Below are 57671 nucleotides of genomic sequence, written 5' to 3' on the forward strand. Positions count from 1 at the left end.
ACTGCCAGCTGCTGAACGGCAGGAATTAAATTTGCGAAAAACTATTGACACTATCTGAAATCCACTGATGTACGGCGGATAATGCCATGTACGTCATAGCCCTTTTCCAGTAAAAACTCAGATAAATAGGAGCCATCCTGTCCGGTGACTCCTGTAATTAATGCTTTCTTATTCATTTGTGATTCCTCCGTAATTTTTTTCTTAACAAAAATGTCAGTCTCTTCTATATATGTCCCTTGTATAAACTTTTTCTTTTACATCATCCAGACAGCTATCATAGCGATTTGCAATAATTGCCTGACTCTTTTCCTTAAATTTGTTTAAGTCATTCACTACTTTGCTGCCAAAAAATGTAACTCCATCCTCCAGTGTCGGTTCATAAATAATCAGTATCGCTCTTTTCGCTTTTATCCGTTTCATAACCCCTTGGATAGAGCTCTGACGGAAATTATCTGAATTACTCTTCATTGTCAAGCGATAAATGCCAATTACAATTTCTTTCTCCTTGCCCACACTCCAGCTGTCATTCGCCTCATAGGCACCCGCAAGCTCCAGCACTCGTTCCGCAATGAAATCTTTCCTCGTTCTATTGCTCTCTACAATAGCTTCGATCAGATTTTCCGGCACATCTGCATAGTTTGCCAAAAGCTGCTTTGTGTCCTTTGGCAGGCAGTAGCCTCCATAGCCAAAGGACGGATTATTATAATGAGAACCGATACGCGGATCCAGACATACGCCGTTAATGATATCCTGTGTATTCAGGCCTTTCATTTCCGCATAGGTGTCCAGCTCATTAAAATAGGATACACGTAGCGCAAGGTAGGTATTGGCAAACAGCTTTACCGCCTCCGCTTCTGTGAATCCCATGAAGAGTGTATCAATATTCTCTTTTATTGCGCCCTCCTGCAACAACTCCGCAAATATATGTGCCGCCTCTTCCGTATTCTCATCACATCCGACAATAATGCGGCTTGGATACAAATTATCATACAATGCCCTGGACTCCCGGAGAAATTCCGGACTGAAAATGATATTTTTGCTATGAAATTTTTCTCTTATCATCTTAGTGTATCCCACAGGGATCGTGGATTTAATAATCATAAGAGCATCTGGATTAACTTCCATCACAAGCTCAATAACAGCTTCCACTGCACTGGTATTGAAATAATTCTTTTTACTGTCATAATTTGTAGGCGCCGCAATAATGACAAGCTCTGCATCCCTGTAAGCAGCTTTGCCATCGGTAGTAGCGATTAGATCAAGTTCCTTCTCGGCCAGATACCGTTCAATATACTCATCCTGGATAGGAGATTTTCTATGATTGATCTGTTCTACCTTTTCTGGAATAATATCCACAGCGATGACATGGTTATGCTGTGCTAAGAGCACCGCTAGCGATAAGCCTACATAGCCGGTTCCTGCTACTGCTATTCTCTTTTTCATAATGCACTTTTCTCCCTTGCATGTAATAAAATACACCTCTATTTTTGCCCAAATTGCTCCTAATTCAAATGCAAGTATCACTCCGAATTAATAAAGGCTGCATATACTATTTCACCTATTTTACATCTTTTAACAAGATAGCCTCAAACATGAGTTTTGCATTAGATTTCAATTCTTTCATAAATAATGGCAATATTAGACTAGTTATAATTTGAGTAACCAACGATGCAAATGCAGCACCTGTGGCTCCCCATAATGGAATAAAAATTGCGTTCATCATTACGTTTATAATTGCTGCACCTATATAAATATATTTTAGATATTTTTGTTTATTCTCGCACACTATCCATGCATTTCTTGCAGTACCCAAATAGGAAAAGGCGGTATACCATGAAACCACTTTCAAAGGCATTATCGCTGGAATATAGGCATCTCCATATAGAATTTTTATAACAAATCCGCCAAAAAAGTAAAAAAGAACCGAAACAAACATAGATACATAAAAAACAATGGCATATAATTGCCTATTTTTACGTTCAAAAGCTTTTTTGTTTCCATCATTATATAAGCGAATAATCGTTGGATATAAAGAATCTATTATTGCTGCCAGGATAAAAACCCACATGCTACAAATAGCTGTTGCCGTTGAATAGTATCCAACTGATGTTTCATCAAGCATTTGTTTTAACATTAACTTATCAGTTTGTCCATAAATTGAAACCATCATCCCAGCTAAAATATAATGATAACTTTGAGATAATAATGATCTTGCTTTAGCTATTGAAATCTTAAAGCATTGTCCGCCATGTTTCCTGTATACAAGTAATAATAATATTGCTACAACTATATAATCTACAGATGTGGAAAAAGCAAACCATTGGACATCTTTGCCTAAAATCAAAAGTGCAATCTTATATGCAGAAACAACTGAATATGCCGCCAAAGCTACCATTGCTGTCACTTTAGATTCATATCGAAACTGGAACCAATAATTTATTGTATCAAAAATGTGAAAAAGAAGCGCAACGCTACATAATGCTGTTACTAAAATTGTTAGTGATTCATTTCGATCAATTACACTAACTATTACAATAATCATTGCCGCAGAAAATACTGCTGCAATTGCTCGCAAAAAAATTGCTGTTCCTAATGCTGTTCCCTGCTCATCTGGATTATCTGCAAATTCTTTTATAATTACTGAATTAATACCAAGGGTACAGATAGATGAAAATAGCGCAACATAAGATGCGCCATAATTAACAAGCCCGTAATTACTCGGTCCTAAGTATCTTGCTGTCAATAATCCAACAATCAAAGATAATACCATTTGAAAGATTCTTCCGCTTATTATCCATCCTGCATTTTTAATCTCTTTATTATTTAGAAGCCTCTTTTTCAAATCGTAAAAGGTTTTATTCATTATATATCCTCTTTACTGTCCTTAATTGGAAAAATTTTAGCTGGAATACCAAGTGCTTTGCAATTATCAGGAACATCATGTGTAACTACAGCACCTGCTCCAATTATACAACCATTTCCAATATTAATATTAGGCAAAATGATACTACGCGCTCCAACCCAACATCCATTTCCAATTCTCACATCTGCGGTAATTCCCTTTCCTGCCCGTTTCTCAGATGTTCCAATTTCATGTGTTCCCGTTAAAATGGTCACTTGTGGCGCAATGTCACAATTACTCCCTATATAAACATTCCCCCTTCCTTCACAACGGAATTCCGTTCCTATAAATGTATTATCGCCTATTGTCAAACGACAATAGGAATGCAATGGACCCATAACACGAACGTTATTACCTATAGAATTTCCCATTTTTCGCAAATATTTATTTTTTTTATTTATAGCAATCTTTGACGTTTGGTTGTCATATATATGATTAAGCAAAAGGAAACAATAACGCCTTTTTAAATATCCAAACATTATATCCTCCACATATGTCCACTGTTACAGTTCTTCATTTTCAATTGATCTATTCATACTCATGGCTAATAAAATACACCCTATCATCCCTGCATAAACAGTTCCACCCGTGAAAAACGATGTTTCTGTGCATCCATGTAACATAAGCACACTAAAACAAAACCTCGATAAATTTTTAGAAAAGCCAGAATCGCAATTATCTAGGAATTCACTACTAAAAAAACGAATATAATAAAACCAGCATAAACCAATCCCCATGACTCCAAGAGTATTTAGCACAGCTTGAACATAATTTAAACCTGCAAACTGTCCTAATGCATAATTTCCGAATGCAGAAATAGATTGTGCCTCTGCAATGAACGTATATTGTCGTCCACTATAAATTGTTCTACCTAAAATTGTTGTATGCAATAACCAACCTTGTCTATATATAAATACATACAAAATCAGAAACGCTGCAGGAAATAAAATACAAAATATCGAAAATTTCTTACCTATCTGGGGTGCCCTGGAGATTACCGAATATAACAAACAAGCCAGTGCTATTAAAAATGCTGTTCTACTCTGAGTCAAAATCATCAAATACATAAGACTAACTTCAACCATCCAGATACTCACTTTAATCCAACGTTTTTCTTCCCTGGAAAACAAAATAATCATTAAGACTACTGTAAGAAGTATATACGCGCCAGTTCTGTTAGAATTTGAATATCCCAGCATCAAAGCATTTGTCCCTTTTCTGTAGGTAGGTCTCAAAAATCCACAATATATAAAAAACAGAGCATAGAATAAGCTAATTCCTTTAAACCAGTTACGCAAACTATCTGTAGTATCTATTTCTGGTATCACCAGTATATAAATTGGCACTGCCAAATAACCCGCCAGCAAAATAATAAAATCCATTCTGGATCCATACGGATGCATTAAAAATGAAAAGTACGCAGCGAAAATCATCAGAATCAATAAAACTAATGTATAAAACACCCTGCATTCAAAAATTCGCTTTGTTACTAAACACATAAAGATCAACATATTAACAATCAAAAGCATTCGAGCTGATAAGGAAAAAAATCCCAAATTATAGAAATTATCAGATGAAAATATGAATATAGCCAAATTTAGCACACTCACTATACATATCAATATTTTTATTATTTCATTCCTTGCCATGACTCGCTTCATCATTTTCATCTCTTTACTCCATAAGTCTCATAGGACCGCTTGTATATACAGGCCATTCTTTCCCATTAACCATTGCCTCTGCAACTGCACTAAATCTTTTTGCTGCAATTGATGAGTTTTGTTCTTTTAATATTGTGCGATACGCTTCAATTCCCAATCGATTCATTGCATCCTTATCAGCTATTAATGAAATTATCTTTCTCTGCAATTCATCACTAGAATCATGCTTATAAATCAAGCCGTTTATACCATCTTTAACAAGCAAATTCGTAGCGCCAGCTGTCTCACTTGCAACAACTGCACATCCACTATTCATTGCTTCCGTTAATACCGCTCCAAATCCTTCTTCTCGATTAGACGTAAATAAATAAATGTTGGCTTTCTCCATGTACCTGCGCACATTCTCTGGCTGCATGGATCCAAGCGCTGATACATACTCTGATAATTTCCGTTTTTCTATTTCTTCGTGTATCATGTCTAAAAGCGGCCCATTTCCTGCCATATCTATATGAAAACTCTGTTTTTCTTTTACAAGCTTTTCTGCCACATCGAGAACATATTCTGGATGTTTCCACTCCAGCATTCTTCCAGCCCAAAAAATATAAATTACACTATTTTTTTTGTTTTTTACTATCTGTTCTTCCGTATATTGAATCATTGGAGGGAAATATCCCCAAGCAAAGGATTTACCTTTAAATACACCTAATGAAGCATAATCTACCGATGCAAATGCGCTCGCTGCCAACATATAAAATGCTTTTTTTCTATGTGGCCAATACTCCCGCATAACAAACAACTGGCATCGAATTTTCCAATATTGAGACGGCTTTTCTTTGAATAATCTCTCTTTATAAAGGAATGTTATTTTATTCGCTTTCAGTCTCTTCTGAAGCCATTCTTCCAAAAAAACCCCCACTATAACAACATCTGCGTTCTGAAATAATTCTTCTGCTTGTTCTTTTAAATTTGAGGACGTATGCATCATCAGATTGTAGGGACGATCATATAATTTATATCCAAGATCTATGCGTTGCTGTTCAATGTCCATTGTCGATACAAATACAAAATCGACTCCATGAAGCTTGTACAAACAATCACATAATTCTATTTGATGATGATTTAGAACACTTGAAAAATATGCTATTCTCATTTAGTTACTCCAATTCAGTAATCTTTGATAAAGATTAATATACTTTTCAATGTTAGTATCCTTATCAAAATTCTCTTTTGCATGTTTTAAACACGCTTCTTTATAGTAAGCTTTTTCTTTTAAAAAAATTTTTTGTAATGCACTAAGAATTGTCTGCGGATTCGTGTTGTCTATAACAATACCTGCCCCAGGTGGCACAATTTCAGGATTTGCAGTTGCATTAAAAGCAACAACAGGTGTTCCACAAGATATAGCTTCTGCTGAAACCTTCCCAAAGGTTTCTCCAACGGCCAGATTCAAATATACATCTGCCATTGAATAGTACTCTGCCAACTGCGCCACACTATTGGTTCTTGGTAAAGAATATATATTTTCTGGCAAAATACCGTCATAATGAATATTTCCAACTAAAATGATTATGTAATTTGATGGAAGTATTTTTGCCAAATCTAAATAATTGTCAAACCCTTTTCTATCATTTTGAGCCCAGTTAGCAGAAATTCCTAGAATTATCTTCTTAAAGCCTAATTTCAACTGCTTTCTAAGCAATGTGCCATCACAGGGATGAAAGTCTTGAAAGTCAATCCAATTATATATTGGTTCGATAATTTTCGCACATTTTAATATGGAGCGCCGTGATTCATTCGCAGTCCACTTAGAATTTCCTACAACTGCCAACCTTGGTATATTATTTAACCACTTTTTCTTGTCATTCCACATCTTAAAAGATTTATCAAACCATTTTTTTCTTTTATCTTCTTTCATAGAAGGACAATCATGGCAGCCAGACTCCCACCGATAACAAGGAATATGGTTATAAAAACAGCATTTACCTGTCATAAACCAAAAATCATGTAATGTAATAACTGTTGCAACATCATTTTCACCTAAATATTCTAGAAGCAGCTTTAGGTTTAAAAACGAATTGTGCACTACTCTCAAATGAACAATATCTGGCTTTATTTGCTTAAGATAATAAATTAATTTTTTTGTTTTTCCTCTTGAATGATATGCCTCTAATCCTGTTACCATCGTAAGAAATGAATCTACATGCATGGCCCTCATATTAGAAACAGCATAAGCATCATCACAATCAGAATTGCATGCTGTAATGATATAGCTTTCGATCCCCATACTAAGGAAATAGTTATGCATCTCCCTAGTAGTTCTGCCTGTACTTAACGTTGCACCCAACGCATTAATCTGAACAACTTTCATTTAATAAATCCTGTCTGTTTTATTTTATCATTACCGAATTTTTATCGCAGGGTTTCCTGCCCATATTTCGTCTGCCAGAATATCTTTTGTAACAACTGCTCCTGCCCCTACAACTGCTCTATCTCCAATTGTCACACCTTTCAAAATAGTTACTCCAGCTCCAATAAAAACATCATTTCCAATATTTACCGATTCACTGCAAGCATGCAATTTATCTTCTACAGTTCCACGCCAAATATGCTCAATTGAGTGAAAATCTGTATCATATATTTTTACCCCGCCTCCAAGTAAGACTCTATCCCCTATGCATATTGATGCCCTGGAATAAATAGCCGCATTAGAAATCCCACATTTAGAACCTATACAGATATTTCCATTCTTCTCTGTCACTAATGTACATCCCTCACCACAACCAATAGGATCATATTTATTTCGTCCGTTAATTATGCAATTATCACCTATTGTAATTTTCCCTTTATTTACAATATATATTTTCCCTTTAACAACTGATCCAATGCCAATGCTTACCCCATGTATTCTAAGCCGTATTTTGTTAAAAAATGCAGATGGAAATGCTATGATATTTCTCACAAGATCTTTAACCATATTTTACCAATAACATCCTTCCTCAACAGTATCAAATCTTTTTGGAATATAATTAGAATCTGGACTAACCCAATACTTATTATATAAAGCTGCCGCCTTTGGCTCCTTATCCCAGCGCTTTCCCTTAATGCCAAACAACATTTGGATCACTCCTCCCATATAAATAACTTTTTTACCGTCCTTCTTCAATTTTGCGGCTAAAGGCATACCATAAGCACCACATCCCAAAATAGCCACATCAAAATCATATTTTTGAGTTTCATCATACATATAGTCCAAAGCTTCAAACCAAGTAGCAAACCGCGGATCGCGATTTCCTGCGATTGTTTGAACGGCTGGCATTGCATCTAGCTTAAACTCCGGGAGAACTTTGGGATTATTAAACAATAGTTTTCTTTTTTTATATTGCTCTTTAATTTGCTCAGCAAGATAATGAACTACTAAAACTTTCTGTCCTTTTAATGCATACGTGAACGGCTCCTCGTATCTCCAAAAATCCATTGTATTGGTATGGGTAAGTTTCGCATTTTTTCTTAAAAAATGTTTTATATAATAATCTTCCCCTATCTGTCTAAACGTACCATATAAATCACTTTGGCTGGTAGCCTCCATAATTAAATCGTTAAATTTAATTAATGCTTCATCCGTCACAGGAAAAAAACCAGAGTGTTCGCAACAAGCTTCAAGATAATCCGCTGTAACAACTTTATCTGTAATCCCCTTTTTAAACGCTAATGCATGTAAAGACATTAATATTTCATTACTACCATGTCTACCAAACATAAAAGGTTCTTCTTTATACAATGCCCCCTTTAGCCATTCGTTCGCTTGATTTTGAGATAAAACATGATGGCCACCGTAATAAGGTGATCGAAGTTTCTTTCCTGTAACTTTCCACACTGCCATTCTGGTGAGTGCCGCTGGATAAAACTTCCAGAACATATCAAAATCCTTCGTAGCCATTTGTAATGGATTTATTCCATCCCAATACATACTCTTTCTCCTCCTAATATATAAGTGTAGGGTTTCAGTACCCAGCAGCCAGTTGAGACTTAATCCTTTAAAGTTTATTTAAAAACTCTACAATTCGTTTGGCTTGCTCCGAATAATTCTTCTTTTCAGTCACAAATGTTTTTGCTCTATTACCAATCAAAGTCAATTCCTCAATCGGTATATTCAATGTTTTTTCAATGCTTTTTGCTATCCCGTCTATACTTTCATCATTTATAGTATATACATAGTCAAAGTATTCTTCTGGGATTCCTCCTACACGAGTGGTAAGCACTGCAGTTCCAGATGTCATATATTCAAGTATCTTCGATGGGAATGCAAAATTTGTATGACGATCATCTGTTGATTTTGCACTTACAAGCACATGTGCCCTTTTCTGTGCATGGAGCATTTCATTCCTAGACACTTTTCCGAAATATCTAATCCTCTTGTCCTTTGATGCAGCTTCACATACATATTCTTGCTGGTCACCTCCACCAAAAATCCAAAACTCAGCATCAATATCGGTTCTTAAAAATGCATCAACTAAAGTCCTAATATTATGTACCGTTGAGAGTGCGCCTGCATACATCAATGTCTTTTTTGCATTTTTTTTCTCATCAAAATCATAAGCAGCAGGATCTGAAAAGCCTTCTACAATTACAACCGGTTTATTTTCTATACGCATCTCTTTTTGCATGTACTTTGTCAACAAAATATATGCATCAAACTGATCAAAATTCCTTATTCTATCCCGATCCATGCGATTCATCATCCATGTATAAGGATTACTTTTATGCTCATAAAGAGAAAAGGTAGGCAAATCCGTCATCAGAAGTACACAGGATGCCTTATCATCTCTAGCACATGCCTTGCGGCAGGCATCTGCATAAGGAGGATAATCTGAATATGAAATAACTATTTTTTTATCATCATTAGTGTTTCTAAGCCAGTCTCTAACATATCTATACGCATGGTGCGAAATCGATCTTTGTTTAAATCCTTGAATATTAATCATTGGAGCAGAAACAATCTCAATATCACTACCAATAGTATATTTTTTTTCTTGTAAAAATAGTTCTGGACCTTTCGGATAAGGTGCCATGGTAGGAAAGGAAATAGCTGTTAAATAGTCCATTTGCTCTGACAATCCTTTTGCCAACATTAACTGAAAATTTTCAGGAGCGTTTGATGGTTTATATTTACTTTTTCTTACAATATCATCAAAAATTTTTGTTGGCAGTAATGAGCCAACTAAGCATATCTTCATAATATCTCCCTCTTATGCCTTGCTTAATGGTCCACTCTTAAAATAATATTCCACTTGAGATAATTCTTGCATTCTTTCTATCAAAGTTAAAAATCGACTTGCAGCAATTTTTGCATTCCACAATTCAATTGTTTTGCATGCATTGGTTCTTAACATGCTATAATTACTCTTAACTTTTTTTAGGCAAGTGACCACTGACTTAATATCATTTTCACGACAAATATAACCATTAAAGCCATCAACAATAATATAATGACATGCACCAATCATTTCAAATGCTACCACAGGTGTTCCAGCACTTAAAGCCTCATTGGCAACTGCTCCCCAACCTTCTTGCCGATTACTTGTCATCAGAAGGACATCTGATTGTTCCATATATTTTCGCACTTCATCATTAGGCAGCATCTTTAATAAATGAACAGCATTCCTGTCATTAAGCAGTTCACATTTTTGTCTCACTCTATCAAATAGTGGTCCATCACCTATCATATTAATTTCAAAATTTATTTTATTTTTTTCCAATTCTTTTGCAACTTCAATTACTATTTCTGGTTGTTTCCAGCCTATCATTCTGCCTACCCAAATAATTCGTATTTTTTCACTTTCTGTATATACTGCTCCCTTCGACTCTTCTGGAAAATATCCAAATTTAAAGCTTTTACCGGATTCAAAACCAATACTTTCAAAATCCTTGCACACAAAATTTCCCAAACATAGTAAATATGTGTTTTTTCCATGCGCCTTCTGATTAAGGAAAAACTGTTTCCACAATTTAGGATCAGCAAATTTAACGATCCCCTTTTTGAAGAGTCTTTCATTACAAAAGAATGTCAGCTTATTCTCAATAATTCTTCGTTTAACAATATTGGAATCCGCTGAACCTGTATTAATAATCACACAATCTGCTTCCTCTGCCATTTTATACTGTTGTTTTTTATTTGAAGAAAGGTCTATTAGATAAGGTATCTTTTCAGCGTAATCATATCCCATTCGACGTCTTTCTTCTGATAGTACCATTGTCTGAACATATACAAAATCAACTTCTTCTCTCTTATACAAACAATCACAAAACGGTTTTACATGCGGACTGATAAATGCCGAAAAAAACACTATCCTCATAATCACTATTTCTTCTTTCTTATACCTACAAGATCCAAACCTCTTACTATAACAGCTTGGGCAATTTGTACATTATTTTTACATCCGTATCTTTCCTGCATCCACTGTTTATTGGGATATAATGTGTGCAGCATATCGTTTTTGCTGTCATACAGCGCCATCTGGAATCTCAGGAACTGTAATTTGCTAAACTTTCTTTCCTGAGGATGGGGCAACCCCACTTTTCCAAGCATCACTAACAATTTGTCTGTGCTTTTCGATTTAAGCTCATCAAATACCCATTGTGGAACCTTTGTTCCAAATAATACAGTTGGAATAAAAAGACTCAAATAAGTAGATTTACAAACATGGGTATTTTTTACCTTTTTAATAAAAAGTTTCCAATCAATATCATTATGGGCAACAATTCTGTCCACATCCATATGGAGCCTGAGACCAGGCGCACGTACATAAGAATGCTTTGCCGTATGGATGCAAACCTGAAGTAAATTATCTTCCTTAGAAAGAACATGCACTTTAGTCCCCTCTGGGACAAATGATCTGTCAATAAAACCATCTGTGTCCGGCTCCACATCGGGACGAATCCATCGTCCATCTATAGCTCTCCAAGACAATTCAAACCACATTTTATCTCCATCCGGCATGGTAAAATAATATTCTGAGGATCCATGACGATAGGCATCATCCAACTTTTCTGCCTCAAAAGCACTTCTAAACTTAAACACAAATCCGTTCTTTACTAGAACCTCATGGGCCTTATAAAAGTGTTTTTTCTTAATAAGAGAATCTATATCCTCCATCGGACATTTAACAGCTTCGCTTACCATGCTGATCATTATACCACCATTTTTTAAAACGACCATGGGAATCCCTTGGTCATCCATAATTGTGCATATTTCTTTCGCCTTTTCTTTTAAAAATTCCTGTCGGTACTTCTGTTTCTCATACTCTTTCTTCCATTCATCCGGCAAATTAAGCCCTAATGAATAGGCATATGCGCCAACTACACCATCTAATTCATGCTCATGGCATACATTAAAAAAGGCATTTTTATCTACTTTATTGAATCTATTTATAATTTGTTGTGCTTCATCTTGTCCATGGACTTCTTTCGCCATGTCAAGCATCAACTTAAATTTTTCATCACTAAGAAAATCAAATAATTTATAATTCATAGTCTTACATTCCTTCAATGTGTATATTTAATTACAGCAAATATGCTTCAGCCAACATGCCAACCATAATTTTCCCTTTTGCTTTTGCTTATCCATTAATTTCTCCTTTTTCTTTACGGATACATTTATAACCTCTCAAGTCCCCATTCTTTCAATATATTTATTCAATTGCAATAGGTATTTCTCAAACTGTTCTTCTCCAAAATTCCCAGGCAAATTATTCAATTCAGTTAGTTGAAATATCAAATCTTCAAACAAAACAACTACTCGTTCAGTGATGTCTATCTTATTTTTAAAATAAGCATCTAAACCGCCAGGACGTAAATTGTCATAAAGAACCGCCTTATCATACCAACAGCTCCTGACTCCCCATGACTCCCAATCTATGATAAATACTTTCTCCGTCTTATTTTCAACCCATATGTTGCCTGCTTGCAGATCCCCATGTGAAAAGGATATTGGAATCTCATCCTCTATTTTGATTTTTTCAAATGTGGAAATAATTTTTTGCAAACATTCTTTATCTTTTACTTTATCAGTAGCCAGCTCCTCTGTTTTTCTTTTCAGTTTTCTTACATACGTTTTACTATCAATTACATCCGCCTGTGATGCCATATAGGCACAAAGCTGATTATAAGCCATGTCTCTATATTTCTGAAATCCATCACCTATTCTCGCCAATGGCCTTCCATCAATAATTATCTCCTTGTATCCTTTTTCCGAAAAACTAAGCAATCTTGGAACAAAAGAGGGCAATGAATCCTTTCCTCTAAACTCAATTTCATGCCTCAAATCCGAAGCGCAAAAACCGTCTTTTATGATGACATCTACTGTCTGCTTCTTAAAATCAAAAATCCTATATTTTTTGTTACATGGATAAATTAATATATCATTATTGATTTTTCCTCTGACTTCTATCGCTCTGTCAGATAAAATCCCCCTACTTAACATACAAAGATTGACATACATTAGAACAATTATTTTCTTAAATATATTGGATCGAACAGAATACTCACAAAGAAGGTATCCTTTCACATTTGAAGATGGCTTTTGGGAAACAATGGCATTCAATTTAGGATATATGTACAGCTTAGTCGTTTCAGTTCCATCTGCATAGAAGGAGCTTAATGTCTTTCTATTAATTTCATAGAAATTCTCTCTTTTTAGCATTTCTGATATTTTCACAGCTTTTCCACCTTATGATTTCGGATATTCAATATCTTTAATATTGGCCTGACTTTGTCAATAACTGACTTCCGAATTCTTATAATATTGGCCATAATTGGATTTGCACCATACTTAATTGAAATATTTTTAACTTCGGTTATCGTTCTCTTTCGATATTTCATATTTGTACCGCCCAGGCGATACACAGCCAGGGCTTTATCAATGTATTTAACTCTTGCTCCTCCTCTATAAAAACGAAGCAACAGTTCATAATCCATTGAACATTTATAATTCTTATCGAATATACCGTAGCGATTGTAAGCAGCCTTTGTAACAAATGTAGAAGGATGAACCATAACCAATCCGTACTTCATTCCATGCAAGTCTTTCTGTGCGCGAAGTATATGTTGATTTACTCCCTTTTCATCACATACGATGGCATGTCCATAATAAACATTATGTTTCCCATCCCATTCGCTCCTTAATAACAGAAAAAACAGTATCAATGGATGATGTCGCATCAATCACATAATCCCACCTATTGTTTTTTAGTTCCTTCATATACCAATTAATGCGCTCTTGACGGACTTCGATTTTTTCGGGAAAAGGTTCTTCTTTTAGCGTGCTTCTGTACATGGATTCCTCGGCTGGGATAAACAAACAAAGCGCTGGCCTCGGTTTTACCATCGTTTTTAATGTCAGCTTCCACCAGACGCCTTTTTCAAAATCATATTCTGGATATTTCATTTTAAAATCAATATAGGTATCCCATATATAGCGGTCGCATATTATGGTTCTTCCGATTCCCATCAGCCTCAAGCCGATGGAATAAAATAGCCATAAATCCATTAACGATCCTAAAAACAATATTTTTCTTTTCATTGGGTTTTCATTTACTTTGGCTGAATGCGCAAGATGTTTCTCCTTGCTTGTTTCCCTTCCGCCTCTGATTATTTTTTTTACAAATTCAATTCCCGGAGTATATCCTCCTCTGCTCCACACAACCTTATAATTTTTCCCTTTTCGTTCCAGTTCTTTGCAAAGCAGCTCAATCTGTGTAGATTTTCCGCTGCAGTCTATCCCGCTAAAGCTAATCATTTTACCAATTCCTCATAGAATGCAATATACTTTTCAAAACAAATTCCCTTTTCATATTTCGCTGCCTGTGCTAAACATGCCTCTTTTTCTTTATATTTTGCTGTGTTGATATCGTCCAGCATAGTATGCTCGTCAAATGCCTTTAAAACAACTCCGCATGAATCATTCACACACTCTGCTATTGCCGTTCTGTCGATCACCAGAACAGGAGTCCCACATGCCAAAGCTTCCACAGTAGTCAATCCTTGCGTTTCTTCGCATGAAAAATTGAGATATACATCGGACTCCGTATAGATTTCGGCAAGCTCTTGCTGGTTATTTGTATGTTCAATATGCAATGTATTTTGGGGAAGAGCTTCCCCACGCAAGTTGCCTACCATTACCAACTGGTAAGAATCATCCAGCATTTCTGACAATTTATAATACTCTGCCAACCCCTTTCTATCTGACCATGCATTAGCGACAGATAACAGCACTGTTTTATTTTCCAGATGATACTTTCCTCTAAAATTTCCCTGTGATGGCTTAAAAGTCCTAAGATCTATACCACTCTCGATAACTCTTACCGGATACTCGTATAAAAAAGAAGCCTCAACCTGGCCTTTCAGCCATATGGATGGGGTTACTATGTATAAATTTGGTATCTTTGTAAATAACTCTTTTTTCTTTTTAAAATTCCCCCTTGAATTATCCACCAAATTGCATGTCGGATAATTTGTTTTTTGCGGACACCTAAAGCAACCTGTTTTCCACTTATCACAGCCAATGTAGTCAGAGCATGTGCAATGTCCGGTAAACGGCCAGCAATCGTGCAACGTCCATATAATTGGTTTTCCGCAAGTTTTGAAATATTCAAAAAGCAGTTTGATATTAATGTAATATCCGTGAAGATTATGTAAATGAATAATATCCGGGTTAAACTCCTCGACTTTGTGAATAAATTCTTTTGTTGCTCCCGCCGAATAGAATCCCGTATTGTCAAATACTCTTGACCCCAGGACATGAATATAAATATCAAAAGAGTTTCCTATCCTTATGGCATATTTCTGATAATTATCAGGCACGGTATCCCTACCATATCCAATTTTACATTGTCCACCATTTTCTGTGATTATATCTGCTATATCTGTACAGATTCGTCCGTGGCTTCCTCTGCCACAGGTTTCATTAATAAATAGAACTTTCATCATCCTATTACCTTCTGAAAGAGTTCTTTATATTTCTTTTCAATCACTGTAAAAGCATAGTGTTCTTCAGCCACTTTTCTTGCTTTTTCTTGATATTTTTTCAATTTATTGTTATCTTCATAAAGTCCCAATATTTTCTCAGCCAGTTCTTCTTTTTTCCCAGTAATGACAGTTTCACCTATCTCATATTTCGTAATTAACTCATATAAATCATCGTGTTCGGTTCCTATTCCAATAATCGCTTGACCGCATGCCATCATACTATATGTCTTACTCGGCATAAATAAATGCGCCATAGAACCTTCTTGGGATACAATGGCAACATCACCACATGCTATAGAATGGGGAAACATTTCCTCTGACTGAAGTGGGAAAAGCTTTATATTTTGACAATTATTCTTTTCGATAAAAGCTTCTATTACTTCAAATTTTGATCCCTCTCCTATAAACACAAAGCAAATATTCTTTCTATTTTCTAAACTTTTCGCAGCATCAAGAATAAGTTCTATATTATGCCCCATTCCCATCTTACCAGAATACAGAACAATAAACTTATCTGTTAAGCCGTGTGCAATTGCAAACTTGTTATTCCATTTACTTATTGGCTTTAATCTATTAATATCAGCCGCTATTGGTATTACTTTAATATTAATCGGACTTTTCAGCCCGGCGTTCATGGATTTTGCAACTACATTCCCAATTGTAAGTACCTGATCAATTTTTTTGTAATTTCTGCTGTTCCATCCGTTCCAAATATCGCATATAAATCTGGCCATGGGATCATGCAGTGCTGATTCAATCACTTGCGGGTACAAATCCCAATTCATATAAATAAACGGTGCATGAAATGTCTTTTTTAATTTAAGTCCCACATAGGAATTAATTGGCGGATTAGAAATAGCAAAAATCATATCATATTTATTTGATTTGTTATTTTTCATCCATTTTCTCATAAATAGATAATGCTTTGCCCAGCAGATTAACCTGGATTTAAGGCTTCTTGAATCATGTCCTGGTGAATGGATTACATTCCCCTTTACCTCGCTTCCTGTTATGATATCAATATACACATCTTTTCCCAATGCGTTTGTTAATGTATCTACATACCATTGTGGAATTACTTGTGCAACAATAAGAACTTTTTTTGTCATGCTTTCACCTTTATTTAGCCATTGCTTTCTCATACACATCTAATATGTGACTGGTCATTACATCGACAGTGAATTTTTTTTTGGTAGTTTCATATGCATGCTCAATCAATTCACTATAATCCTTTCCATCCAGATAATTTTCTATTTCTTTTGCCAATGCAACATCGTCTCCGATATCTATTCCTATGCAGCAATCATCCATATCACTGTATCCCGCAGTCTTTGTTCTAATATGTAACCTTTTCATTAAAAAACTTTCAATTGCACATATCGCAAACCCCTCTTTTTCAGAAGGCAATACCGTTACCTCACAAAGGGATAATGCTTGTTCTGGTTTGACGAATTTTTCAAATATAAAATAATTGTCCAGCCTTTTTTCATGAATGGCCATCTTTACCTTTTTTATGTAGTTATTTTCACCCCCCCCCAATCCCCAGCACAACTAACAACACAATCAACAGACATCCTACACAACGGCTCCTGCACCATTGATGCACCAAACATAACTATAACATGTTGATTCATTTTTTCTCTTGGGATAAAAGAGATCGCATTTACTAAATTCAAATGTCCCTTGATGGGAGACATTCTTGCGAGTAAACCAATTACTTTTTTATCTCCTATTTGATGTTCTTTTCTAAATTCATCAACATACTCTGCATCATATTTGTATCTTTCAGGGTGGATTCCATTATAAACAACGGATATCTTCTTTTCCGGAATATGCAATTTGCTCATACAAAACTTTTTTAAATCTGTGGAAACGCATATTGCTTGTTTGCCATAAAATGTTGTTTTTCTATGATAAAATCACTAGGAATATTATCTAAATGATTAGACCACACATATGGCACTCCTGTAAATCTGCTTAAAATGTTCATATAAAATGCACAGCTTCTGTGATGGCAATGTACTATATCAATCCTATGTTTTTTAATGAATTTACAAATAATGTCTATATTTTTGATGATATTGAGAGGAGTCATGGAAAAATCTATGTATGTAAAATTGATTTTCTTTTCACAACAAAATTCTTCATGATCGTTTGTACCGGACATAAGATATACTGTATGCCCTCGTTCCACAAGATTCTCAGAGAGATCCATAATATGAGAACCAACTCCTGAATTAGCAAAAATTTTTGACATAATTAATATATTCATTTAGTTACACTCCCATCGTAGTCATCTGCTCAATTGAATCTACTGTTATTACATTCTGCACATTTTCATATGAATACAATCCATCTTCGTTTTTAAAATAAAGACTCCGCATTCCAAGCTGCCTGGGGGCCTGAAAGTCTTTGTTTGGATTGTCTCCGATATAAAGAATCTGCTCAAACGGAAGTCTCCATCTATTCTGCATAATACGGAAAGAAATATCATTCGGCTTTCTGAATTGCATGCCACCTAACTCATCTGTAATAATAATGTCATCCACTGCGTCTTCAAGACCAAGAGCCTTTATTTTATTTTTCTGCCCCTCTACTCTTCCATCCGTGATAATTCCGACCTTCACGCCTTTTAATCTCAAGCCGTCAATAAACTCCTTTATTCCTCCATAAAGTGTGATATCCGGTACCTGCTTCCTATAAATATCAAGGCATTGATTCTTTCTGTCTTCCGCTCCAATTTCAGCGAGATAGGCATCAATGGCAGGTTTGCCCTCCAAAAAATAATTCCAGAGTTTTTCTTCTGCCTTTTTATCTCCAAAATAATCGGCTATCTTCTTATATCCGCTTTTTATATACTGTTTTTCACTATAGAGGGTATCGTCAAGATCAAAAATCACTCCCTTAACCGGCTGCGTATCATCTCCTTCTGAAATGCAGACGCTCTGATCATAACGGCTATAAACAGCGCCGTTGCAGCTGCAATTCTCCTGGTATTCTATTCTTTCACCACAAAGCAATCTAAGAACAGCCTCTGCCGACCTTGCTCCTGATTTCATACTAAGCGGAGCACCTCCGCCATAACGCGGATTGATTTCGATATAATAATTATCTCCTGTATTCTTATCCTGAATAAGCTGAACAGTCATCGGACCACATGGCTTGAAACCTTCAATCAGCTTTTTACTTTCCTCTATCATGGTTTCATTCATATGAATTTTGGTCTTTAAGACTTCCCCAGCTCTTACCTGTACTCTTTCCCGTGGGGTTATATAAACAGGATTGCCGTCAAAATCGCAAAAAATATCTACCGTAAATTCTTTTCCATCTATAAACGGCTGGATGATATAATCCTCTATCTGCTGCGCATATACTGCTAATTCTATTTCATCTTCAGCTTTAAAAGCATTAATAGAACTGCTGCCATCCTTTGGCTTAATGAAGCAGGGATAAGGCCCTTTATATTTTTTATAATCATTATAGGATCCCGGTGCCTTTAAACCGCATGATTCAAAGAACTTACCTGTATTATTTTTATCTCTGCAAATGGCAATCCTATCTGGCTTACTGATAAGTACTTTCGTCCCAATTTTCTCAAAAGCTTCTATACTGTGAGACAGAACCAACAGATCTGTATCTATCGTAGGCATAACAAGATCGATCCTGTCTTTCATGCAAATATCTACCAGTTGCTGAATATATTGCGGTTCTTTCATACCACAGACTTTTCTTGTAAAATCGCAGTATGTTAACGCCGGAGCAGTACCAGCCATATCAGCGCCATACAATTTAAGCTGGATATTCAATCTGAGCGCTGCTTGCCGGAACGCCTGAATAAGCTCAACACGTCTTCCGACACCAGTTACCAAAATGCGTATTTCTTTCATTTATTTATTCCCCATAAATTCTTCCATTGTTGCAGATGTTTCTGAAGAGATTCCCTCTCGCTTAATAAAGGCTTTTTCAACCGTTTGAAAAATGATTTTCAGATCTCCCAGAAATGTAATATGATTTACATACTCCACATCCAGCCGGAACTTGTCCTCCCAGCTGACGCCGTTTCGTCCATTCACCTGTGCATAACCGGAAAGTCCTGGCCTCACATCATGCCTATGACGCTGTTCTTCATTATATCGTTCCAAATATCTCACAAGAAGTGGCCTGGGGCCAACTACACTCATATCCCCTTTAATAATGTTAAAGGCCTCTGGCAGTTCATCTAAACTGGTTGAACGCAGCAATTTTCCGAATTTTGTAAGCCTCACATCATCCGGCAATAGTTCACCCTTTTCATCTCGCTTATCAGTCATAGTACGGAATTTATAAAGCTTAAATATTTTCTCATCTCTTCCTGGTCTCTCCTGTGTAAATAAAACAGGACTTCCCAGTTTCACTCTCACAAGAATCGCCAAAATGATATATAACCATGAAAACACAATTACCGCAGCCAATCCACACAATAGATCCAGAGGGCGCTTCAAATATTTTTCATACGGGCCATAGGGTATATGTCTTTTTTCCATTTCACTTCTCCATTATGCAAAGCATTCCTTAATCAGCTCTATAATGATATCCTGCTGCTCCGCTGTCATCTTATTATCACTGGGAAGGCATAAGCCTCTATGGAAAATATCCATTCCCACGTCTGTACAGCCGCCCTCAATATAAGCATTCGTCCTGCCTCTCCCATTTCCATCTCTGGTAATAAACCCATTCATCCGATAAATCGGCTGCATATGCATGGGCTTCCAGATAGGGCGGCCCTCCGCATTATGCTTTGCCAATACCTCCAGTATCTCCGTAGGGCAGCTTTTTCCTTTCTCACTTATGTAAAGAGCCTCCTGCTCCCCTCTCACCTGCCGGCACATGGCATCCTCATTGATCAGCAGGCAGGACAGCCAAAAGTTTGGCTCACTGTTTTCTGCGTCATAGGGGTTCATGGATACAGCAAGCCCCTTCAGGCCTTTCCTGTACCGTTCATAAATGGCCTTTTTCTGGCTTATATGCTCCTCCAGATAGGGAAGCTGGCCTCTTACTACTCCGGCTATGACATTGCTCATGCGGTAGTTATATCCCAGCTCCTCATGCTGATACCAGGCCGCGTTTTCACGGCTCTGGGTGGACCATTTGCGAACCTTATTGGCCGCTTCCAGGCTGTCAGTCAGGAACATTCCTCCGCTGGAGCCTGTGATGATCTTGTTTCCATTGAAGCTGATGCAGTTAAAGCTGCCGAAATTCCCTGTTTGAACTCCCTTGTAGGAGGCACCGAAGGATTCCGCCGCATCCTCGATGATCAGCGCCCCGTGCTTCTTCGCTATGACTCTGATTTCATCAATCTTTCCAGGAGTCCCGTAGAGATGGGCGATTACGATTAATTTCACATCGGGATATATCTCAAAGGCCTTCTCCAAGGCTATGGGATCCATGTTCCAGGTGTCTCTCTCCGTGTCTATGAATACGGGAACGCCGCCTTCATAGACTACCGGATTCACTGTTGCATCGAAGGTCATATCGGAGCAGAATACCTGCTTTCCCTGTAAGGCTCCTTTTCCTGTTTCCGCTGGCCCGTAAATGGCTTCTCCCGCCAGCCTGGCAGCAAGATGAAGAGCTGCTGTACCGCAGGATAAGGCTACTGCATAGCGGCAGCCGATTTTTTCTGCTGTCATCCGCTCGGCTTCATTGATGTTCTTCCCCACTGTAGACATCCAGTTGGTCTCATAGGCCTCCTGCATATAGATCATCTCTTCTCCATGCATGGTGGGAGATGAAAGCCATACCTTTTCCTTAAAAGGCTCGAATATTCCCTCGTTCGTGAACATGTTTTTCTCCTACTGTTTTTATATTTTTGCGCACAAAAATAAGAGTCCGCTATGGCTCCTATTTTTATCGCTTCTATTCTCTTTTCATCATTCCTGTTATTTACGATAAATAATCCTTTTCTACCTTTACTAGGCACATTTTTTCAAAGAATGCCGCCCCATAGCAAAGGATCCTTTCATATCCTTTTAATAGCTTCCTGCCATGTTGCTTTTCTCTGATCTGCAGCAATGCCGCTCTTTCACATAGCAGCTCCCGAATAAAGCCAGTCTTGTCAATATAATAACAGTCGCTGGTGCGGAGCTTCTCGAATTGGTCTATTCCCAATGGCAGCCTTACTTCCATGCAGATTTCCCTCCGAAGCATTGACAATTCTTCTTTCATTATACTATTTTAAAGTGGAATCTGCGACCTTCATCGCCACCTCCAGCCCCATCTTTACCTCCACCATTCGGCCGAACATATCTACTGTCACCTTTGCGATCCGCTTATGCCGGTCTATATAGGTAATCTGACCTTCCATTCCTTTTAAGGGACCAGATATGATTTGGATCTGACCGCCTATGATATTTCCTGTAGATATCTCCGTAAAATGGCTGTTTCCTCCTATACGGAGCAGGAATTCCTTCTCTTCTTCCCGAAGAGAGATAAATTCCGTTCCATCTCCCAGGATCTTTGTAAGCTCCGGAAGCTGCTTTAATTCGTAGAACAGCTTTTCTACTTCATCGGTAATCAGAAAGACATAACCCGGAAACATGGGATGCGGCTCCTTATGCCATGTCCCCTGATAACGCTTCATGCGCTCGCATTGGGCTATGAAGCATTCCGATAGTATTCTTCTATCTATCACCTTTCTGCACAGATTAAGGATCAAGTCTTCTTTTCCAGTCCTCACCTGGACTGCATACCATTTTTCCTTTTCCATACTCTGTCCTCCCCTGGTAATGATCCTCCCTGGAAATGGGTAGGCTTCGCCATCCCGTGGAACCAAACCTCAAAAGGCTAGATATTCCACAGGCGGAAATAAGCCATTATTACAGGTATCCTTACAGAATGCGGCAAAGCGACAATTCTGTCCTGATACCATTTGTGGTGATATTACTCCTGCTGTCCCTGCTTTTCATTACTCCACACGCTGTACATGGCAAGCCGCCTATGCAGCGCAAGACGTTCCCCGGAGGCCACCTCTAGGCCCGGATCCAGGCCTGCGGCAGCCTCTGCAGCTGCTTCCTCTGCGGCTTCTCCCTTTCCCGGATCAGTGGGCTTATAGTGATACTCCGGTACCAGCTCGTGGACCATCTCACGGATACTCCCGCGTTCTCTCCAGGCTGCTTCCTCTAAGCGGAACAGACCCTTTTCAAATTTTCCATAGTCCATATCTATGGGATGGCCGATGAAGATCCTTTCATTCTCTGTTTTCTGCAGCCCTTCCTCGTCCATCAGGAGCTCCTCATACAGCTTTTCTCCCGGCCTCAGGCCTGTGAACTGGATATCGATATCCTTGTAGGGCTCGTACCCTGACAGACGGATCAGCTTTTCCGCCATATCCAGGATCCTCACCGGCTTTCCCATGTCCAGCACAAAGATTTCTCCGCCCTTTGCAAAGGCTCCTGCCTGGATCACCAGGCTCACTGCCTCCGGTATGGTCATGAAGTAACGGATAATGTCCTTGTGGGTCACCGTTACCGGGCCGCCCTTTTCTATCTGGCTTTTGAACAGCGGGATTACGCTCCCGTTGCTCCCCAGCACGTTTCCGAAACGCACAGCCACAAACTCGGTCGCGCTCTTCTCGTTGCACATCTGTATGACCATCTCGCACAGCCTCTTGCTGGCTCCCATGATGTTGGTCGGGTTGACCGCCTTGTCTGTGGAGATCAGGATGAAGCGCTTTACCCCGTATTTGATGGCTGCTTTCGCTGTCTTATAGGTCCCCAGCACGTTGTTCTTGATGGCCTCGTTGGGGCTATCCTCCATGAGGGGCACGTGCTTGTGGGCTGCTGCGTGGTATACAATGTCCGGGCGGTACTGATGGAATAAGGAATCCAGACGGTTTGTGTTCCTGACGGAGCCGATCAGAACCACCAGATTCAAATCTGGATATTTCCTCTTAAGCTCCTGCTGGATCTCATAGGCATTGTTCTCATACATTTCAAAAATGATGAGTTGCTTTACCTTATGGCCTGCCAGCTGGCGGCACAGCTCGCTTCCTATAGAGCCTCCGCCTCCTGTCACCAGGACTACCTTATCTTTCACGTAGCCCATGATCTCATCTAAGTCTACCTGGATCGGTTTTCTTCCCAGCAGGTCCTCGATCTGCACATTCCGCAGCTTTGAAATGCTTACCTCATCGTTCATGATCTGGTACACGCCCGGAAGGGTTTTCACGTGGCAGCCTGTATGCTGGCAGATATCCAGGATGTCCTTTAAGGCTTCCGCCGGGGCTGTGGGCATGGCTACGAAGATCTCATTGATCCCCTTTTCCCTTACCAGCCTGGGGATGTCCTCACGCTTTCCTGCCACCAGTACCCCGTCGATCATCCTCCCCTGCTTGTCCGGATCATCGTCCACGATGCAGGCCGGATAACCATGGACTTTTTCACTGCTCTTCATTTCCCGCAGGATCAATGTACCTGCCCTTCCGCCGCCTACAATCATTACATGGGGAATGGTTTCCTTTTCTTTTATCCGTATAAGCCGGTTGAGGATCCTCGGGACCACCTGGTAGCTGATGCGCCCGCACACAGCAGCGATTGTCATGAGGATGAGCCACAGCACAAAGTAGCTCCTGGGCATCCTCTCTCCTAAAAAGGTCATTGCCAATGGCTGGGCGATGGCCGCTGCCATACAGGAAAGGGATACCTCCAGCATTTCCCGGATCCCTGCGGCTCCCCACAGGATGGTATAGAGATGGCTTATGTAAAATACAAAGGTTACAACGCCTGTCTGCATAAGGCCGTATTTCCACAGTGCTCCCATGTATTCCGCAGGTATGGCGCTGATATCAAAATCAAACCGGATAACGAGGGAAAGAAGGGAGCATAGCCAGACCATAGCCATATCGTATATCCAGAGAATGCCCATCCTCACCTTTTTGCTGTGAGGAATGTACTCCTCCAACCTGATCTTATCTTTGTTCTTCACTTTCATACTCCCCTCACTACGCTGCTTCCGCTTCCCGGTTGGGGGAAGCGGATGTCTGGTTGATTTCTTTTATCTCTTATATACAACAGAAATGGTTCCGGAGTTTGGAACTGTCACCCACAGGGTTTTTGCCGCGGTATCAATCCTGTTGGGGGTGATCAGTCTCCACTGACCCAGGAAGTTGTCATAGAACAGTACCTGTACTGTTCCCAGGCCGTCCATCAGGTTTGGCACATAGAGCGGGAACTCTACATTCCCTGTCTTCTCTGCGTTTGTTGCGTTATCCCTTGTCATCAGTGCATGGGTGCCGATCAGGGCATTATAGCCTGTCAGATCCACTCCCGGCACCACCTGGCTTAAGGTGCTTCCGCTGTTGATACCGTTAATGGATGATACTACGGAAGCCGGAAGGCCCATTACTGCGTGGTCGCTGCCCTGTACAAACTCCAGTGCGGTACCTCCTATTACGGCCTGGCCCCTGCTGTTTGTTTCTACTGTCCCGGCAGTTCCGGTGGTATGTTCTGCGCCATTCTGTCCTACATTGATACGCACAGTATCATTCAGTGCGCTTGTGCTGGATACGGCAGATGCTCCGGCGGAAGAACCTCCGCTACTGCTTCCCCCTCCGCTGCTGCTTCCGCCAAGGCCTATGGTCCCATCGCTTCCGCTGTCACTGATCACCGGCCTCGTGCTGGGGCTGTTTGCTGCAAATACGCTCACGCTCTGTCCTACTGCCAGTGCTGCTACTAACGCGATTGTTGTGATTCTCTTTTTCATGGTCTTCACCATTCCTTTCTTTTATTTATGAACTGCTTTGATTGGGTTACCTTATCTTATTTTCTGCCTCTGGCCCTTCCCGTCACTCCGGGATCTCCTTCAGCTCCAGGCCGGCCACGATCTTTTCCCTCGTTGCCGCGCTGTTGTTCCTCCCGGCGATCACATCGCACAGCGTTGTCTCCGCTATCCCTATGCTTTTCGCAAAATCCCGGCTTGTCATCCCCCTGCGGATCAGCTCCATCTTGATCTCTATCCCAAAGGGCGTCCTTTTGATATTCCGCGCAGACATCCTACCATCTCCTTTCCTTTGTTTAACCTTCCTCCCTGTAAAACATCTCCAGAATGATCGGAAGGATCTTCTCTTTTTCCGGATAGTATTCATCGTATAGATTGGTCTCCACTGCCGTCCCTGGAAGGGTGAGCATGTCCTCCTGCCCAAAGCTCTGGCTGCTTCCCAGGAATGCCAGCGCCATATCCATGTACTGCCCTTTCTCCATATCCGTTACCATGTAGCTCTGGACCTCCTCTGCCATTCTGGCCACCAGGCCTTCGTCCTTCCTGGCTTTTTCCCTGGCCGCCTGGGCAAAGCCCTGGATGTAGGATTTCTGGCGCTCTGTCCTTACAAGGGCGCTCTGGGCCTTTCCCGTATCCCTGTAACGGATATAGGACTCAGCCTGCTTTCCTTTTAATAAGACAGTCTCACCTAAAGGGAATTCAGGATTGGACTCTGCCAGGCTCTCATCCGTGATCGTGACCGTAACTCCTCCCACCGCATCGTTAAATACAGGCAGGGCCTCCATACTGACCGCCATGTAGCCGTCAATCTCCAGGCCCTCCAGCAGGTTTGTCACTGCCTCCTTCATGTACTGGCAGCTCTTCTCCCGGCCATCCCCGTAGGCATAGGCCAGGGTCAGGTGCTGGATATCCTGGCCCAGCACATTCCCGCTTAGGTCCGTCAGTGTGATGGGGGTCATGGTGTCTCTGGGGATCAGAAGGAGCTTCACTTTATCCCTCGCCGTATCCTGGGCGATCAGGAAAATGCCGTCCGCCTGTCCCCCGGAGCCTGCCACCTTTGTCTCCTCCAGGGTCTCCGGACGGTCGATCCCCATGAGCAGGATGGCTTTCACATAGGTGTTCCTCTGGTAGGTCTTTCCCTGATACTCAATCACATTCCGCTCTTTGGCAAAGGAGGCCTTCTGCTCCTCCTGCTGCCTCTGCCTCCATTCCTCCGTCTTCTGGTTTGATACCGTCTTTTCCCGGTACAGGCGGATGGTCTGGGCAGCGAACAGAAGCGCAAGGACGGCGGCGGCCAGCGCCAGGCAGTTCCATATTCGGTTGCGGCTATTGTGCCTACTGCTTTTCTTTCTTTTTCCTGGAGGCCTTCTCATGCTTCACCTGCGTCTGTCCGTCCGGCTGCGTCTGTCCCTTCCCCTGGGCCCTGCCTGCCCCGGAGGGGTCATCGTACCCGTATGGGCCGCCGTATTTTTTGTAATACTTCCCGTAATATTTCCCGTAGTATCTTCCATAATATTTTTTGTAATAGCCGTTTTCATACTCGGAGCCCACACGGTTTAATACGGCTCCCAGGATGCGGCAGCCGCTTTTTTCCAGCTGGGCCTTCACCTTCTGGGCCAGACGGTAGCTGATGACACCGCTTTCGATCACCAGCACCGCCCCGTCACACTGGCTGGCCACGATGGCCCCATCGATCAGGTTTGCCATGGGCGGGGTGTCTATGATGATATAGTCATACTCTCCCCTGGCTTTCTCCAGCATGGTGTGGAAGAGCGTATCCTCTAACAGCTCCGCCGGGTTAGGGGAGTAGGGGCCGGAAAGGATGAGGTCCAGGTTTTCAATATCCGTCCCGTACAGCACCTCCTCCAGCGTTTTCTGGCCGCTTAAATATTGGGACAGGCCGTTGGGGTTCCCCTTGATCTCATGCCGTTTTACCATCACAGACTTGCGGATATCGCAGTCCACCAGCAGAACCTTCTTCCCTATGCTTGCCAGGGAGGCGGCCAGTGCGAAGGTCGTCTCGCTCTTTCCCTCGTTCGGCATGGAGCTGGTAAACATGATGGCCTTTAAGCTGCTCCCGCAGAACTGGATGTTTGTCCGGAGGGTCTTGATGGCTTCCTCATAGTAATAGTCCTTGCGGCCTGTATTTTTCAGTTCAAGTGTCTCTTTCCTGTTTGTTTCTTCCATCTTTTACGCCTCCTTCCTCTTCTGCTTCTTCCGCCTGCCCTTGTGCTGCTTTTCTTCCTCCTGGCTGCTGTCATCCGGAACCGAGGCAAGGACAGTCAGGTTCAGATATTTCTCTACATCCTCCTCCGAACGCACCGTATCGTTCATGATCACCTGGAGGGTGATGACTCCGCACACAGCTGCTGCAAAGGCCATTCCTCCCAGGACGGCGTTCCTTTTGATATTGGGTGATGTGGGCGACAATGCGACCACGCCTTCCTCAATGATCTTCGGGGGTACCATTTCCATAATGTCGCCTATGTAGTCTGAGGATACCTTTGCCACCTCATCCGCCACTGCCTTCGCCCTCACCGGGTCTGAATCTGACACCGTCAGGGACAGGATGCGGGTGTCCGCCGGGTTGGAAATGCTGATCTTACCCTTCAGTTGGCCATAGGACATATCCAGCCCCTGGTTCTCGATCACCTGCTGCAGCACCGGACGGCTGGTGACGATGACCTGATAGTCCTTTGTCAGCTGGCTTCCGATCTGCAGGTCTGCCAGGGAGGTCAGGGTGGTTTCCTTTGACAGTACGTAGACCATGGCTGTGGAGGTATAGATCGGCGTCAGCACCACCTTGCTGTAAATCCCGGCCCCCAGGCCCCCTATCACCATTGCCAGGACGATCATCCACAGCTTTTTCCTGAAGGCGAATAACAGCTCCAGCAGATCGATCTGCAGTTCTTCATTGTTCTCTCGTAACTTTTCCATGCTTACCTTTTCCTTCATTTTTCTTTTTTGGATACCTAGAGCACGGTATCCCCCAATATATGCTCCTGATTCCTCTGCAGCAGTTTTTCTGCAAGTCTCCTGCCCCCGTGCTTTTCCAGCCAGATCTCTGCCTGTCCCAGATTCGGGGGGCGCCTGCTTATATCATGCATGTCTGTTGCCAGAAAGTGGACCTCTCCCTTTGACACTGCCCTCCTGCACCAGGCTGCCCTCTTATCCAGAAAGCCTCCCTTCAGGCTTCCTGCATTCATCTGGATATATCCGCCGTCATGGATGAGTCCCGCCATCTTTTCCGGCTCCAGGAGGCAGGCGTAGCGTTCCGCGTGGGCGATTACCGGCAGATAGGAGGCCTGCAAAAGCTGACGTACTACCCTGGACAGCTTCCCATAGCTGTCGCTCGGACGGAATTCTACTAAAACGTATCTGCTGTCCGCCAGAGTCAAGGCCCTTCCTGTCGCCAGATGCTCCGGCAGCTCTTCAAAGTACATGATCTCCTGGCCCAGCAGGATATGTAGGTCTTCGAAAATCTCTTTTGCTCTTTCATTCAGCCTCTCACATGTCTCCCTCAGTCTTCCCACATCCTGGGACGGTGAGTAATGAGGGGTTGCAATGATCGTGCGGACTCCCTGGGCATAGGACATTTCCAGCATGTTCTGTGCAATGTCCCAATCTGCAGCCCCGTCATCTGTCTTTGGCAGAATGTGCCCGTGGATATCTGTCCAGCCATGGCTGGGGCTGTGCTTTTCCGGCTGTATGTTTTCCGCGTTTTTCATATTCAGGAGTCCACCTCCCTTTCCTTACATAAAAATAGGAGGTTTTATTGCCCCCCCCCCCAGTAAAAACACACTTTTTGACGGTCTTCTTTGATGTCTGCTCTTATATTGGTTTTCGAAAGGAGTCATGCATCATTTCTTTCCCGCGGATGTCTTCGGGTCATACAAGCTGCTGTCCTGTCAAATCCTGTTTCTTATTTTTGACAAAAGATACCACATAATATAGATTATGTGGTATCTTTTGCCAGGCAATCCACCATTTGGAAGCTCTTGCCGTGTGATTTGGCGAGATTTATGGAAATTTTATGAAGTTTGTGTGAAATCTTATACATAAAAAGCATTGAAAATTAGACTGTAAGATGGTAGAATGGGATTGTTAATTCTTAAAGGGCAATTTCAATATGACATAATCTATATTATGTCATACCATGGTTCCCCGCCTCTCGGCAGGCCCCTGATCATAAAACAGCAGCCCCAGCTCTAACTGCTTTAAGCAAGCCTCCACACTGCTTATCATGGTGTATCTTCTTGTTGTCTCCACACTGCTGTGCCCCAGGAAATCCGCAAGACGTACCAGATCCTTTTCTTTTTCGTAATAGCTTGCTGCAAATAGATGTCTTAGATTGTGTGGAAATACCTTGCTTTCCTGTACACCTGACAGCTTACAGAGCTTTTTCATCTCTCCCCACACATTTCGCCTGTCTACAGGCTGTCCCCCCGCAGTGATAAATATGCAGCCCTTTTGAATATTTCTCTTCCGGCAGTAGTCCTGCAGCATTTCTGCCAATGTCCTGGGCAGGAGGATCACACGTTCTTTTCCTTTGAAATGGATATGTACCATATGTTTTGCCAAAGCCTCCACCGTGATGTATTTCAGCTCTCCGATCCGGATCCCTGTGCTGCCTATGGTCTGTAAAATATAGCTCAGCCGCTGATTTCCCATATCTTCTGCAGCTTGTACCAGGCGCTTGTATTCGCTGCGGCTTAACTCCTTCTCCTCCTCGCGGAATATCCGGCGCTGCTGCCGGAAGGTCTGGACACAGCAGTCCCTTCTTCCCTGATATTTCAGAAAGCAGTTTAAGGAGGCCAGCATGGAATTGGCGCTGCTCACCTTATAGTGTTCTCTCAGATACTCCTTATATTGGAGCACTTGCTCCCGCTCCCAGCTTTCCTCCCTCACGTAACTCAAGAAATGTTTTACATCACGGACATACTTTTCGATGGTATTCTGGCTTTTCTCCTCGCTTCGCAAATATGCCTCAAATCGTGTGATTGTCGTTTTGTATTCCATATGATCTCTTTCCCTTATCCTTTGCTTCTCTTTCTTCTATAATATATTTGGGGGTTAATACGTAAATTTTCGTATTTCTGTTAAAAAAAGAAAGGGCCCGTCCCCTTCTGCACCATATCCTTGCAGCATTTGTTTTTGAGTTTCCGCGTTTTGCACCGCACCAGCCGTCCTCCCGGCAGGCGCGGTGCAAAACGCGGAAACTCAAGATTTGGCATATAGACATCCTGCCTGACATCATTTATACTGAATAAATATCCAGGCACCTCCCTGATATATTTTTATCATCATTATGACAGCATTTGCTTTATTTTTCAAGAGGTGAAGATAAGAAAGGTGGTTTTCCATGACACATACATATGAAATCTCCTGTTTTAACCTGCAGCAGATCGCCCAGTCAGGCCAATGCTTCCGCATGAGTCCGATCCCCTGTGACAAGCTGCCTGAACATGCGGATTCCGGCTACCGTATCATAAGCGGCGGGCGCCTTCTTTCTGTTTTCCAGAACGGATTCCATGTCTCCTTTCAATGTCCCAAAGAGGATTTGGACGATTGGCTGGCTTATTTTGACTGGGATCTGGATTATGAAAATGTCATAGGTTCTATTGATCCGAAAGATACCTACCTTTTTGCTGCCGCTGAGGCCGGACAAGGGATCCGTATCCTCCGCCAGGATCCCTGGGAAATGATCATTACCTTTCTTATTTCCCAGCAAAAAACGATCCCGAAAATCAGGGAATTGGTGGAGGCCTTAAGCCGCGCTTATGGAAGTCCCATAACGGCTGAGGGAACGTCTGCATCTGCCAACGCAGCTGCTGCCTATTATGCCTTTCCCACTCCAGAGCAGCTATCCCAGGCCGGCTTAGATGACCTTCTCGCCCTGAAGCTCGGCTACCGCGCAAAGTATATCCACCGTGTCTGCCAGGACGCGGTAAATGGCAGGCTGGATCTGGAGAAGTTAAAAAGGATGGATTATAAGGATGCCATGGAGTATCTCACAGGCTTCTACGGCATCGGCAAAAAGGTGGCTAACTGCGTCTGCCTCTTTGGTCTTCATCATATTGACGCTTTTCCTGTGGACACCTGGATAGAGAAGATACTCATGGAGCATTATTACCAGGCAAAAAAATACCGCCGTACCCCCAAAGCCCTCCTTTTTGATAAGATCATCAAGGATTCCTTTGGGCAGTATGGCGGATATGCCGGGATCATGCAGCAGTATATTTTTTATTATGAGAGATTGAGAAATGGCAAATTGGGATAAGATCAGGCTTGATAGAAAGACTCTTTTCGCATATAATATAAGTGAAAGAAGAGCTTTCTTCTCTCCTTCGCTAAATGATGACGAGTGACGGTTCTGACTCGTCGATAAAATAAAAATTGACCGAGCGAAGATGATGTGTGACGGTTCTGACACATCGGTAAAATAAAAATTGACCGAGCGAAGAAAATTCAGGCGAGGTTGACTCTAACTAGTTGACCTCGCCCTTTTTACATTGTGAGGTACTAAAATGGAATATTACTTAAAATTATCTCTTCTATCTTGGAAATTTATCCAGGATTATCCTCCTGCCACATATCCTGAACTGATGCATAAACATGGGCGTCCTTATACTTGTTTATTAATTGATTCTCATGATGATTATTTTATTTGTGTTCCCTTTCGTTCAGCCATTGGACATAAAAATGCATTCATGTTTACTGGCACCACTCGCTCCTTAAAAACAAGATCCGGCCTGGACTATTCAAAAATCGCAATCATCAAAGATATTGATTACTTTGACTCAAACGCCCCTGCAATTGTCGACCAGGATGAATACACTGAAATGATGAAAAACCTTCCATCCATCATTAAGGAAGTAAACAACTATGTGAATACATATATCAGCCATGTTAATGGTACAATGCCTCTTCATCCGAGGGCATTCTCCCGAAAATATCAGTATTCTACGTTACCTTATTTTCATAATCTTATGGGAATTTAATTTCACATCATCCCAACCTCAAATATCTTCCACTTCCCCCGCAGTCCTCTCTCCTTCCCCACTGCAAAGTTTCTTGTATACTCGCCGTCTCCCCACTGGGGAGCACCTTTTAAGGCTTCTTCAGACCATTTCTGGCTGAAGGTGACGCGGACGATGCGGTACTCTTTGAATTTGAGCTGTTTGGCAAGGTCGTCGCAGCCGGAGCCGGGAAGGGTTTCAAAGCTGTGGACGATGTATTCTTTGATGTAGCGGCCCTCTGAGAAGTCTGCAGCCTGCTGGGGAAAGTTCATGGAGGCGGACTGTTTCCCCGCTACGATGCTTTCGCAGAGCTCATATTGGGCCATGCCCTGGTATTTGAAGAAAAAGCCTACGGCCTGCTGGGGCAGGTCTGCCGGCATGGTCTCGAATTTGACGTGTCTGGGAAGACTGTCGTCTATGGTGTATTCCTGGATCAGGTACTCCGGAGACCGGGATTTGTTCACTGCGGCTACTCCTAACATAAGGGCAAAGCAGATGAGCGTCATGCCCAGAATGCGGAGGCCCTGCTTGGAGACGCCCGCCCCGGACTTTGCTGTGTCGGAGTACTGTTTCTTTGTATGCCCTTGATTCACATCTTTCTGTCTCTTATTGCCGCTCTCCGCCATCGCCCATACCTCCGTTCCAACTTGCATTGTCTCTAGTTCCCAATTTTTCCATATTCTTCCAGACAGAGCTTCAGGCCTTCTGCCGTATCCGAAAATAAAATTCCCTGCCCCCTGATCTTCTCTGTATTCATCGCCAGATTCCTGGGGCTGGCGGCAAAGCGTTCCATGTCTTTCTTGATCAGGCCTCCGTTTCCGGCCGCCGCCCCGGCAAACATAACAGCCGTATCATAGGCGTTCATCCGGTTTTCGCTGCCGAAATTGTAGATGCCTCCGGGAAGCTCCATGGCCTTTTCCATGTTTTTTACCACTTCCCATACATAGGTAATGCCGCGGTAGTCGTTGACAGGAAAGGACAGGCTGGCCCCCTCTTTTGCTGCCTTTAAAATATTGGCAAGCAGATTGGAGCTTCCCACCCGGTTTTCAGTGGGATAGTCGTACATCCAGCTAAGCCTCAGGGCAATGCCGTCTTTCATGCAGGTGAGCATGGCATTTTCTGCCCGCTTTTTGTCCTTTCCATATACATTTTGGGGACGGTGCTCCTCTCCCTCTCTGTTAGGCTCCAGGCTGTCTGCTCCTGTGTAGATCTGGTCGGAGCTCATGAATACCATTCGGCTTCCGTTTTCCCGGCAGGCCTTGGCCACATTGGCTGTGCCGCGGACATTGACTGCATCGGAAAGCTTGGGGTTCTCCTCACAGTGTCCTGTGTTGGAGATCGCTGCACAATGCAGCACTACATTTGGTTAGATCGCTTTTATAAATGCGGATACTGCCAGGGAATCTACAATATCTAACTCCCTGTGGGTGACGCCTATGGCTTCCACCCCTTCTCTATCTTTAAAATATTCAAAAAGCCGGGAGCCTAAGAAGCCTCCCGCGCCTGTTATTAATATACGTTTTGCCATGTTAATACATAATACCTTTCAAAATCTCCGTAACTACACAGCTGTAGGCTGAGTAGTTACAAATCTCCATGCGCCCAGCGGACAGCATGGTAACATTATATCCCCTGTATGTCCTCTTTTTTTTACAATTTTCTTAAGATTTTCTTCCACGAATATTTAATAATTTTGAAAAGGTATCTACATCAAAATGTAATAAAGAGGCCGAAAAAGCCTGTGACAGCTCTTTACAGCCCCCTTATCTATACCTGTTTTTTATTCTGGTTTACTTAAAAAGCCCTTTTTTCTTAGGCTTCTCCTCCTCGGAGGTGATCCCGTTCATCGCATCGTCAAACCGGCGCAGGGCATCCTTCTGTGCCTGAGTCATGCGCTCCGGTACCTGTACCACCAGTGTGACGTAATGGTCGCCTCTGACATTTCTGTTGCGGAGGGAGGGAACGCCCTTGCCTTTTAAGCGCACTTTGGTATCTGTCTGGGTTCCCGGACGGACCTCGTACTCCACCTCGCCGTCCACTGTCTTGATGCGGATGGTTCCGCCCAGTGCTGCCCTTGCAAAGGAGATCGGTACGGTGGAATAAATGCTGGTGTCCTGACGCTTGAAGATCGGGTGCTGGGAGACAACTGCCTCAACCAGCAGATCCCCCCTCTCGCCGCCATTACTTCCCGGCTCGCCGCCTCCGGCCATGCGGATGCTCTGGCCGTTGTCAATGCCTGCAGGGATGCTGACTTTGAATTTCTTGCGCACGGTCTTGTAGCCTGTGCCGTAGCAGTCCGGACATTTTTCCTTGATGACCTTACCTGTACCGGAGCAGTCCGGGCAGGTCTGGACATTCTGTACCTGACCGAAGAAGGACTGCTGTGTATACATGATCTTTCCTTTGCCGTTACACTTTGTACAGGTCTGCGGGGTTGTTCCCGGCTTTGCGCCTGTGCCGTGACAGCTTGAGCAGGTTTCCTTAAAATTGATCTCGATCTCCTTCTCGCAGCCAAATACGGCTTCCTCAAAGGTGATCCGCACAGATGTCCTCAGATTCGCGCCACGCGCAGGACCGCTCCTTGACCTGGAGGATCTGCCTCCTCCGAAAATATCCCCGAAAATGTCTCCAAAGATATCTCCCATATCTCCGCCAAAGTCGAAACCGCCAAAACCGCCGTAGCCACCGGCACCGCCAGCGCCCTGTTCAAAGGCAGCATGGCCGAACTGGTCATACTGCTGACGCTTCTGGGGATCGCTCAAAACGCTGTAGGCCTCAGATGCCTCCTTGAACTTTGCCTCTGCCTCCTTGTCGCCTGGGTTGGCATCGGGATGGTATTTTTTGGCAAGCTTCCGGTATGCTTTTTTCAGCGCATCATCGTCTGCGTCCTTTGGAACACCCAGAACTTCATAGTAATCTCTCTTACTCTCTGCCATGTTGTTTACCTCTTAATCTTCTGAACGCCGAAAAGCCGCTCTTTATCAGTCATAAAGGGGTTAGGTGCCGGATACCCGGCTCCTAATCCCCAATGCAGTTATCTTACATTAAACTTCCTTGAAATCAGCGTCTACCACATCATCAGCCGGGCCTGCACCTGCTGCAGCGCCCATGTCAGGGCCTGCCTGGCCTGCGCCTGCTGCCTGTGCCTGCTCATATACCTTTGCAAACAGCTTCTGAGCACTGTTCATCAGCTTCTCTTTGCCGGCCTTGATGTCCTCGACCTGTGCATCTGTCATCTCATCTACCGGAGCGCGGTTGATGGCTTCCTTTAAGGCATTTAAGTCAGCTTCCACCTCTGCCTTGTCACTCGCAGCGATCTTGTCGCCAACCTCCTCCAGGGCCTTCTCTGTCTGGAATACCATGGAGTCTGCGTCATTTCTTGCATCAATGGCTTCCTTGCGCTTCTTATCCTGCGCCTCGTATTCAGCTGCTTCCTTTACAGCCTTCTCGATATCGGAATCAGACATGTTGGAGCCGGATGTGATGGTGATGTGCTGCTCCTTGCCTGTACCCAGATCCTTTGCGGATACATTTACAATACCGTTGGCATCGATATCAAAGGTAACCTCGATCTGCGGGATACCTCTTCTTGCTGGCGGGATCCCATCCAGACGGAACTGGCCTAAGGTCTTGTTGTCTCTTGCAAACTGGCGCTCACCCTGTACTACATGGATATCAACAGCTGTCTGGTTGTCAGCAGCAGTGGAGAAGATCTGGCTCTTCTTTGTCGGAATGGTGGTGTTGCGCTCGATCAGTCTGGTTGCCACGCCGCCCATGGTCTCGATGGACAGGGACAGCGGGGTAACGTCCAGAAGGAGGATATCTCCTGCGCCTGCATCGCCTGCCAGCTTACCGCCCTGGATCGCTGCGCCGATGGCTACGCACTCATCCGGGTTAAGGGACTTGCTGGGCTCCTTGCCGGTCAGCTGCTTTACCTTCTCCTGTGCGGAGATCATACGTGTGGAACCGCCTACTAACAGTACCTTGCCAAGCTCAGAAGCAGTGATGCCTGCATCTCTTAATGCGTTCTGTACCGGGATAGCGGTGCGCTCGATCAGGTCATGGGTCAGCTCGTCGAACTTTGCTCTTGTCAGGTTCATGTCAAGATGCTTTGGTCCCTCTGCAGTTGCTGTGATGAAGGGCAGGTTGATGTTGGTGGTGGTAGCTGTGGACAGCTCCTTCTTTGCCTTCTCAGCTGCCTCTTTTAATCTCTGGAGAGCCATCTTGTCGTTGGACAGGTCTACGCCCTCTGCCTTCTTAAACTCGGAGATCATCCAGTTCGTGATCGCATTGTCGAAATCATCGCCGCCCAGATGTGTATCGCCGTTGGTGGAAAGAACCTCGATAACGCCGTCGCCGATCTCAATGATGGACACATCGAAGGTACCGCCGCCTAAGTCGTATACCATGATCTTCTGCTCTTTTTCATTGTCAAGGCCGTATGCCAGGGCAGCGGCTGTGGGCTCGTTGATGATACGCTTTACATCCAGGCCTGCGATCTTGCCTGCGTCCTTTGTTGCCTGACGCTGTGCGTCATTGAAGTATGCAGGAACCGTGATAACGGCCTCTGTCACGGACTCGCCTAAGTAGCTCTCTGCGTCTGCCTTCAGCTTCTGAAGGATCATAGCGGAGATCTCCTGTGGTGTGTACTTCTTGCCGTCAATGTCTACCTTGTAGTCGGTGCCCATGTGACGCTTGATGGAGGAGATGGTCTTATCTGCATTGGTTACTGCCTGACGCTTTGCAGGCTCACCGATCAGCCTCTCTCCTGTCTTTGTGAATGCTACGATGGATGGTGTGGTCCTCACACCCTCTGCATTGGCGATAACGGTTGGCTTTCCGCCTTCCATAACGGCAACGCAGCTATTTGTTGTACCTAAGTCAATACCAATGATCTTGCTCATAATGAATTCCTCCTGATTTATTTGAAAATGTGTGAATTTCTATATGTGAAATGCCAATTGCCCTATGTCAATTTGCAACCTTTACCATGCTGTGCCTTACAACGCTGTCTCTGTACATGTAGCCCTTCTGGAGCTCCTCGGCCACTACATTCTCTCCCAGGCTTTCGTCATCCACATGCATGACCGCATTGTGGAAATTGGGATCGAACTCTTTGCCTACGGCTTCGATATTTTTTACGCCTGCGTCCTCCAGGGTTTTCTGGAACTGCCTGCAGATCTTATCCATGCCCTCGGCAAGAGCTGTGCCCTTGTACTCCTCCGGTATGGCGGCAATTCCGCGCTCCAGATTGTCAAGGACCGGAAGCATTTTTTCAATGATATCTCTTGCTCCCATCTCATACATGGTGGACTTTTCTTTCTCGGTGCGCTTGCGGAAGTTCTCAAACTCTGCCATCTGGCGTTTTACCCTGTCCGTAAGCTCCTCGATCTTCTCATCCCTGGGATCCTTCTTTTTCTTGAAGAAGCCCTTTTTCTCCGCAGCTGCCTCACCGGCTGCCTCCTCTGCTGCTTCTTCCTTTGCAGCTTCCTCCGGCTCCTGGGATGCCTCTTCCTTTACGGCTTTCTCGGCCCCGGCCTCTTCTTCCTCTGCCTCGGAGGCTTTTTTTGCCTCCTCCTCCGGGGCTGCCTGTTCTTCTTGTACCTGCTCTTCTCTTATATCTTCACTCACAGCTTATCACCTTTCGTCTTTTTTAAATGCTACATCCAGCTGGTTCATGAGATTCCTTAAGGTATCCAGAACCTTCTCGTAATCCATACGCTTAGGCCCTATGATACCTACGGTTCCCCGCAGGCCTCCGCCCAGATCGTAATTCGCTGTCACTACGCTGCAGTCCTTCATGGACTGAACTGGTGTCTCATCGCCGATATATACCTGGATGCCTGACTCCCCATCGGCGTCTGGGGTTATTTCTGACACAAATTCCTGGAGCATTTCCTTTTGTTCCAATGCTCCTATGAGCTGGCTGGCTTTGCCGCCCTCTGACAGCTCAGGATACTTGAAAATGTTGGTAGCTCCGCTGGTATATATCTGCAGGTCCTCTTCTCCTGCCCGGATGGCCTCAGCCACCTCATTTAAAACCAGCTCCACCACCTGGCTGTGGATGCCTGCCTCGCCCTTCAGCTTGCTGATAATGCCTAAGTTGATCTCCTCAATGGTGAGACCGTTGAGGCTGCTGTTCAATAAAATGTTCAGATTCAGCAGTTCCTCGTCTCCCAGCTCGTCGGCAATGTCGATCATGGTGTTCTTGACGATGTTGCCTTCTGTCACCACCACTACCAGAAGCTTTCCTGCCTCCATTTTCGAAAGCTGGATGAATTTCAGCTTTGTCTTGTGGTAGCTGGGGCCGCTGATCATGGCAGCGTAGTTGGTATTGGATGCAAGGACCTGGGCCATTTTCTTCAGGACAAGCTCCAGCTTGTCGACCTTCTGGACCATCATTTCCTTGAACTCTGTGACCTCGTTTTCCTTCTCCTCCATGATCTGGTCTACATAAAAACGGTAGCCCTTATCGGAAGGAATCCGCCCTGCAGAGGTATGGGGCTGTATGATATATCCCATCTCCTCCAGATCTGACATCTCATTGCGGATAGTGGCCGAACTGAGTTTTAACTCCGAATACTTTGAAATCGTCCTGGAACCTACCGGCTCTCCTGTTTCCAGATATGTTTTGATGATTGCTTTTAATATGGTAATCTTCCGATCATCCAGCCGCTCATCCAAAGACATCCGTCCACCTCCTTATTGATTTTATTAGCACTCAACTCTTTGGAGTGCTAATATCTACATTCCATAATATATTCCTTATTCCGTTATTTGTCAAGAGATATCTTCAAATTTCTTTTATTCCTTTTATTTTCGTGTAGCAGTTCCGTCGGCTGCCGGGAGGGCGGCTGGAGCGACTTTGCAGGACATTAGAAGCACTTGGTCAGCTGGTTTTTCCGTTCAGAGCAGCATCAATGCTTGTTTGAGCGCAGCGAGTTGCTTTGATGCTGCTCTGGCTTTTCGGAAAAATCAGGTGGCTTAGTGCTTCTTATGTCCGAAACCGGAGCGCCAGACGCCCTCCCGGCAGCCGACTGTTACATTTTCGTTCTTGTTCCATATCATGTGATCCTCCCACTTATTACATACTATATATTCGATTTTTTACCCACTTTTTGCCGAAATGTCCCAAAAATCCGGCTTCATTTCTCCACTTTTTATCATTTTGTAACAGTTCATTCATCTTTTTTGCTTGACAATTAACAATTTTGTAATATAATGAAGATAAGATTGTGAGGTAATGATATGCGTAGATCAAAGACTAAGGCGGCAGTTGCCGCGGTTCTGTTTTTTTCCTGCTTTACGGCTTCCTTCCCGGCCTTTGCGAAAGGAGCTGTGGGAACGAGTGAGATTGCAGCAGAGGCAGACGGATATGTCAACGCAGGTCCGGGTGCTGCTCCCGGCAAAGAGGCAGAGACGGATCCCTCCGGGATATCCCTGGGAACCTTTACCATTACCGGCTACTGCGGCTGTACCAAATGCTCCGGCGGCCACAACCTTACATACTCAGGTACTGTTCCCACTCCTAACCATACGCTCTCCGCTGATCTGGAGCTGTATCCCATCGGCACAAAGCTGAAGATCGATGGCATTGTGTATACCGTGGAGGACAAGGGTTCTTCGGTGGATGGAAATCTTGTGGATATTTATTATGCAACCCATGAGGAGGCTCTGGAAAAGGGCACTTATAAGGCAGAGGTATTTTTAGTAGAGGAATAATGGTATTAATTATAGAAGAAACTGCTTTTGCAGTCTGATGAGCCGGATCTATGTGGTCCGGCTTTTTTACGGCCTTTTTAGGAACTTTTTGCATTTTTAGACATACAAAGGTCCCCAAAACCGCGGATTTCCATTTTTTTCCTTGACAAGGTATAAAAAATGTGTTAAAACCTTGCTTATTGCTCATATATTACAAAATTGTTACATATTATTTGTTAAGATATTAAATTTTTATGTTGATTATGAACGGAGCAATAGGAGGAAACAACTTATGAAATTCAGACATGTATTGACCGGATTGGTTTTTACCATGGGCATTCTGGCTGCCACTGCCCTTACCTCACTGGCGGCGATCCCGACAGGGAGGTTTGAGTCCGTAAACAGCACGGCTGTCTGCGGCTGGGCTTACAACAGCAGCGCTCCCAATGATGCACTCACCGTGCGTATTTCCATTACAAATAAGGAGACAGGCGAGGAGGTGTTCAGCCAGCAGGTGTCTGCAGGCGAGTACCGGCAATCTCTTTATAACAAGAATAAGGGCAATGGCTGCCATGGCTTCACCCTTTCCATGGATTGGACAGCCTATCCTGCAGGATCTTATCTCGTGGAGGGCTTTGTGGGTGATGAGGAATTTATCAATCCCATGACCTACAGCAATGGCTCTGACAGTGCACAGAGCGCCCAGGACTCACAGGGCACGCAGAATGCAGATGGTACTCAGTCTGATAAGTCTCAGGAGTCCGGCACAGGGCTTGTGCCCCTGGGAGTATTTAAGACCACAGGCTACTGCCCCTGCAAGGGCTGCTCGGAGGGCTGGGGACGCCATACATGTACGGGCGCGATTGCCAAAGCAGGCCACACCATTGCCGTTGACCCCAGGATCATTCCTTATGGTTCAAAGGTCATGATCAACGGTGTTGTCTACACAGCAGAGGACCGCGGAGGCGCTGTCCGCGGAAACCACATTGATATTTTCTTTGATACGCATGCGGAGACCAGGATGCATGGAACACAGAATGCAGAGGTTTATCTGGTGATGTCATAACGGGAAAGCGCTCTCTCTATTCGGTTTCTGATACTTCCCGCAGTTCTGTCCCCTCGTAGAAAAATTTCAGGATGGACTGGTAGTCTTTGCCATCCTTTGCCATGCCCTGAGCGCCGTTCTGGCTCATGCCCACGCCGTGTCCGAAGCCGCCGCCGTAGAGGTGGAAGCAGATGGCACCGTCCTTTGTCTCCAGCTTTTCAACAGACAGGAAGGCGCTGGGCAGTGTGGCGCTTCCTTCCATGACTGATCCGTCCTTTTTCCTGATCTTCAGATCACGGCTTCCCAGAGAGGAACGGATGGCGCTCTGCCCCTTTATATGGACAGTTCCTTCTGTTCCCGTGATCTCAATGTCATCTGCAATTCCCCCTGCCCCTCTGGATACCACTCTCATATCCGTGATACTTCCTGCACCGCTGATACGTCCTGACAGCTCATCCGCCCGGATATCTGTCTCCCAGCGGAACATGGCAAAGCCGGAATCGTAGGCAGCAGCGTCGCTGCCTCTTATATAGGAATCAAAGGACTCACTGGCCTCATAGCCCAGGTCCCTGCCTCCTGCCTTTATCTCCTTTGCCTTCAGATAAGGAAGCTTTGCCCCCTCGCTGCCCCAGACGCTGCCGTCTGAGGAATAGCCGCAGGAGGTGGAATAATAGAAGGCTTCAATGGGAGAATCCCCGTAAAAGAGCATTTTCCCGTAGGTCTCCTTTACGGCCCTGGCAGTCTTCTCATCCGTATTGGTATTGTTATATACCTGGAAATTGGTGCTGTCGTCCACATGGGCGCCATACTGGCTGTAGCTGTTGCCCTGTATCTGCCGGTAACCGTAGGTCCTGGCGCATACGGCCTGGGCCTTCAAAGCCTCCATCTCGTAGGAGGCAGGCATCTCGCTGGGAACTACCTTTGTCAGGTAGTCCTCCAGATAAAGGTCATTTACCAGCACCAGGCCCTCTGCGCAGGCCTTGAGCTCCAGGCTGCCGCCGTATACCGGCCGCCCCTGGCTGCGTTCAATGGAATCAATGGCAATGCCGTCTGCTCCCTCAGGGGTGATCACCAGCCTTCCATTTGACAGGCGCTTATCCTCCGGAGTGATGTGAAGGACAGTTCCTGCGGCAAGGAACTCTTCCTCTGTGCTGCCTTTCCCATTTTCATACTCCAGGCAGGCGTCAGCAAGCAGGGTAATATCTGCACAGGGATGGAAAATGCTGGTAAATCCAGTGTCCATCAAAAGCACCCGGATGGTCTTTGCGTCAAACTCCCGCTCCAGAAGGGCCGCGCACAGCTCTCCCTCAGCCGCCACAAATTCCTGGAGGTCATAGCCCACCAGGATGTCCTTTGCTTCCAGTATCCGGAAATCCCCGTATATCTTATATACGTGGAAATTTTTTGAGATGGGGATCTCGCCGTAGCCATCGATCTCGATGGCATGATCTGTGACAGCGAGCACCTTTCCGCTTATGCGCTCCCGCTTGACTGTGATCTTTTTTAAGCGGCCGTTTTCCATGGTAAGGTCAGCCAGGTTCTGTGACAGGTCTGCCTCTTCTCCCATGTGCTCTGCTGCCGGAAATTCCCTGCAGGCGGTGCCCAGGTAAACCTGTATGGTTTTGCCGTCTGCCCGGGACAGCCATACATTTTCATACACCACATCACGGCTCACCAGCTCTCTCATGGCGATCATCTCCCTGTCCCTTTCCAGGAAACGGATCTCGCAGTCCAGATAGGCGTCCAGTGCAAGTCCCTGAAAGCCGTAGTTGCCCTGGGTGGTGTAGGCCGTCCAGCTCTCTGCCTGGGGGAGATTGGAGGGCGTGCCGTAGAGTACGGCATCCACTTCCTTTACAGCGCCCTCCTCATCTGTTTTTTCCAGGATCAGGGAATAGAGGTGCCACCACTCTTGCTCCGGGAAGGGATCCTCCCGGTTGTACTTTGTGGAGCCCACTTCGGATTTCAGCTTTGCGGAGATCCTGGCTGCCAGAAAGGCAGCTTCCCCGTATGTAAGGTCTTCCTGGGCGGAAGTGAGAGCAGGCGGCGTCAGGGACTCGTCTAAATAGCCCTCATCGTATAGGTAATCCATATATTTTACAAACCAGTTGTTCTTTTCCCTGCCGGAAAAATGGGAGGCCTGGCGCTCCTTTTCGAGGCGTAAGCAGTCCTCCTTTGAGGTAAGCGCCAGTGCCATTGCCTTATAGGCCTGGGCCCTGGGAATGCCTTCTCCTTTGGGCTCCATGGTCACTATCACGATTATCAGGATAACGATCACTGTGATGACGCCTGTTACCCATGCGATCATTTTACTTTTCATGCTTTTTCTCCTGGTTTTTCCCTTGAATAGTTACCTTAAATGAAGGAAAAGCAGCGGTTTTACCGCTGCTTTTATCATCTGTAAACCCCAGAATGCCGTCTCTTACTTATTGACGCCTAGCAATGCTAGGTGGGCAACCTCACTTAGACTTCTGCCTTCCACTCGAACAGGAGGCCTGACATCCGTCTAAAAATATTGGAATCCCTTGTGTCTAATGTAGGTTCAAAATTGGTAAGAATTACGAACACCCCAGGAAATTACAAGTCCGTTTCATTTATTATGGTGTTATTATAACCTATCGATGCATGATTTTCAAGCTCATTTTTCTGTGAATTACTGGCTATTAGCAGTGAGTTTCTTTTTCCTTTATCTGGATAACTACGAAAAGCAGATTTATAAATGTTTTTTCGATATATGCTTAAGGTAGTTCTTCTTAAAGCAGCGGATATTCTCGAAGAATTCCATTTCCGAAGCTGAAAATGTCCCACTATCCGCTTTTTCCGAGAGCAACTCCAGGGTACATATGAAATCTGCTACTTGGAAAAGTTTATAATCAACAGGTCTTACTTTTCGGAACTCCACATGAGCATAAAGGGTACTGAATACAGAGATCAGTATTTTAGTCAATTCAATCTGACCATTGTCGTAATAAACGATCACACGGTCAAAACTATTCCAAAAAGCTTCATTGACACGCAGGACATTTGCAATCCCCTTTGACAGCTTTGCAGTCATTGCAATAACATCCGGACATTCATTTTTCTTAATTTTAACACAGGTGTAGCGGATATCCAATTTTCGTGAGAAATGAAAAAGGGCATTGAACAACTGCTTGCGGTTTTCCATAAGGTCATTGGCATAAACGGACTCTCGCCGGATAAGAGGCCTGGTATGGACAGCATGCTGCGCATATCCTAAGTTACGCAGATGAGTTTCAAATCCAGCTATATTAGCTGAAATATCTACTGTCTGATCATGTAATACCATCGCGACAAGGTAATACGGAGCATGGACTTCGTATGGGCCAAAGTCACCTGACTCATCTATAAAAACGCTGAGAATTTTTTCTGACATGACATCAATCCCTGATGAAAACAGAACAACAGACTTCTGAAGATACGATATGCGGCAGCCACCAGAGTCAAGTCAGCTTAGCTTTGGTGCGCTGTCCATCGGAAGAAAAATGGCGGGGAAATTCCCCGCCGCTCGGTGGACCAGGATCTTTCGACCAGCCCAATCAGTGGACTCCACTAATTTATCATATGTAAATTATACTAAAAAAATACTGCAGTGTCAAATAAAAGCTCCAATATATCTTAACACTTCCTGCCCAATATGATACCCGTATTCATTTTCTCCACACCTTCCGCCGTCACTCTTGCGTATACCAGCGGCTCCGGCTTTGGGGGAGTCTGGCCAAGGAGGCAGGCGGACAGGAACTTGTCCCGGGCTCCTGTTAAAAGTGCTTCTTTTCCGGCATGAAGTTCTGCCAGGACGTCTCCGGTTTTTACCGGATCCCCATATTTTTTCCTCAGGGTAATTCCGGCGCTGCAGTCGATCTCATCCTCCTTGCGGCTGCGTCCAGCTCCTAAAAGGACGGAGGCGATGCCGATGGCTTCGGTATCCATGTGGGTGATATAGCCGTCTTTTTCTGCTTTTACCTCCAGGGTGTACTCTGCCCTGCGGAAGCGTTTGGGCTCGAAAATGTACGCCTCATCTCCGCCCTGGCTCTTTACCATGGCTGCCAGAGTTCTTAAAGCGCTTCCATCGAGGATGGACTGGCGGGCCATCCGGCGGCATTCTTCCATCCCGCCCTTTCCTGCCATGTAAAGCATGTTGGCGGCCAGCTCTATAGAAATCCCGGCAAGATCCTCTGGCCCTTCTCCCCTTAAGGTGGCAATGGCTTCCTGCATTTCCAGGGAATTTCCGATCTCATGGCCCAGAGGGATATCCATATTGGTGATCAGGGCACAGCACTTGCGGCCCGCCATTGTTCCAATGGATACCATCTTCTCTGCCAGCCGGATGGAGGAGTCCAGATCCTTCATAAATGCGCCGCTTCCTGTCTTTACATCCAGGACAATGGCATCGCTCCCAGCAGCCAGCTTTTTGCTCATAATGGAGGAGGCAATCAGGGGGATGCTGTCCACAGTGGCTGTCACATCCCGGAGAGCATACAGTTTTTTGTCGGCGGGCACCATATTGCCGGACTGCCCAATAACAGCTATCCCTGTCTCATTGACAATATGGAAAAATTCTTCCATGGGGATGGCTGTGCGGAAGCCTGGGATGCTTTCCAGCTTATCTACCGTCCCTCCTGTGTGACCCAGACCACGGCCGCTCATTTTGGCCACCTTTACTCCCAAGGAAGCCACTATAGGGCCAACCACAAGGGTAGTCTTATCTCCCACTCCTCCAGTGCTGTGTTTGTCCACCTTGATCCCCTCTATGGGAGATAAATCTGCCATATCCCCGGAATGAGCCATTTCCAAAGTCAGATCTGTGATCTCCCTGTCCTCCATGCCCTGGAAATAGATTGCCATCAGCATAGCGGACATCTGATAATCAGGAATCTCTCCTTTTACAAACCCCTGCACCATATAGGCGATTTCCTCTTTGGAAAGGGCATTTCCCCGTTTTTTCGATTCAATCAGATCGTACATCCTCATAATACGGTCTCCTTTCTTCGCTGTCTTTTCATGAAGCTGTGGCGGCTGGGCAGTCTGCGGCGCCGGGATGGGCTTCCTCCGGCAGCATCACCGGAAATTGGGCGGGCTTCCTCTGACACCGCCGCCTGATATCAGGAAAGCTTCTCCGGTCCAAAGCTCATGGGCAGCAGCTGCTCCAGGGTATACTCCGCATAATCCTCCCTGCTCTTTGCCAGATAGATCTGAAACTCCTTTGGAGCACAAAACTCCCGCATTACCTGCCGGCAGACGCCGCAGGGCGGGCAGTAATCCGTTATCACGCCATTTTGGCCTCCGCATATGGCGATCGCCTGAAATCTCCTCTTCCCCTCACTTACCGCTTTGAAAAATGCACACCGCTCCGCGCACACGGTGGCGGAATAGGAGGCATTTTCAATGTTGTTCCCGATATAGACAGAGCCGTCCCCGCAGAGGAGGGCGGCTGCCACATGAAAATGGGAATAGGGGGCATAGGAGGCTGGCAGAGCGTCTATGGCTTTCTGTATCAGCTCCCTTTTGTCCATCTACCTTCCCTCCTCTTCCTTTGCAAGCTTCACGATACGGCTGGTTCCCAGGCGCTCGGCCCCCAGACGGATGAATTCCTCTGCATCTTCAAAGGACTTGATGCCTCCTGCGGCCTTCATGCGCACGCCCTCTCCGATGTGCCCGGAGAACAGGCGGATATCCTCAAAGGTAGCTCCTGCCCCGCCAAAGCCTGTGGAGGTCTTGATGAAATCCGCTCCTGCCTTTGTGACAATCTCACACATTCTGATCTTCTCCTCCTCGATGAGAAGGCAGGTCTCGATGATAACCTTCAGAATATGGCTGCCGCAGGCATGCTTTATCCGGCGGATCTCCTCCTCGATCTTGTCATATGCCTTATCCTTCAGGTCGCCGATGTTGATCACCATATCGATCTCATCCGCTCCCTGGGCGATGGCATCCTCTGTCTCAAATACCTTTACGGCAGTGGTATTGTAGCCGTTCGGAAAGCCGATGACCGTACACACAGCCATCTTGTCTCCCAGGTATTCCTTTGCGCGCTTTACATAGGATGGCGGAATGCAGACGCTGGCCGTTCCATAGGCAGCCGCGTCATCGCAGACTGTTTTTATCTCCTCCCAAGTAGCGCCCTGGGCCAGCAGGGTGTGGTCTACTCTCCGGTAAATCTCTCTCCTATCCATTGTCTCTGCTCCTCTCTGTCATGGTTCCTATGCGGATATTTCTGTTTTTAAACACAGCAAGCCCGGCAGCCGCCGGCACAGCTTCCTTTTGCTGTGCCATGGGGCTCCCAGGCCTGTCTTATTCTTTTACCGTTTCTCCCAAAAAGCTGCTTCCATCTGTCACCCCTGATACCTCCAGGTATTCCAAAATCGTCGCCGCAATGTCTGCAAAGGAGGATCTGGTGCCGATGTTGGCGCCCTTTTTCACGGGCTCTCCTGCCATCACCATGGGAGTGTACTCCCTGGAATGGTCCGTGGAGGGCGTGGCCGGATCACAGCCGTGGTCTGCGGTGATCATCAGGATGTCCTCAGGGCCCATGGATGCCAGAAGCTCAGGCAGGCGCTCGTCAAAGTAGGTCAGGGCCTTTGCATAGCCGTCCACATCATTTCTGTGGCCGTAGAGCATGTCATAGTCCACCAGGTTAGTGAAGCATAAGCCGTTAAAATCACGCTTCATGTACTCTAAGGTCTTGTCAATGCCGTCTGCGTTCCCGGTAGTGCGGACAAATTCTGTCACGCCGGAGCCTGCAAAGATGTCGTTGATCTTGCCCACGGCCAGCACGTCCTTGCCCGCCTTCTTCAGGATATCCAGCATGGTATCTCTGGGCGGCGTCAGGGAGAAGTCATGGCGCCTCACGGTGCGCTTAAAGGGATACTCTCCCTCAAAGGGCCTGGCAATGACTCTTCCCACGGCATAGGGACCGGTGCAGAGCCTTCTGGCGATCTCACAGATACGGTACTGCTCCTCAATGGGCACAATGGCTTCATGGGCAGCCACCTGGAACACGCTGTCCGCTGAGGTATAGACGATCAGCTTTCCTGTCTCCATGTGCTCCTTTCCGTAGTCACGGATCACATCCGTGCCGGAATAGGGCTTGTTGCAGAGAACGCCCCGGCCTGTTTCCTTCTCAAATGCGTCCAGCAGCTCCTTCGGGAAGCCCTCCGGGAAGGTGGGCATGGGCTTTGGCGATACCACGCCTGCGATCTCCCAGTGGCCGATGGTAGTGTCCTTTCCCTTTGACACCTCCGTCATCCTGCCGACTGCACCGGTGGTCTCTGATTCCGACGGCCTGCAGTCCACGCCGTCGATATTGAATAATCCCAGCTTTCCCATGTTGGGCATAGAAAAATATGGGCTTTTTGCGCAGGAGCCCAGGGTATTGCTCCCCTCATCTTTAAAATCTGCGGCATCCGGCATTTCACCGATGCCGAAGCTGTCTAATACAAATAGAAAAACCCGCTTCACTCTGTCCTACCTCCTGTCAAATATTGATCCTGGTCCAGCTGTCACTCCTTTACAGCCAAACCCATGTATTTATTATAATACAATCCATGGAAGGGTCAACCGAAACTTTTCTCACTTCACACTTCTTCCCAGAAGGCCGACAAGAGTTCTCTTATGGCCCTGTGGGGATGGACATCCACTGCAAACCTGATGTATTCCGCCTCAAAGGGATGCTCCCTCTGGTCCGTCACCACCATTCCCCGGCAATAGGTTCCGCCGCATTCGATCCTGGCTTTCCGGCACTCTGTCTGTATAAGGCCGGGCTTTAAGGCGCACATAATGGTCAGCGGATCATGGAGGGGGCTGTCATCCACGCAGTAATTCTGTCTCTGGTTGCCTTTTCTGTAATGCACAAGGGCCTTCTGCATATAGCTGACTGCCTTTTTGCAGGACTCCCTGCAGTTTTCCGCCAGCCAGTCAATATGCTCCTTCGTTAACCGCGTCTTCATGGTGACATCAAGTCCCACTATGGTGATATCCATGCCGGAGGTGAATACGCGGTCACAGGCATCGGGATCACCGGCAAAGTTGGCCTCTGCCACAGGAGATACGTTGCCCCTCATGGACAGCGTGCCTCCCATAGACACGACTTTTTTTACCTTCCCTGCAAATTCAGGATATTTTTCCAGTGTGCGGGCAATGTTTGTCATGGGACCCAGAGTGACGACCACCAGCTCCCCCTCGTACTTCCCGGCAAGCTCCATATGGAAATCGCTCACGTCTTTTTCAAGAAGCTTCCGGCTGCTGGCAGGAAGCTCCACATTTCCCAGGCCATTGTCTCCATGGATATAGGAAACGCGGCCCTCCCACTTCTTTCTCAGGGGCGTTTCGGCTCCCTTCACCACCGGGATATCCGGTGCATCTGCCAGATCCAGTATCTTTAAGGTGTTCTCGGCAGCCAGCCAGGCCTCCACATTGCCGCACACAGTGGATATCCCCACAACCTCGATCTCCGGCTTGAATAATGCATACAGTATGGCAATGGAATCATCCACGCCTGTATCTACGTCTAAAAGCAGTTTCATCCTGCCAGACTCCTCTCCTCTGCCGTCATGCTTCTCTCTACGGATACCTCCAGGGCGCAGCATATCATGGCGTCCAGATTCTGTTCCCTTTCTTCGTTTGTCAGGGCTCTTCCATGATGGATGCTGCTTCCCACTGTCAGCATGCTTAAGGCCTTCTTTCCGGCCCTTGCTGCCGTGCAGTAGAGGGATAAGGTCTCCATCTCCTGGACAAGGACTCCCATTTTTTCCCATAAGCCCTTTTCTCCTGCGGTGTCCTCGTAAAATACGTCTGAGCTGTAGACATTTCCTACCCGAAAGGGCGTGCCGCTCCTTCTTACTGAGTGTACGGCCGTCTCCAGCAGTTCAAAATCAGCTATGGGTGCAAAGGTTCCCGGCAGATGATACTGGGAAGAAAAGTTGGAATTGGTGCAGCAGCCCATGGCCAGGATCAGATCCCCCACCTCCACATCACGGTGGATGGCTCCTGCCGTCCCTATGCGGATAATGGCATCCACATCATAATTGTGGAAAAGCTCATAGGCATAGATGCCCATGGAGGGGATGCCCATTCCGCTTCCCTGAACGGAAATCTTGTTTCCCTTGTAATAGCCTGTATAGCCGTTCATTCCTCTGACCCGGTTATAGCAGACCACGTCAGTCAGATAGTTCTCTGCAATATATTTTGCCCGCAGCGGGTCCCCAGGCATCAGCACGACCTTGCCGATCTGCCCGGGCTCCGCTTCATTGTGAAAAGTTTTCATATCTATTTACTCCGATTTCATTCTATCATTCTTCCTGCGAATGCTCAGCTCGTGCTGCTCCGGTCCGAAGAACAGCTTCTGTGACAGCACCGGCGTATCGTACTCAGAATACAGCACCTCTTCCAGGATCAGGATCGGACTTCCCTCTTCGATCTCCAAAATATTGGCAAGGCGCTCCCTGGCCTGGCCCATGCGCAGCTTGCTGTCGCCGTAAATGCCATTGGAAGCGAGAAGCTTTGTATAAAACTGGTACACGGTATTGGTGTCCTCCAGGTTTACATTGCTCTGATCCAGGATCTCATGAGGCATATATATCATGGCAAAGCCTGCCGGCGTGCTGCCGCTGTAATACGTGATATCGATGACGGCCACTACGCTGGAGGGCCGAAGCTTTAACACCTGCTGATGCTTCTGTGTGGCCGGCTGGAAGCCGATGGTGGTCTCCACCCGGTCCACTGGTTCAATACTGAAATCCACGATTGGATTTCCAACTTTTTCCAGTCCGTTTTTGCTTACATCCTGGTTGGAGAGGACAATGTTGCCCTTTCCCTGATGGTTGATGATCAGTCCGTCCTCCTGAAGAAGCAGCATTGCCTGCCGCAGTGTGCCCCTGCTGACCTGGAGCTGCTCGGAAAGAACATTCTCTCCCGGCAGCTTATCCCCCGGCTTGTATTTTCCTTCCTTCAGCCACTGGGTAAGTGTCTCATATACGGTCACATAAAGCGGTATCTTTACATTTTTTTCTTTTATTACAGATTCTTTCACAGGCTAGTCTGCTCCTTTCGCAAAATATCCATTATCTCTTCATTTTACTACTTAAAATGGAGCTAATCAACCAATTTTCCTGCTGCTTCCGGACCTTTTACCTTCTTTCCTACAAACAGGAGGATCACAAGGGTCACAACGTATGGCAGCATCTGGACGATCTGGGAGGGAATGGATAATTCTGTCAGGTAGAACCTGGCTGCCTGGGCTACGGCGAACACCATGCCTGCTCCCAGGGAGCCTAAGGGCTGCCAGCCGCCGAAGATATTGGCAGCCAGGCCCATGAAGCCGCGGCCTGCCGTCATGTCGATGACGAACAGGTTGTTCTGGGACACGGACAGGTAGGAGCCTGCCAGGCCGGCAATGGCGCCTGATATGATCATGGCAATGTAGCGGTAGCGGTTTACATCCACGCCTGCTGTCTGGACAGCGTAGGGCTGGTCTCCCATGGCCCTGTAGCGCAGGCCGAATTTTGTCCTGTAGAAGACCACCCACACAGCTGCCACGATCAGCAGCATTGCATAGAGGTAAGGTGACTGGTCTTTAAAAAATGCTCCCAGCACCGGGATCTTTGAGATACCAGGTACGGTAAAGTTTGGAATGGAGGCAACGGACTCCGACATGCCCTCTTTTCCCCAGATGGCCTTTAGGAGAACTGCCGTAATGCCGCTGGCAAAGAGATTGACGCCAACGCCGACCACAGACTGGTGAGCCTTCCATTTCAGGCAGAACAGGGCGTAGAACCAGCCGATCAGTCCGCCGATCACGATCGACAGCAGCACTCCCACCAGGGCGGAGCCTGTAAAGAAGGAGCCTGCCACTCCTGCAAATGCGCCTACCAGCATCATGCCCTCTACGCCTAAGAGGATCACGCCGCCCCTCTCTGCAATGGTGCCGCAGAGCGCACCTAAAACAATGGGTACGGACAGCTGCAGTGTAAGAGCTAAAAAGTTATTTATCATTTCCATGGCTTAACCTCTCTTTCTTGCCCATTTGATCAGTTCCGGTGCAGCTACGAACAGGATCACCAGGCTCTGGATCACCGTTACCATGTTGGCAGATACCAAGGTCTCACGGCTCATGCGCAGGGAGCCCATGTCCATGATCCCGAAAAGCAGCGAGGTCAGGAGCACGCCTGCAGGATGGTTCCTGCCCAGGATGGCTACTGCGATCCCCGTAAATCCGAAGGATGGAGAGAAGCCCTCGATGAAGCGGTGATATTTTCCAAATACCTCTGTGATGCCTGCCAGGGCTGCAATTCCGCCGCTCAAGGTCATGGACATCACCAGGTAGAAATCCACCCGGATACCTGCAGTCCCTGCAGCAGATGGGTTGGCTCCCACTGCCCGGAGCTTATAGCCTGTGGAGGTCTTCCACAGGAAAACGTACATGGCTGCTGCCACCGCAAGGAGGATGAACAGGGCGTATGTAAGCTGTGTTCTGGGAAGGAGCTTGCCAAACCAGATCCCTTCTGCGATCAGCTCTGTCTGGGCAGTGGAGCCCTCTGTCTTGTAGGGTCCATTTACCAGATAGGAGGTGAACAGGGTGCAGATATAGTTTAACATAATGGCAACGATCACCTCGTTGGTGCTGAATTTCGCCTTAAAGAGTCCCGGAATGCTTCCTACCACCATGCCTGCCAGGATTCCTGCCAGAATGCTCACAAGCAGCAGGATGGGCGCCGGAAGGAAGGACAGGGTAAGGGCAGTGATGACCGATGCCATAGCGCCCACATGGAGCTGTCCCTCTGCTCCGATATTTAACATGCCGCAGCGGGAGCCTAAGGCCACAGCCAGGCCGGTGAAGGCCAGCGGGATGCTCTTACTGATGGTATTGGCAATGGACTGGGGCGTGCCCAGTGCTCCCTTTAACAGGGAGGCGTAGGCTGTCACAGGAGATTCTCCTGTTATCAGGATGAAAAATGCCCCGATGAACAGCGCAAGCACAATGGCTGCCAGTGATTTTGCCAGCTCCGCTGTTTTCTTGTTCATGATCTTATTCATTTCCCTTCACCTCCTGTTTTTTTCCTGCCATGAACAGTCCGATCTCTTCCTTTGTATACTCGCCGTTTACGAACTGGGCGCTTACCTCGCCCTCGTACATAACGGCAATGCGGTCGCTTAAGTTCATGACCTCTGACAATTCCGCAGATATGAGAAGAATGGCCTTACCCTGTCTTTTCAGCTCCAGGAGCGTTTTGTGCACACGCTCGATGGCGCCGATATCCAGTCCTCGGACAGGCTGGGCCACCAGCATAAACCGGGGATCATGGCTGATCTCGCGTCCCAGGATCACCTTCTGCTGGTTTCCTCCGGAGAGCTGTCCGATCTCCTGCTCCACTCCCGCTACTTTGATCTCAAATACCTCTACCTGCTTTTTGGCATCCTGCTCCAGCTTCTTGTAATCAATGAAGCCGTTCCTGCAGTATTCCGGCGCCTCCTGATAGCCTAAAAGGAAATTTTCCGTAATGGAAAAGCTTGATACCATGGCATTCTTGTGGCGGTCAGAGGGGATGTAGCCGATTCCTAAGGCCTTTCTGTCCTTTACGGACATGTGCTCTATGGGGGCATTGTTCATCAGGATGGTGCCCTCCTTGACCTCTCTGTTGCCAATGATCATTTCCTCTAATTCCTGCTGTCCGTTGCCGTCCACACCTGCAATGCCCAGGATCTCCCCTGCCCTTACCTTTAAGCTGACGGTCTCTCCTGCCCGCTCGTGAAGGCGCACATTCTTCAGCTCCAGGACCACTTCGCCTGTCTTTTGTCCCTTTTCTGTTATGATGGATTCCACCTGGCGGCCCACCATCTGGGTTGCCAGCTCCTTCTCATTGGTGTCGCAGGTGTTGCTCTCAAACACCACCTTTCCCTTGCGTATAACAGTGATCCGGTCGGAAAGGGCCATGGTCTCATTCAGCTTGTGGGTGATGAAAATGATGGTCTTACCGCTTTCCTTTAGATGGCGGAGGATCTTGAACAGCTCCTCCACCTCCTGAGGCGTGAGTACGGCCGTGGGCTCATCCAGTATGATGATATCGGCTCCCCTGTACAGGGTCTTTAAAATTTCCACTCTCTGCTTCATGCCTACAGAAAGATTCACAACCTTCTCGTGGAGGTCGATCTTGAAGCCAAAGCGCTCCACCAGCTCCTCCACCTTTTCCTGGCTCTTTTTTCTGTCTAGGAATAATCCTCCGGATTCTTTTCCCAGGATGATGTTTTCTAAGACTGTCAGCTGGTTCACCAGCATAAAATGCTGATGGACCATTCCGATTCCCAGGGCATAGGCGTCATTTGGATTGGAAATAGCCGCCTTTTTCTCGTTGATATAGATCTCACCGCTATCCGGATGATACAGCCCGAACAGAATGTTCATCAAGGTACTTTTTCCGGTTCCGTTCTCACCCAAAAGACAGTGGATCTCCTGGCGCTTCACCGTAAAATTAATTCCGTCATTTGCCCGCACCGGCCCGAAGCATTTGACAATTCCTGTCATTCTGATTGCGTCCATACCTGCCTCCTATTCCTTAGTTCAGTTCAAGAGGAACCTCGATCTCGCCTGCAATGATCCCTGCTCTGATCTCCTCGATCTTTGCCAGGATATCCTCAGAAATCTGGATATTGCTCTCCTCTACTACCACGTCAACACCGCCGTCTGCTAAGCCCAACACCTGCTTTCCGCCTTCGTAGGTTCCCTCTACGATGGTTGTGATCGCATGGTATGCGCTGGAGTCAAGGCGCTTTAACATACTTGCCATGATGTAGTCAGGTGCAAGGCTGTTCTGATTTAAGTTCACGCCGATCGCCACAAAGCCCTTTTCCTCTGCTGCCTGGAACATACCCATACCGGATGCTCCTGCTGCGTGGAAGATCACGTCAGCGCCTTTCTCTGCAAAGGTATTTGCGATGGTCTTTGCTGTGGTGGGATCGCTGAAGCCGCCTGCATAGTCAATGAGCACGTTCATGTCAGGGTTCACATACTGAGCGCCTGCCTTGTAGCCTGCTGCAAAGCGGTTGATCAGCGGGTTGTCCACGCCGCCGATAAAGCCGATGGTGTTTCCGTCATTTAACTTCTCATCGATCTGTCCCTCCTTTGCCAGGGCTGCCAACGCTCCTGCTAAGAAGGATCCCTCCTGCTCCTTACAGGAATAGGATGCCACATTCGGAAGGTCTACTTCTGCGTCTAACAGAGCGAATTTCTGCTCCGGATAGGTTGTTGCCACATTGTTCAAAGCGTCTACCTGCTCTGCTCCCACGCAGATGATCAGGTCATACTCGCCTGTGGATGCCATCTCGTCCTGGATGATCTCCTCATCGGATACGGACTTTGGCTCTACCTGGTCAAAGGTGATGCCGTAGTCCTCTGCTGCCCTCTTTACACCGTCCAGGGCCAGGTCATTAAAGGAGTTTCCGCTTAAGCCTGCCTCTGTGAAGATAATGCCCACATGGACATCCGCCCCATTCTTTGGTGCCTCTGCTGCCTCACCGACTGCCCCTGCCTCTGCTGCTTCTGCCTGGGCTGCTGCGCTTGTCCCGCTGCCTGAGGTGCTGCCTCCTGATGAACCGCAGCCTGCCATCATACTGCCTGCCAATACGGCTGCTGCTGTCACTGCCATCCAACGCTTCATTGTCTTTCTCATGAAATTCTCCTCCTGTTTTTAACTTGTTTGTACTTTTCTTTTCAACTTGTTTAACAAGTTATTTAAAATGTATCACTATTATCTAAATTTGTAAACTCATTTCATCTAAACTCTTGTATTTTCGTTTGTATTCCTAAATTTCCCGTATTGTTTTTGTGCAGTTTTACCATGTTCTCGTCTGTTTTTCTTGACAGGCTGCTCCAAAGCCCTCTGCTGCATGTTCATTACCGCAAAAAAAGAAGCCTTCCGGCGGAACTATGGTTCCGATGAAAAGCTTCGTTTCTTTTACGTTTTTGTTTTGTTTCGCTCCGCACGGCTTCTTAGATCAGCGGCACAAACTGCCCCTCCACATAATCCTTCAGATCCTCCGGCGACAATGTCACCTGCATTCCCCGCTGGCCCGCGCTGACGGTGATGGCATCGTAGAGCTGGGCTGTCTCCTCGATGAAGGTGGGGAATTTCTTCTTCATTCCAATGGGGGAGCATCCGCCGCGGATGTAGCCTGTGATCCCCAGCATATCCTTTACGTGGATCATCTCCACCTTTTTCTCCCCGGCTGCTTTGGCGGCCTTTTTCAGGTCAAGCTCCTCATCCACCGGGATGCAGCACACCAGATAGCCTTTTTTGTCTCCATGGAGGACCAGAGTCTTGTACATGGTATCGTGATCCACTCCCATAAGGTCGGCTGCATGGCTTCCTGAAAGGTCATTTTCGTCTACCTCGTAGGAGCCTGGGCAGTAGGGTATTTTGGCAGCGTCCAGAAGGCGCATTACGTTTGTTTTTTCCATTTTTCTGCTCCTGTATTCTCCGGCGCCGGTTGTGGCGTCTATTATTGTCAGCTTTCTTTGGATTTAGACCTATCATACTCTTTTTCTGTTTTTCCGTCAATGGCGGAAACTCAAGCCGGAATACGAGTAACAGGCGCAAGAAAAGAAAGCAGTTCACAAATCCCTGCTCTCACGTTATAATGGAGGAAGCAAGCTTTGTATACACATATGGAACACAGAAAGGACAGCCTCTATGAAGAAAAATGATATCCTCATGATACATGGGACAAATTATAAGAAGATGACAAAGGAACTTTTGGCGGCGGCCGGGCTGGCTGAGATGATCGGGGATCAGTCAAAGCGGGTGGCCCTAAAGCCCAATCTTGTTACGGCAAAACACCCTTCCCAGGGTGCAACGACCCACAGTGAGCTCCTGGCAGGAACAGTGGAATACCTGAGGGACAATGGTTTTCAGAATGTTGTCATTATGGAGGGCTCCTGGGTGGGAGACCGCACAGGCGAGGCTTTCCGGGCAGCAGGCTATGACCGGGTATGCAGGATGTATGACGTTCCTTTCATTGACCTTCAGAAGGATTCCTGGAAGGAATATGAGGCAAAGGGCATGAGGATCAAGCTCTGCGACCAGGCTGCGGCTGTGGACTTCATGATCAATATGCCGGTACTCAAGGGGCACTGCCAGACCACGGTCACCTGCGCCCTGAAAAATAATAAGGGCGTGATCCCGAACTCGGAAAAACGCCGTTTTCATACTCTGGGGCTCCACAAGCCGATTGCGCATTTAAATACCATTGCACGCAATGATTTTATCCTGGTGGACAATATCTGCGGAGATCTGGATTTTGAGGAGGGAGGGAACCCGGTTGTCATGAACCGTATCCTGGGCTTTCTGGATCCCGTGCTCTGTGACGCCTTTGTCTGTGACTGTATGGGCTATTCCTTAAAGGATGTTCCCTATATCACCATGGCGGAAAAGCTGGGAATCGGAAGCACGGATACGGCCCATGCCAATGTGATCGCCTTAAATTCCCCAACAGAGGCTGACAGCAAATTTACCATGACGGGGCGGGTGAAGCGCCTTGCCTCCTATGCAGCCCCAAAGGATGCCTGC

General features: G+C 45.6%; 56 protein-coding genes, 1 other RNA gene and 2 pseudogenes (1 of these 59 running past the window's edge). 5 read left to right on the forward strand and 54 right to left on the reverse strand.

Features of this window, described 5'->3' with window-relative positions:
* Positions 1-59: 59 nt before the first annotated feature.
* The 33 genes and pseudogenes from LIZ87_RS15190 to LIZ87_RS15350 form a co-directional block, all read right to left on the reverse strand.
* Positions 60-176 (reverse strand): annotated as a pseudogene (locus LIZ87_RS15190) (GDP-mannose 4,6-dehydratase); the annotation flags it as partial.
* Between the two features lie 37 nt (positions 177-213).
* On the reverse strand, positions 214-1443 hold the full coding sequence (locus LIZ87_RS15195) for a nucleotide sugar dehydrogenase (RefSeq protein WP_227148213.1): 1230 nt from the start codon (positions 1441-1443) through the stop codon (positions 214-216).
* Positions 1444-1558: 115 nt separating this feature from the next.
* Entirely contained in the window at positions 1559-2863 is a 1305-nt protein-coding gene (locus LIZ87_RS15200; RefSeq protein ID WP_227148215.1) for a flippase, read from the reverse strand.
* Positions 2863-3381 (reverse strand): acyltransferase, encoded by a 519-nt coding sequence (locus LIZ87_RS15205; protein ID WP_227148217.1) that lies wholly within the window; start codon positions 3379-3381, stop codon positions 2863-2865. The genes LIZ87_RS15200 and LIZ87_RS15205 overlap by 1 nt, the downstream gene beginning before the upstream one ends.
* 24 nt (positions 3382-3405) lie before the next feature.
* Entirely contained in the window at positions 3406-4572 is a 1167-nt protein-coding gene (locus tag LIZ87_RS15210; RefSeq protein WP_227148219.1) for a hypothetical protein, read from the reverse strand.
* 4 nt (positions 4573-4576) lie between these two features.
* Positions 4577-5713 (reverse strand): glycosyltransferase family 4 protein, encoded by a 1137-nt coding sequence (locus LIZ87_RS15215; RefSeq protein WP_227148221.1) that lies wholly within the window; start codon positions 5711-5713, stop codon positions 4577-4579.
* Positions 5714-6931 (reverse strand): glycosyltransferase, encoded by a 1218-nt coding sequence (locus LIZ87_RS15220; protein WP_227148223.1) that lies wholly within the window; start codon positions 6929-6931, stop codon positions 5714-5716.
* Positions 6932-6961: 30 nt separating this feature from the next.
* Complete coding sequence (locus tag LIZ87_RS15225) at positions 6962-7537, reverse strand: acyltransferase (RefSeq protein WP_227148225.1); 576 nt, start codon at positions 7535-7537, stop codon at positions 6962-6964.
* Between the two features lie 3 nt (positions 7538-7540).
* Entirely contained in the window at positions 7541-8530 is a 990-nt protein-coding gene (locus tag LIZ87_RS15230) for a hypothetical protein (RefSeq protein ID WP_227148227.1), read from the reverse strand.
* Positions 8531-8597: 67 nt separating this feature from the next.
* Positions 8598-9797: a glycosyltransferase gene (locus LIZ87_RS15235; protein WP_227148228.1), complete on the reverse strand. Its 1200-nt coding sequence runs from the start codon at positions 9795-9797 to the stop codon at positions 8598-8600.
* Positions 9798-9809: 12 nt separating this feature from the next.
* Positions 9810-10916 (reverse strand): glycosyltransferase family 4 protein, encoded by a 1107-nt coding sequence (locus LIZ87_RS15240; RefSeq protein WP_227148229.1) that lies wholly within the window; start codon positions 10914-10916, stop codon positions 9810-9812.
* A 5-nt stretch (positions 10917-10921) separates the two neighbouring features.
* Positions 10922-12091: a nucleotidyltransferase family protein gene (locus LIZ87_RS15245; protein ID WP_227148230.1), complete on the reverse strand. Its 1170-nt coding sequence runs from the start codon at positions 12089-12091 to the stop codon at positions 10922-10924.
* A 135-nt stretch (positions 12092-12226) separates the two neighbouring features.
* Positions 12227-13276 carry a phosphotransferase family protein gene (locus tag LIZ87_RS22610; protein ID WP_227148231.1) on the reverse strand — a complete coding sequence of 350 codons (1050 nt, stop codon included), beginning with the start codon at positions 13274-13276 and terminating at the stop codon, positions 12227-12229.
* Positions 13273-13632, reverse strand: coding sequence for a hypothetical protein (locus tag LIZ87_RS15255; RefSeq protein ID WP_227148232.1), 360 nt, complete (start codon positions 13630-13632; stop codon positions 13273-13275). The genes LIZ87_RS22610 and LIZ87_RS15255 overlap by 4 nt, the downstream gene beginning before the upstream one ends.
* A gap of 82 nt (positions 13633-13714) precedes the next feature.
* Positions 13715-14356: a dTMP kinase gene (locus LIZ87_RS15260; protein ID WP_227148233.1), complete on the reverse strand. Its 642-nt coding sequence runs from the start codon at positions 14354-14356 to the stop codon at positions 13715-13717.
* Complete coding sequence (locus LIZ87_RS15265) at positions 14353-15546, reverse strand: glycosyltransferase (protein WP_227148234.1); 1194 nt, start codon at positions 15544-15546, stop codon at positions 14353-14355. The genes LIZ87_RS15260 and LIZ87_RS15265 overlap by 4 nt, the downstream gene beginning before the upstream one ends.
* Positions 15543-16727, reverse strand: coding sequence for a glycosyltransferase family 4 protein (locus LIZ87_RS15270; protein WP_227148236.1), 1185 nt, complete (start codon positions 16725-16727; stop codon positions 15543-15545). The genes LIZ87_RS15265 and LIZ87_RS15270 overlap by 4 nt, the downstream gene beginning before the upstream one ends.
* Positions 16705-17085, reverse strand: a complete 381-nt coding sequence (locus tag LIZ87_RS15275; protein ID WP_264468021.1) for a hypothetical protein — start codon at positions 17083-17085, stop codon at positions 16705-16707. The genes LIZ87_RS15270 and LIZ87_RS15275 overlap by 23 nt, the downstream gene beginning before the upstream one ends.
* 11 nt (positions 17086-17096) lie before the next feature.
* Positions 17097-17432: a hypothetical protein gene (locus LIZ87_RS15280; RefSeq protein WP_227148240.1), complete on the reverse strand. Its 336-nt coding sequence runs from the start codon at positions 17430-17432 to the stop codon at positions 17097-17099.
* Between the two features lie 11 nt (positions 17433-17443).
* Positions 17444-17857, reverse strand: coding sequence for a glycosyltransferase (locus tag LIZ87_RS15285; protein WP_227148242.1), 414 nt, complete (start codon positions 17855-17857; stop codon positions 17444-17446).
* A 4-nt stretch (positions 17858-17861) separates the two neighbouring features.
* Positions 17862-19472, reverse strand: coding sequence for an HAD-IA family hydrolase (locus LIZ87_RS15290; RefSeq protein ID WP_227148244.1), 1611 nt, complete (start codon positions 19470-19472; stop codon positions 17862-17864).
* Positions 19473-20108 carry a sugar transferase gene (locus LIZ87_RS15295; protein ID WP_227148246.1) on the reverse strand — a complete coding sequence of 212 codons (636 nt, stop codon included), beginning with the start codon at positions 20106-20108 and terminating at the stop codon, positions 19473-19475.
* Positions 20109-20120: 12 nt separating this feature from the next.
* Entirely contained in the window at positions 20121-21404 is a 1284-nt protein-coding gene (locus LIZ87_RS15300; RefSeq protein ID WP_227148248.1) for a DegT/DnrJ/EryC1/StrS family aminotransferase, read from the reverse strand.
* A gap of 100 nt (positions 21405-21504) precedes the next feature.
* A complete protein-coding gene (locus LIZ87_RS22440) occupies positions 21505-21747 on the reverse strand; it encodes an AAA family ATPase (RefSeq protein WP_264468022.1) in 243 nt (80 codons plus the stop codon).
* Positions 21748-21790: 43 nt separating this feature from the next.
* Positions 21791-22327: an antiterminator LoaP gene (gene loaP, locus LIZ87_RS15310; protein ID WP_227148250.1), complete on the reverse strand. Its 537-nt coding sequence runs from the start codon at positions 22325-22327 to the stop codon at positions 21791-21793.
* Positions 22328-22500: 173 nt separating this feature from the next.
* Positions 22501-24549 carry a nucleoside-diphosphate sugar epimerase/dehydratase gene (locus LIZ87_RS15315; protein ID WP_330664640.1) on the reverse strand — a complete coding sequence of 683 codons (2049 nt, stop codon included), beginning with the start codon at positions 24547-24549 and terminating at the stop codon, positions 22501-22503.
* 63 nt (positions 24550-24612) lie between these two features.
* Positions 24613-25320 carry a hypothetical protein gene (locus LIZ87_RS15320; RefSeq protein ID WP_178314705.1) on the reverse strand — a complete coding sequence of 236 codons (708 nt, stop codon included), beginning with the start codon at positions 25318-25320 and terminating at the stop codon, positions 24613-24615.
* 82 nt (positions 25321-25402) lie between these two features.
* Positions 25403-25609, reverse strand: coding sequence for a hypothetical protein (locus LIZ87_RS15325; protein WP_178314706.1), 207 nt, complete (start codon positions 25607-25609; stop codon positions 25403-25405).
* 22 nt (positions 25610-25631) lie between these two features.
* The gene (locus tag LIZ87_RS15330) at positions 25632-26708 is read right to left on the reverse strand and encodes an LCP family protein (RefSeq protein ID WP_227148252.1); all 1077 of its coding nucleotides are present in this window, start codon (positions 26706-26708) and stop codon (positions 25632-25634) included.
* A complete protein-coding gene (locus LIZ87_RS15335) occupies positions 26671-27522 on the reverse strand; it encodes a CpsD/CapB family tyrosine-protein kinase (protein WP_227148254.1) in 852 nt (283 codons plus the stop codon). The genes LIZ87_RS15330 and LIZ87_RS15335 overlap by 38 nt, the downstream gene beginning before the upstream one ends.
* Positions 27523-27525: 3 nt before the next feature.
* The gene (locus LIZ87_RS15340; protein WP_178314127.1) at positions 27526-28272 is read right to left on the reverse strand and encodes a YveK family protein; all 747 of its coding nucleotides are present in this window, start codon (positions 28270-28272) and stop codon (positions 27526-27528) included.
* 35 nt (positions 28273-28307) lie between these two features.
* Entirely contained in the window at positions 28308-29063 is a 756-nt protein-coding gene (locus tag LIZ87_RS15345) for a CpsB/CapC family capsule biosynthesis tyrosine phosphatase (protein ID WP_178314125.1), read from the reverse strand.
* Positions 29064-29484: 421 nt separating this feature from the next.
* The gene (locus LIZ87_RS15350; RefSeq protein WP_178314123.1) at positions 29485-30354 is read right to left on the reverse strand and encodes a tyrosine-type recombinase/integrase; all 870 of its coding nucleotides are present in this window, start codon (positions 30352-30354) and stop codon (positions 29485-29487) included.
* A 343-nt stretch (positions 30355-30697) separates the two neighbouring features.
* Between LIZ87_RS15350 and LIZ87_RS15355 the strand changes: the two genes are divergently transcribed.
* Together LIZ87_RS15355 and tenpIN are read left to right on the forward strand one after the other, a co-directional pair.
* A complete protein-coding gene (locus LIZ87_RS15355) occupies positions 30698-31615 on the forward strand; it encodes a DNA-3-methyladenine glycosylase family protein (RefSeq protein WP_227148256.1) in 918 nt (305 codons plus the stop codon).
* Positions 31616-31862: 247 nt separating this feature from the next.
* On the forward strand, positions 31863-32336 hold the full coding sequence (tenpIN, locus tag LIZ87_RS15360; RefSeq protein ID WP_227148258.1) for a type III toxin-antitoxin system TenpIN family toxin: 474 nt from the start codon (positions 31863-31865) through the stop codon (positions 32334-32336).
* A gap of 2 nt (positions 32337-32338) precedes the next feature.
* Here tenpIN and LIZ87_RS15365 read toward each other — a convergent pair whose 3' ends face one another.
* The 6 genes and pseudogenes from LIZ87_RS15365 to hrcA form a co-directional block, all read right to left on the reverse strand.
* Positions 32339-33007 carry a hypothetical protein gene (locus LIZ87_RS15365; protein WP_227148259.1) on the reverse strand — a complete coding sequence of 223 codons (669 nt, stop codon included), beginning with the start codon at positions 33005-33007 and terminating at the stop codon, positions 32339-32341.
* 5 nt (positions 33008-33012) lie between these two features.
* A pseudogene (locus tag LIZ87_RS15370) lies at positions 33013-33882 on the reverse strand (SDR family oxidoreductase).
* A 262-nt stretch (positions 33883-34144) separates the two neighbouring features.
* Positions 34145-35290, reverse strand: coding sequence for a molecular chaperone DnaJ (gene dnaJ / locus LIZ87_RS15375; RefSeq protein WP_178316692.1), 1146 nt, complete (start codon positions 35288-35290; stop codon positions 34145-34147).
* 108 nt (positions 35291-35398) lie between these two features.
* A complete protein-coding gene (gene dnaK / locus LIZ87_RS15380; protein ID WP_178316691.1) occupies positions 35399-37258 on the reverse strand; it encodes a molecular chaperone DnaK in 1860 nt (619 codons plus the stop codon).
* Between the two features lie 67 nt (positions 37259-37325).
* Positions 37326-37985, reverse strand: coding sequence for a nucleotide exchange factor GrpE (gene grpE, locus LIZ87_RS15385; RefSeq protein ID WP_227148260.1), 660 nt, complete (start codon positions 37983-37985; stop codon positions 37326-37328).
* A 6-nt stretch (positions 37986-37991) separates the two neighbouring features.
* The gene (gene hrcA / locus LIZ87_RS15390) at positions 37992-39044 is read right to left on the reverse strand and encodes a heat-inducible transcriptional repressor HrcA (protein WP_227148261.1); all 1053 of its coding nucleotides are present in this window, start codon (positions 39042-39044) and stop codon (positions 37992-37994) included.
* Between the two features lie 558 nt (positions 39045-39602).
* On the opposite strand from hrcA, the gene LIZ87_RS15395 reads away from it, so the two are divergent.
* Entirely contained in the window at positions 39603-40076 is a 474-nt protein-coding gene (locus LIZ87_RS15395) for a 3D domain-containing protein (protein WP_227148262.1), read from the forward strand.
* 271 nt (positions 40077-40347) lie between these two features.
* Positions 40348-41121: a 3D domain-containing protein gene (locus LIZ87_RS15400; protein WP_227148263.1), complete on the forward strand. Its 774-nt coding sequence runs from the start codon at positions 40348-40350 to the stop codon at positions 41119-41121.
* A gap of 16 nt (positions 41122-41137) precedes the next feature.
* On the opposite strand, the gene LIZ87_RS15405 is transcribed toward LIZ87_RS15400, so the two are convergent.
* The 15 genes from LIZ87_RS15405 to ybaK all read right to left on the reverse strand — a co-directional run bounded on the left by LIZ87_RS15405 (position 41138) and on the right by ybaK (position 56563).
* Positions 41138-43417: a SpoIID/LytB domain-containing protein gene (locus tag LIZ87_RS15405; protein WP_227148264.1), complete on the reverse strand. Its 2280-nt coding sequence runs from the start codon at positions 43415-43417 to the stop codon at positions 41138-41140.
* Between the two features lie 80 nt (positions 43418-43497).
* A non-coding RNA gene (ssrS, locus tag LIZ87_RS15410) (6S RNA) lies at positions 43498-43676 on the reverse strand.
* 134 nt (positions 43677-43810) lie between these two features.
* Positions 43811-44491 (reverse strand): DUF3800 domain-containing protein, encoded by a 681-nt coding sequence (locus LIZ87_RS15415; protein ID WP_178313287.1) that lies wholly within the window; start codon positions 44489-44491, stop codon positions 43811-43813.
* Between the two features lie 242 nt (positions 44492-44733).
* A complete protein-coding gene (locus LIZ87_RS15420; protein ID WP_227148265.1) occupies positions 44734-46086 on the reverse strand; it encodes a pyrimidine-nucleoside phosphorylase in 1353 nt (450 codons plus the stop codon).
* Positions 46087-46217: 131 nt separating this feature from the next.
* Positions 46218-46628, reverse strand: a complete 411-nt coding sequence (gene cdd / locus LIZ87_RS15425; RefSeq protein WP_227148267.1) for a cytidine deaminase — start codon at positions 46626-46628, stop codon at positions 46218-46220.
* Complete coding sequence (deoC, locus tag LIZ87_RS15430) at positions 46629-47288, reverse strand: deoxyribose-phosphate aldolase (RefSeq protein WP_227148269.1); 660 nt, start codon at positions 47286-47288, stop codon at positions 46629-46631.
* A 118-nt stretch (positions 47289-47406) separates the two neighbouring features.
* Positions 47407-48573 (reverse strand): phosphopentomutase, encoded by a 1167-nt coding sequence (locus tag LIZ87_RS15435; RefSeq protein ID WP_227148271.1) that lies wholly within the window; start codon positions 48571-48573, stop codon positions 47407-47409.
* Between the two features lie 116 nt (positions 48574-48689).
* A complete protein-coding gene (locus LIZ87_RS15440; protein WP_178314238.1) occupies positions 48690-49637 on the reverse strand; it encodes a nucleoside hydrolase in 948 nt (315 codons plus the stop codon).
* On the reverse strand, positions 49634-50377 hold the full coding sequence (gene deoD, locus LIZ87_RS15445; protein WP_178314240.1) for a purine-nucleoside phosphorylase: 744 nt from the start codon (positions 50375-50377) through the stop codon (positions 49634-49636). Before deoD ends, LIZ87_RS15440 begins: the two co-directional genes overlap by 4 nt.
* Positions 50378-50383: 6 nt before the next feature.
* Positions 50384-51142 carry a GntR family transcriptional regulator gene (locus tag LIZ87_RS15450; RefSeq protein WP_178314242.1) on the reverse strand — a complete coding sequence of 253 codons (759 nt, stop codon included), beginning with the start codon at positions 51140-51142 and terminating at the stop codon, positions 50384-50386.
* Positions 51143-51204: 62 nt separating this feature from the next.
* Positions 51205-52110 (reverse strand): ABC transporter permease, encoded by a 906-nt coding sequence (locus LIZ87_RS15455; RefSeq protein ID WP_227148273.1) that lies wholly within the window; start codon positions 52108-52110, stop codon positions 51205-51207.
* A gap of 3 nt (positions 52111-52113) precedes the next feature.
* Positions 52114-53145 (reverse strand): ABC transporter permease, encoded by a 1032-nt coding sequence (locus LIZ87_RS15460; RefSeq protein WP_178316018.1) that lies wholly within the window; start codon positions 53143-53145, stop codon positions 52114-52116.
* Complete coding sequence (locus tag LIZ87_RS15465; protein ID WP_227148275.1) at positions 53138-54646, reverse strand: ABC transporter ATP-binding protein; 1509 nt, start codon at positions 54644-54646, stop codon at positions 53138-53140. The genes LIZ87_RS15460 and LIZ87_RS15465 overlap by 8 nt, the downstream gene beginning before the upstream one ends.
* 16 nt (positions 54647-54662) lie before the next feature.
* Positions 54663-55775, reverse strand: coding sequence for a BMP family lipoprotein (locus LIZ87_RS15470; protein WP_227148277.1), 1113 nt, complete (start codon positions 55773-55775; stop codon positions 54663-54665).
* Positions 55776-56095: 320 nt separating this feature from the next.
* Positions 56096-56563: a Cys-tRNA(Pro) deacylase gene (gene ybaK / locus LIZ87_RS15475; protein ID WP_178316954.1), complete on the reverse strand. Its 468-nt coding sequence runs from the start codon at positions 56561-56563 to the stop codon at positions 56096-56098.
* A 232-nt stretch (positions 56564-56795) separates the two neighbouring features.
* Between ybaK and LIZ87_RS15480 the strand changes: the two genes are divergently transcribed.
* Positions 56796-57671, forward strand: partial view of a DUF362 domain-containing protein gene (locus LIZ87_RS15480; RefSeq protein ID WP_227148279.1) — the 5' portion only. It continues 219 nt past the right edge of the window; 876 of the gene's 1095 nt are visible here — the first part of the coding sequence; the start codon lies at positions 56796-56798; its stop codon lies beyond the right edge, outside the window.

Origin of the sequence: Lacrimispora sp. 210928-DFI.3.58, assembly GCF_020554865.1 — a bacterium.
Classification (GTDB): Bacteria; Bacillota; Clostridia; order Lachnospirales; family Lachnospiraceae; genus Enterocloster.

Bases quoted from the DNA above. Each gene is read 5' to 3' on its own strand.
- LIZ87_RS15200 (WP_227148215.1), bottom strand. From the start codon at position 2,863: ATGAATAAAACCTTTTACGATTTGAAAAAGAGGCTTCTAAATAATAAA.
- LIZ87_RS15225 (WP_227148225.1), bottom strand. From the start codon at position 7,537: ATGGTTAAAGATCTTGTGAGAAATATCATAGCATTTCCATCTGCATTT.
- LIZ87_RS15350 (WP_178314123.1), bottom strand. From the start codon at position 30,354: ATGGAATACAAAACGACAATCACACGATTTGAGGCATATTTGCGAAGC.
- LIZ87_RS15320 (WP_178314705.1), bottom strand. From the start codon at position 25,320: ATGAAAAAGAGAATCACAACAATCGCGTTAGTAGCAGCACTGGCAGTA.
- cdd (WP_227148267.1), bottom strand. From the start codon at position 46,628: ATGGACAAAAGGGAGCTGATACAGAAAGCCATAGACGCTCTGCCAGCC.
- LIZ87_RS15255 (WP_227148232.1), bottom strand. From the start codon at position 13,632: ATGAAGTACGGATTGGTTATGGTTCATCCTTCTACATTTGTTACAAAG.
- LIZ87_RS15230 (WP_227148227.1), bottom strand. From the start codon at position 8,530: ATGTATTGGGATGGAATAAATCCATTACAAATGGCTACGAAGGATTTT.
- LIZ87_RS15295 (WP_227148246.1), bottom strand. From the start codon at position 20,108: ATGGAAAAAAGACATATACCCTATGGCCCGTATGAAAAATATTTGAAG.
- LIZ87_RS15400 (WP_227148263.1), top strand. From the start codon at position 40,348: ATGAAATTCAGACATGTATTGACCGGATTGGTTTTTACCATGGGCATT.
- deoC (WP_227148269.1), bottom strand. From the start codon at position 47,288: ATGGATAGGAGAGAGATTTACCGGAGAGTAGACCACACCCTGCTGGCC.
- LIZ87_RS15245 (WP_227148230.1), bottom strand. From the start codon at position 12,091: ATGAATTATAAATTATTTGATTTTCTTAGTGATGAAAAATTTAAGTTG.
- LIZ87_RS15345 (WP_178314125.1), bottom strand. From the start codon at position 29,063: ATGAAAAACGCGGAAAACATACAGCCGGAAAAGCACAGCCCCAGCCAT.
- LIZ87_RS15240 (WP_227148229.1), bottom strand. From the start codon at position 10,916: ATGAGGATAGTGTTTTTTTCGGCATTTATCAGTCCGCATGTAAAACCG.
- LIZ87_RS15415 (WP_178313287.1), bottom strand. From the start codon at position 44,491: ATGTCAGAAAAAATTCTCAGCGTTTTTATAGATGAGTCAGGTGACTTT.
- loaP (WP_227148250.1), bottom strand. From the start codon at position 22,327: ATGGAAAAGGAAAAATGGTATGCAGTCCAGGTGAGGACTGGAAAAGAA.
- LIZ87_RS15285 (WP_227148242.1), bottom strand. From the start codon at position 17,857: ATGAATATATTAATTATGTCAAAAATTTTTGCTAATTCAGGAGTTGGT.
- LIZ87_RS15215 (WP_227148221.1), bottom strand. From the start codon at position 5,713: ATGAGAATAGCATATTTTTCAAGTGTTCTAAATCATCATCAAATAGAA.
- LIZ87_RS15275 (WP_264468021.1), bottom strand. From the start codon at position 17,085: ATGGCCATTCATGAAAAAAGGCTGGACAATTATTTTATATTTGAAAAA.
- LIZ87_RS15300 (WP_227148248.1), bottom strand. From the start codon at position 21,404: ATGTTCACGAACGAGGGAATATTCGAGCCTTTTAAGGAAAAGGTATGG.
- LIZ87_RS15260 (WP_227148233.1), bottom strand. From the start codon at position 14,356: ATGATTAGCTTTAGCGGGATAGACTGCAGCGGAAAATCTACACAGATT.
- LIZ87_RS15365 (WP_227148259.1), bottom strand. From the start codon at position 33,007: ATGCAAGTTGGAACGGAGGTATGGGCGATGGCGGAGAGCGGCAATAAG.
- LIZ87_RS15455 (WP_227148273.1), bottom strand. From the start codon at position 52,110: ATGGAAATGATAAATAACTTTTTAGCTCTTACACTGCAGCTGTCCGTA.
- LIZ87_RS22440 (WP_264468022.1), bottom strand. From the start codon at position 21,747: ATGGAAGTAAGGCTGCCATTGGGAATAGACCAATTCGAGAAGCTCCGC.
- LIZ87_RS15340 (WP_178314127.1), bottom strand. From the start codon at position 28,272: ATGGAAAAGTTACGAGAGAACAATGAAGAACTGCAGATCGATCTGCTG.
- LIZ87_RS15270 (WP_227148236.1), bottom strand. From the start codon at position 16,727: ATGAGAAAGCAATGGCTAAATAAAGGTGAAAGCATGACAAAAAAAGTT.
- LIZ87_RS15325 (WP_178314706.1), bottom strand. From the start codon at position 25,609: ATGTCTGCGCGGAATATCAAAAGGACGCCCTTTGGGATAGAGATCAAG.
- LIZ87_RS15290 (WP_227148244.1), bottom strand. From the start codon at position 19,472: ATGAAAGAAATACGCATTTTGGTAACTGGTGTCGGAAGACGTGTTGAG.
- LIZ87_RS15460 (WP_178316018.1), bottom strand. From the start codon at position 53,145: ATGAATAAGATCATGAACAAGAAAACAGCGGAGCTGGCAAAATCACTG.
- LIZ87_RS15205 (WP_227148217.1), bottom strand. From the start codon at position 3,381: ATGTTTGGATATTTAAAAAGGCGTTATTGTTTCCTTTTGCTTAATCAT.
- LIZ87_RS15440 (WP_178314238.1), bottom strand. From the start codon at position 49,637: ATGAAACTGCTTTTAGACGTAGATACAGGCGTGGATGATTCCATTGCC.
- hrcA (WP_227148261.1), bottom strand. From the start codon at position 39,044: ATGTCTTTGGATGAGCGGCTGGATGATCGGAAGATTACCATATTAAAA.
- LIZ87_RS15195 (WP_227148213.1), bottom strand. From the start codon at position 1,443: ATGAAAAAGAGAATAGCAGTAGCAGGAACCGGCTATGTAGGCTTATCG.
- tenpIN (WP_227148258.1), top strand. From the start codon at position 31,863: ATGGAATATTACTTAAAATTATCTCTTCTATCTTGGAAATTTATCCAG.
- LIZ87_RS15235 (WP_227148228.1), bottom strand. From the start codon at position 9,797: ATGAAGATATGCTTAGTTGGCTCATTACTGCCAACAAAAATTTTTGAT.
- ybaK (WP_178316954.1), bottom strand. From the start codon at position 56,563: ATGGAAAAAACAAACGTAATGCGCCTTCTGGACGCTGCCAAAATACCC.
- deoD (WP_178314240.1), bottom strand. From the start codon at position 50,377: ATGAAAACTTTTCACAATGAAGCGGAGCCCGGGCAGATCGGCAAGGTC.
- LIZ87_RS15470 (WP_227148277.1), bottom strand. From the start codon at position 55,775: ATGAGAAAGACAATGAAGCGTTGGATGGCAGTGACAGCAGCAGCCGTA.
- LIZ87_RS15315 (WP_330664640.1), bottom strand. From the start codon at position 24,549: ATGAAAGTGAAGAACAAAGATAAGATCAGGTTGGAGGAGTACATTCCT.
- LIZ87_RS15335 (WP_227148254.1), bottom strand. From the start codon at position 27,522: ATGGAAGAAACAAACAGGAAAGAGACACTTGAACTGAAAAATACAGGC.
- LIZ87_RS15280 (WP_227148240.1), bottom strand. From the start codon at position 17,432: ATGAGCAAATTGCATATTCCGGAAAAGAAGATATCCGTTGTTTATAAT.
- LIZ87_RS15395 (WP_227148262.1), top strand. From the start codon at position 39,603: ATGCGTAGATCAAAGACTAAGGCGGCAGTTGCCGCGGTTCTGTTTTTT.
- LIZ87_RS15265 (WP_227148234.1), bottom strand. From the start codon at position 15,546: ATGATGAAAGTTCTATTTATTAATGAAACCTGTGGCAGAGGAAGCCAC.
- LIZ87_RS15405 (WP_227148264.1), bottom strand. From the start codon at position 43,417: ATGAAAAGTAAAATGATCGCATGGGTAACAGGCGTCATCACAGTGATC.
- LIZ87_RS15465 (WP_227148275.1), bottom strand. From the start codon at position 54,646: ATGGACGCAATCAGAATGACAGGAATTGTCAAATGCTTCGGGCCGGTG.
- LIZ87_RS15210 (WP_227148219.1), bottom strand. From the start codon at position 4,572: ATGAAAATGATGAAGCGAGTCATGGCAAGGAATGAAATAATAAAAATA.
- dnaJ (WP_178316692.1), bottom strand. From the start codon at position 35,290: ATGGCAGAGAGTAAGAGAGATTACTATGAAGTTCTGGGTGTTCCAAAG.
- LIZ87_RS15355 (WP_227148256.1), top strand. From the start codon at position 30,698: ATGACACATACATATGAAATCTCCTGTTTTAACCTGCAGCAGATCGCC.
- dnaK (WP_178316691.1), bottom strand. From the start codon at position 37,258: ATGAGCAAGATCATTGGTATTGACTTAGGTACAACAAATAGCTGCGTT.
- LIZ87_RS15420 (WP_227148265.1), bottom strand. From the start codon at position 46,086: ATGAGGATGTACGATCTGATTGAATCGAAAAAACGGGGAAATGCCCTT.
- LIZ87_RS15220 (WP_227148223.1), bottom strand. From the start codon at position 6,931: ATGAAAGTTGTTCAGATTAATGCGTTGGGTGCAACGTTAAGTACAGGC.
- LIZ87_RS15330 (WP_227148252.1), bottom strand. From the start codon at position 26,708: ATGAGAAGGCCTCCAGGAAAAAGAAAGAAAAGCAGTAGGCACAATAGC.